Below are 56,246 nucleotides of genomic sequence, written 5' to 3'. Positions count from 1 at the left end.
CCTCGCCTCCTTCGCCCACGTGCACCCGCAGCCCACCGGACGTCCCGGCGAGGTTGCCGTCGAGATGATCTTCCCGACACCCGGCCGGTACATCGTCAACCTGGAGTTCCGCCGTCGCGGCCAGATGGGCGACGTGCACTTCCGTCAGGTCGTCACGGTGCCAGGCCCGGTGCCCGCCCCAGGCGAGCCGGTCACCGTGTCCAACCGGTCCGTGGTCATCGACGGCGTCAAGGTCCAGCTCCATGGCGACGCTCGCGTGGACGGCAGCAGCGACCTGCACTTCGAGTTCTCGGAGGCCGACACGGGCACGCCGGTAACCGACCTGCAGCCCTACCTGGCCGCCGCAGGGCACGTCGTGGTCATGAACGCGAACGGAACCACGTTCGCCCATGAGCACGCCGAAGTCGAGGACGAGCGCGGACGTCCAGTGTTCGCCACCCCGGGTCAGAGCTTCGGGCCGCAGCTGGATGTCCACGCCACGTTCCCGAGTCCCGGGACCTACCGGCTCTGGGGTCAGTTCCGCCTCGCCAACGGGAACGTCATCACCGCCCCGTTCACCGTGCAGGCGCAGTAAGCACCGGCCGCCCGGCTCGCACCCCGCACCGGGTCGGGCGGCCGGACCAAAGCAACCCCCACCACCCGCCCCCTAACCAGAGCCGGAACCCGACACCGTTCTGGCCACCAGAAATGACCACCCTGGAGAAACCCGTGACCGACGTCCACAGCACCCCGACCCCGCTGCTTCGCCTGGTCGGCGGTTGGCGCGGAGCCCTCGACGGCGCCCTGCCACCCCTGGTCTTCGTGGCCACCAACGCTGCCGTCCGACTGGGCGGGCACCATGACACCGCGCTCGTCACGGCTGCTGCCGCCGCCGCACTGACCGGTGCCGCCCTGGTCGGCACCCGCGTCGCCCGGCGCGAAACTCTCAAACAAGCCCTGCGCGGCCTCGCCGGCCTGGCCGTCGCCGTCACATTTGCCGCCTGGTCCGGGGAGGCCCGGGACTTCTTCCGTCCGGGCATCTACGTCGACGCCGCCTACGCAGTCGCGTTCGCCGGGTCCGTCCTGCTCGGACGGCCCCTCGTCCAGGTCATCTACGGGGTCCTGTACGGCCGCGGGCGTGGCTGGCGGCCCGAACCCGCCCTGCGTCGCGTGCTCGTGACCGCCTCCCTCGGATGGTCCCTGCTCTACACCGTCCGGGCGGGCGTGCAGGCCGCGCTTTACAGCTCCAACCAGCCCGAGTTCCTCGCCCTGGCCAAAGTCCTGCTTGGATGGCCGCTCACCATCGCGGGCGTGGCCCTGACACTGGGCGCCCTGCGACGCGCTTCCCGGTCCAAGACCATCCCATGAGGCCGTTGCCGCGGTCGCTGCGTGACGGCACGATGGGACGATTCAGGGGAATGGTGGGCCGTGGTGGAGTCGCTTCGTTTCAGGTTGCTGGGCTCGACAGACATGCTCGTCGACGACGAGCCAGTTCCGCTGCCGGGCGCAGCAGAACGCGCGCTTCTCGTCCTGCTCCTGCTCTCCCCAGGACGTATCGTTCCCGCGACCACGCTCATCGACCGGCTCTGGTCGGAGTCCGCGCTGCCGGCAGACCCCGTCAACGCCCTCCAGATCCGGGTCTCCAAGCTGCGCCGTGCCCTGCGTGACGTCGACCCGGGACTGATTACCCGGGAACGCACCGGATACCGCATCAACGTCGACCCGTCCGCCATCGACGCCGAAGCGTTCGTCACCCAGCTCCGGCAAACCCGGGCGTCAGCCGCGCACGGCGACTACACGGCAGAGCACCTCCAGGCGTACGACGACGCGTTGGCGTTGTGGCGCGGCCAAGCCCTCGCGGACTTTCCCGAGGAGCACTGGGCACTCGCCGAGGCCGCACGGCTGACCGAGCTGCGGCTGGCAGCGCTGTCCGAACGAGCCCAGGTCGCCCTGTCCCTGGGACAGCACCGTGAGGTTGTGGCTGACCTGGAACCGGTCGTCGCCAACGACCCCACCCTGGAGTCCCTGGCCGGGCAGCTGATGACCGCGCTGTACCGCAGCGGTAGGCAAGCGGACGCCCTCGAGGTGTACACCCGCACCAGGACCGTCCTGGACGAGACCCTCGGGCTCGAACCGTCCACCTCGCTGCGCTCCCTGCACGAACGGGTCCTGCGTCAAGACCCGACCCTGGGCGCAGACGCCGACAGTGCGCTCCTGGCGCCGGCACCAGTCATGACGCCAACCCGCCAGCGCGGCGACAGCGCAGCTGCGGCACCCGGCGCACTGACGCTCGCCACCAAGCCGCTCATCGGGCGCGACGACCAGCTCTCCTCGCTCGGCACGATGCTCACCGACCAGCGACTCATCTCCCTCGTCGGGCCGGGCGGCGCCGGGAAGACCACGCTCGCCCTTGCCGCTGCCGCCAACGCTTCGCACGAGTTCTCCCATGGCGCGGTCGGTGTGCGTCTGGCGCCCGTCAGCGACCCGGACCAGGTCCCTGTCGCATTCGCGGACGCGCTCGGCGTACCGCTGGATGGGGGAGCCGCAGACCGAGACATCCAGGACCGCCTGACCCGGTTCCTCGCCGGCCGCAACCTTCTGCTGCTCGTCGACAACTGCGAACATGTGGTGGACGCGGCCGCGAGCGTGGTCGAGGACATCCTGGCCCGCTGCCCCGGGGTCACCGTCATCACCACCAGCCGCGAGGCGCTCGCCGTGCCCGCCGAGCTGCAGGTCCTCGTGGGCCCGCTCGAGACACCCCCAGAAAACGCCAGCCCGGACCAGGTCCTGACCTACCCGGCCAGCCAGCTGTTCGCCGAACGCGCACGTATGGTGCGCCCCGGTCTGCTCCTCGATGCCGAAGACGCGCAAGCCGTCGGGCGCATCACCCGCGCCCTGGATGGCCTGCCGCTGGCCGTCGAACTGGCCGCCGCCCGCATGGCGTCCATGTCGCCCACCGAGATTGCCGAACGTCTGGACCACCGGTTCGCCCTGCTCACCGGTGGTTCGCGCACCGCCGAAACCCGCCAGCAGACGCTGCGGGCCACGGTCGACTGGAGCTATGCGCTGCTCGAGCCCCGTGAACAAGCGGTCTTCGACGGGCTCTCCGTCTTCCGCGGCGGCTGGACCTTGGCTGCCGCTGAAGCCGTACTCAGTGACGAGGGCATGGCCTACGGCTCTGTTCTCGACACGCTCGGCAGACTGGTGGAACGGTCGCTGGTCGTCGTCGACCCGGGTCGCACGACCCGGTACCGGATGCTGGAGACACTGCGGGAGTATGCCGCAGAGCGGCTCGCGGCGCGTGAGGACGAAGACACGCTCGGGCGACGCCACGCGGACTACTACCGCCGGTTCGCCCAGGACGCCGAGATGGAACTGCGCGGTCACGGCCAACGTGAGGCGCTGGTGCGTCTACGAGCCGAACAGCCCAACATCCGAGCCGCGCTGGCATGGCTCAGCTCGCCGCGCGGCGACATCGACGCCGCGCTCACCATGGCCGGTGCGCTGGGCCTGTTCTGGCACCTCGGCCGGCACCTCGAAGGCCGCGAAGCGTTGGCCCGGCTGCTCGCACTGGGGGTCGGCAGCACAGACGCGAAGGCCCAGGCTCTGCAGGCGGTGTCCATCGTCGAACGCCCACGCGCGTGCCTTGTCCATCCCAGCCCGCGGTGCGCCGAGACAGCCGAACAGAGCCTGGCCCTGTTCGAAGACCTCGGCGATGCCCCCCGCGCAGCGCTGTCCCGAGTGCTGCTCGCCGTCGAGGGCGTCACCGGCGCCCACCATGATCGCAGCGAACGGCTCCTGCAGCAGGCGCAGGACCAGTTCAGCGCCGACGACGACCCATGGGGGCACGCGGTGATCGGCTTCGTTCGCATGGAGACAGCCCTCAAGGCCGGCCGCCAGGATGTCGCCATCCCCACCGGCAGGGCGGCAGCCGCAGCGTTCCGCGAGCTCGACGACCCTTGGGGGCTGTCCGCCATCCTGTACCACCTCGGATGGGGCCTGCGGCAGTTCGGTCGCTACCAGGAAGCAGCACGGGTGCTCGAGGAAGCCATCGACGTGGCGACCAGCGCCGGCCTGTACAACACCGTGCAGTGGGCCCTGGCCGACCTGGGCGTGACCCACCTGCACCAAGGACACCCGGAGCAGGCCGCAGACATGTTCAGCCGCGCCAGCGCAGCGTCTGAGCACATCGGCGACGGGGCCGGCACCGTCCTGGCCACCTACGGGTACGGGCTGATGGCGCAAGTCGAAGGCGACTGGCCGCAGGCCCGCCGCCGGTACACGGCAGCCCACGACGGTTTCCGAACGTTGGGTACGCCCGTCCCCCAAGGGCTGGCCCTCGCTGGCCTCGCCCGCTGCGATGAGGCAGACGGCGACCTCGAGGCGGCGCGGGCCGGCTACCGACACGTCCTGGACCTCAGTCACCAAGTGGGCGAACCGTCGTTGACCGCCACAGCCCTCGAAGGGTTGGGACGGCTCGCCTTGGCGATGGGTGAGGTGGAGCAGGCACGGGACCTGCTGGCCCAGGCGGGCGATGTCCGCGCAGAGCGCGGCAGACCGGCTCCGCCGCACGAGCGGCGAGACCTCGCCAACCTCATGTCAGCCGGCGTCCTTCCCGCAACGGACGCAGCTTCCTGACTGAGCGTGGCGCAGCGGCCAAGCCGGGCATGGACTCCCATGCAGTGGAGTGCGCATCAGGCGCACCCGCACGAGCCACACGGGCACGTCGTCGCAGCGTCACTGACGGCAGTCGAGCACAGGGCCGGGTCGGTGCTGCGGCACAGGAACCATGTCACGGCTGCGGCGCCCGCGCCGGCAATCCCCACCGTCACGGTGAGGGACACCCCATACCCCACCACCGACTGAAGCATGCCGACCAGGACATAACCCACCGCGCCCAACCCCACACCGAGGCCCAGGACGCGCCCGACCGCCCCAGCGGCGGAGGTCTCGCCAGGCCGCCGGGCATGGGCCATGAGCAGCGGCAGAGTGCCCGACAGGCCCACCCCGGCCAAAGCCATGGCCGGGAACACCAGCCGTGGCGGCAGCCACGGAACAGCAGCAGCCGCCCCAGCACCGGTCAGCACGGCTGGCAGCAGCACCCGCCGCGCACCATGACGTCGGGCCAGTACCGCGAGAAGAACCCCACCCCCAGCGCCCGCCGCGGAGAACAACGCAGCCGCCCACGCCAGCGCCGGGTGCGTCGACCCGAAAACGTCAGCGAGCAACACCGGAGCCGAAGCGCCCGTAGTGATGCTGGCGAGTCCCAGAAGCGCGGCAGCCGCGACCGCCACCCGCACCTGCCCGCCGCCGGCGCCCACGGTCGACGTCTGCGGGACTGCTTCCCGGGTGTCCGGGGCAGCGAACACCTTGGACCGGGGCGCGACGCTGAGGGCGACCAGCGCGACCGCGACCGGAGCGGCGGCGGCCCAGCCAAGCGAAGGGAGGGACCCCAGCACGGTCATGGGGACCAGGGCGGCACCCGCAGTACCCACGGCCGAGAAGGCTGCCAGAGGCAGTGCCCCACCTGCCCGCTGCGCTCCCCGGATGACCAGAGCCCCCGCGGCGGGATGGAACAGCGCCGACCCCAGGCCGCCCACGACAACCGCCGCAATCGTCTGCGGCACCGTACTGGTCGCTGGCACCGCGCCGTATCCGACAGCGGCCAGCACAGCCCCAGCGGTGGCGGCCCACCGCTCGCCGAACCTGTTCGCCACGCGAGCTGCCAGAGGCTGCAGCAAGGATGCGGTCGCGAGGGCGACACCCACTACCAGGCCCAGCATCGCCGGACGCGCGCCCGTGCGGGCCTCCAGATGGGGCTGAAGGGTGACCAGGACGCTGGTCAGTCCGTCGAGGGCGAAGTGCATGGCGCCCAAGCCGATGAGGGCGGCCGAGGCGGCCAGTGCCCGTGCCGGGGTGATGACGCGGGAGACCGCCGATGCGACGGGGGCTTGGCCAGGCGCCAAGAGGGCAGTGTCAGTCATGAGAACTCCCAGGGAGGAACGGTGGTGCGGTTGAGCGGGTCAGCGCCATCCGGATCTTGCAAAGGCGCGTCCGGCTGGTGTGGGCTGTCCAGGTGGGGTGACGTGGAGGAGGTCCGTATGTTGGCGGTCATCTACCGGTGGCGGGTCAAGGCAGGTCATGAGGAACAGTTCGCGGCGGCCTGGGAGCGGGTCACGCGGGCCATCCGCGCCAAGTGCGGCAGTTACGGGTCTCGTCTGCACCGGTGCGACAACGGGCTGTGGCTCGCGTACGCGCTGTGGCCTGACCCCACCACGAGGGCCGCGTGCCAAGGCGCCGACGACGAAGGGGTCCGGCAGATGCAGGCGGCGGCCGAGGAGCTTGTCGAGACCATCGAGTGCGAGGTCCTCCGCGACTTGCTGGAGTCCCCACCGTCGACGTGAACGATCGGTAGAGCGCTCAGTGCTCGGCAGGGACGCCGAAGACGCTGTCGACCAGCAGCCGGGCGTCGGCGGCGCATCGGACGCAAAGGCCGTCGCGGCCAGCGCTCTCCCTGGTGCCGCAGACGTGACACCACGTGACGTGGCGCACTTCCCACTCCACCGGGTGGCCATCAACGAATCCGTGGATCTTGGGGTTCATCGCTTCCTCCAATTGGCTGGCTCCGGACGATTCGGAGCTGAGGCGCGGCCTCGGCCAGGGGATCTGGTGAAGCCGTTGGAGGTAGTCCACCCGGGCGGGGTGTCCGGCCGTTGTCCCGTCACTGTTCGGCGATTTCCGAACGCTGTCGGCATGCGTACTCCCCGGGCCACACCCTCGCAGTTGCCACCCGGGGCGGCCCTCGTCACGATGGCGGCAGGGAAGGGAGGCCGGCGACCCCCTGCCGGCACGGAACTCGTCCTGGAAGTCGACGACGTGCAGGCCGAAATGGCCAGTGTCGAGCGCAGCGGATGGCCGCTCGAGGAAGTCCGCGGCACACGCTCTGGAGGACGGCCGACGACAGTCGCCGGACAGCGACCAGAAATGTGTGACACCTAGCGTCGCCTCGACGCACCACCCAAGGGTGTGCCATCCGCACATTGCACGAAAGGGTTCCACCATGGCCACTATCCAGTTCGAGATCAACGGCCTGACCAGCCAGCAGAACGGCGAACGCCTCGCTCGGACGCTTGCCTCCTTGGATGGCATCAGCGGTGCCGACGTAAGCACGGCGACCGGAACGGTGACTCTCATCAGCCATGCCCCTCAAGCGAACGCCGCCTCTGATCAAGCACGCGCCGCTGTGCGGGCGGCTGGATACGAGTTGGCGTCCGACTTCGGTGGGCCCACGTCGCGGCGGAGCCAGCGATGGGTCCGGCCCCGTACCCTCGCGATGCGCTCGGTTCGGGTCTGATCGTGCACGGCCAGGTTGGGCCAGCGACGGGTGGGCCGTTCGATGTCGTCGTGATCGGGGCTGGGCAGGCGGGTCTGGCACTCGGTTGGTATCTGCAGCGACTTGGAGCCTCATTCGCCATCCTCGATGGCGCCCCCGAGGTGGGCCACTCATGGCGCACACGCTGGGATTCATTGCGTTTGTTCACGCCGGCCAGATACGACTCTCTTCCGGGGACGCCGTTTCCTGGCGACCCGGATCACCACCCGACAAAGGATGAGGTGGCCGACTTCCTGCGCGAGTACGCCGAGCACCATCGGTTGCCAGTGCGCTTGGGTATGCCGGTGAGCCGACTTGAACGAGCCGCAGGCGCGTTCATCGTGACGACGCCGCAGGGAACGATGGAGGCCACGCAGGTCGTGATAGCGACGGGCGCGTTTCACGCTCCGGCCCTGCCCGACCTGGCAACTGCCCTTGACCCCCGCGTCAGGCAGTTGCACAGCAGCACCTATCGCAGCCCCCGCGATGTTCCGGACGGACCGGTCATGGTCGTCGGCGCCAGCAACTCCGGCCTGCAGATCGCGCAGGAGCTGGCCGCGACCCATCCGGTGACGGTCGCCGTGGGCACACCACCGCGGACCCTGCCGCAGCACCTGCTCCGAAGGGACATCTTCTGGTGGCTAGACCGGGCGGGGATGATCACGCGCCGGTCGGACAGTCTGCTCGTCCGGCGCCTTCGCACCCGCGGCGAGCTCGTCATCGGCACTCGGGTCGCAGACCTGCGGTCGGACGGCGTTGACTTCGCCGGACGCGTCACAGCAGTGACCGGACAGCAGGTCACCACCGTGGATGGTCGGACGCACACCCCTGCGACCGTCATCTGGGCGACCGGCTTTCGCCCCGACTGGTCGTGGCTTCACGTTCCGGTGTTGACCGAGCGAGGCGAACTCGACCACACCCGGGGCGTGTCGAAGGTGCCCGGCCTGTACTTCCTCGGCCTGCCGTGGCAGCACAGCAGAGGATCGTCACTGCTGGGATGGGTTCAGCACGACGCCGCGCACATTGCCGCGCACTTGACCGCCAGAGCCGGCCATCCCGCGCATCCTGGCGCGATCCAGGTACCCGTCCCAGCTCAACCCGAGAACGGAGAAACAGCGTGCTAGCCGTCGTCGCAAGCCCGAACCTGTCCGAGCCACCACTGCGCCTGACTCACGTGCCCGAACCAGCCGTCAAGAAGGGGTGGGTCACCGTGCGGTTGCGGGCGGCGGCACTCAACCGGCTCGACCGCATGATGTTGGACGACCGGCCCTCCCTCGGACGGCCGTCGATACTCGGATCCGATGGCGCCGGCATCGTCCACGAAGTCGGGACTGGGGTCCGCGGCGTCCACCCCGGGCAAGAAGTGGTCATTTCCCCCTCGATGTTCTGGGGAGACGACATGGCGAGCCCCGGTTCCGAGTACGAGATCCTCGGCTCTCCCACGGATGGCACCCACGCCGAGCTGGTCACAGTGCCAGCGGAGAACGTCTTGTCAAAGCCTGATCGACTGAACTGGGCGGAGGCCGCCGCCCTGCCCATGGCTGGAGTCACCGCCTGGAGAGCCCTGGTGACCAGAGGCGGTCTCGTCTCTGGAGAGACCGTCATCATCGGTGCAGCGTCATCAGGAGTGGGCACCTTTGCCGTGCAGATCGCCAAGGAGCTCGGGGCGCGTGTCGTGGCAATCACCTCCGCCAACCGCGCCGACGCGGTTCGGTCCCTTGGCGCAGACGCAGTCGTGCTGCGCACGCAGTCCGGCATGAGCCCCAACCTCGCGAAGGTCGCCGGGAACGCCGACCTTGCACTGGACCCCACCGGAGCGCTGTGGCAGCCGTTCGCTGACGCCCTTCGCCCCGGCGGCCGTCTGGTTGCAGTCGGCAAGATGGCGGCTGACCAGGCCGCGATACGGGTTCAGTCCGTCTACTGGAAGCAACTGGACATCCGAGGGTCGTCGATGGGCAGCCCGCGGGACTTCGACGCGCTGATGCGGCACGTGGAGACTGCCGGGTGGTCACCCGTCATCGACTCCTCGTTTCCCCTTGAACGCATCAACGATGCGTACAGCCGCCTCGACTCGCCGGACCGAGTGGGCAAGGTGACCATTGCCATGCCCGGTGCGTAGTTCGCCTGTCAGGCGCAGACGGGGCCGACACGTGTGGGGCGCCGTTGCAGGATGCAACGGCCATGGAACTCACCGGGGGGCGGGACAAAGCGCTTTGGCGGTACCCGGTCAGACGGGCGGCTGCGGGTCGTACTGCACGTCATGGCGAACAGCACGCGCCCGGTCGGGGCCCGCGAGCCGGGACACGAGGTGCAACGCCATGTCGATGCCTGCGCTGACCCCGGCGCTGGTGATGACGTCGCCGTCGTCGACGAAACGGGCGGTGTCGTCCACGTCGATCGACGGGTCGAGCTCGTGGAGCAGCTCCAGGGACTGCCAGTGCGTCGTGGCGGGCCGCCGAGCCAGCAGGCCGGCGGCGGCATACACGAGGGCGCCGGTGCACACACTGGTCATCAGCGGAACAGTCGCGCGCTGCCCACGGACCCACGCCAGGTGGTCCTCGTCGCGCATCAACACCCGGGTGCCCTGACCGCCCGGATGGATGAGCACCCGCATCGGCGGCACGTCGGCGAACGAGTGGTGCGCGCCCATGACCAGCCCCTTGGAGGCGCGGACCGGCTGGCCGTCCTTGGACACGAACGAGACCGTCCAGCCGTCCTGCGGGTAGGTCAGGGTCCAGTTCGCCAAGACCTCCCAGGGGCCGACGGCGTCGARCTCCTCGACGTCGTCGAACAGCAGGATGCCGATGTGCTTGGTCGCAGCAGGCGCGGTGGGTTCCACGGCGGCGCTGGGTGATGTCATGAGGAGTCCTTCGGTGTGGGCGCGGTGTACTTCGGTGAGTCCACGATGGCCCTTCGTGGCAGGTCTCACCCCGGTCAATGTGCCGGGATGCGGCGAAGGTCGGCCCGGGCCAGCGGTACGGTCGGCTGGTGCTACACGGCCGCGAGCCCGAACGCGCGCACCTTGCCGCCCTGGTGGACCGAGCGCGCGCCGGAACGGGTGCCGTGCTGGTCGTGCTGGGGGAGCCCGGCGTCGGCAAGACCGCCCTGCTGCGTGACCTGACCACCGGCCAGGGGGCCGGTCAGGGTGGGGACGTTCGTGTGGTGCGCACAGCCGGCGTGGAGTCCGAGTCGCCGTTGCCGTATGCCGCGCTGCACCGCCTGTTGCGTCCCGTCACCGATTTCGACCGGTTGCCTGTTCCTCAGGCGCGGGCGCTGCGGGTTGCGTTCGGCCTCGAGGACGGACCCAGCGTCGAGCCGTTCCTGGTGGGGGTCGCCACCCTGTCCGTGCTGACTGATGCAGCCGAGCCCGGTAAGCCCTTGCTCTGTGTGGTCGACGACGCGCACTGGCTCGACTCGGCCAGCGCGGATGCGCTGCTGTTCGCGGCCCGGCAGCTGGCGGCGGACCCGGTGGCCATGGTCTTCGCCGCCCGGACCGGTGACGCGGGCGGACGAGGGTTCGCCCCGCCAGGGCTGCCCGCCCTCGAGGTCGGCGGCCTCGACGACGACGCTGCCCGTCAACTGCTTGACGAACGCGGTGGTGACCCGCTGCCGGGCGAGGTCGCCGAACGCCTCGTCCGTGACACCGGTGGGAACCCCCTCGCCCTGCTGGAACTGCCCTCCGGGCTGAGCCCGGCGCAGCTGCGCGGGCAGGCTCCGCTGCCGCAACAGCTCACGTTGACCGCCGGAGTGGAACGCGCGTTCCTGGACCGGTGCCGTCGCCTGCCCGAACAGGTGCAGACGCTGCTGCTGGTCGCCGCCGCCGACGCCACCGGAGGCGTCGCCACCGTCCGGCAAGCGGCCGCCACTCTCGGCGTCGACACGACCGCCTGGCAGGACGCCGAGCGGTCGAGCCTGCTGACCGTGACCGGCGACGTCGTGACGGTGCGGCACCCGTTGGTCCGCTCCGCCGTCTACCAGGCGGCCACCAGCTTCGAGCAGCGCCAGGTGCACCGAGCCCTGGCGGACGCAGTCGGCCCCCACGACCCGGAGCGGGCGACGTGGCACCGGGCCGCAGCAGCGGACGGACCCGACGCCGGCGTCGCCGACGCCCTCCACGACGTGGCAGTTCGGGCCGAGCAACGCGGCGGCCACCTCGCCGCTGCCGACGCGTTCGAACGCTCCGCCGCACTGAGCGTGAGCGAACCTGACCGCGCCACGCGACTGTTCGGCGCGGCGCGCACCGCGTGGGCGGCAGGGCAAGCGCTCCGCGCCCGCACGTTGGCATCCTCGGCCCGTGACCTCGCCATGGACCCGCTGCAGCGAGCCGACATCGACCGGCTCCGGGCCCGCATCGAGGTCAACGTCGGCTCCGCCGTCGACGCCCACCGCATCTTCACGATCGGCGCCCGTGGCGTCGCAGACCATGACGCCGGTCGCGCCCTGGAGATGGCGTGCGCAGCCGCACTGAACCGCACCTACGGCGCCGACAGCGGAGCCACCCTGGGCACGGACCTCCTGGCAGGGCTGCAGACCCCATCCGAACAGGACGCCCCGCGCACTGCGTGCCTGCGACTGCTGCTGGGGACCCTGACGGCGTCCGCCGACCAGGACTGGGCTCGCGCCGCTCCCGCCCTTGAGCGGGCACTGGAGGCCGGACGCCAGGTCGAGGACCTGGACGTGATGGGCAACCTCGGCAACACAGCACTGCACCTCGGCCACGACGAAGGAGCCCGCTTCTACTACTCCGCCATGGTCTCCACCGCTCGCGAGGCGGGAGCAGGCATGGTCGTCCTCTACGCCCTGGAACGCCTCATGTTCGCCCAGCTCCCCACCGGCCCGTGGACCCTCATGCGCAGCTCCATCGACGAAGCACTGACCTTGGCGCGCAGCGTCGGCCAGCCCACCCTGACCGCCGCACCACTGGCCTCGCTGACCCTCCTGGCTGCCCTGAGCGGCAGCGACGACTTCGACCACCACCTCGAAGCGCTCGAGGACGTCATCGCCAGGTACCCGCTGGGAATCATGACCGGTCCCGCACACGACGTCACCCGTTGGGCCAAGGGCGCCCGCGCCGCCGCCCAARGTGATGCACCCGCAGCGCTGCACCACCTGTCCGGGATGAGGGTGCCGGCCCTCCACCGGCTCGCCACCGTCGACCGGCTCGAGGCAGCCGTCCGAGCCGGCGACACCGACCAGGCCCTGGCGTGGGTTGAGGAGCTCGCCCCCTTCGCACGCGGGACCGGACAGCCGTGGGCCCTCGGTGCCGTCGCCCTCGGTCGCGCCCTGACGACGCCGGACCCGGCCGACGCGACGGCGGCGTTCGAGCGGGCCGTCGGCCACTACCGTCGCGCGTCACGCCCCTACGACCTGGCGCGGACCCAGCTCGCCTCCGGCGAGCTCCTGCGCCGCACCAACCGCCGTGTGGATGCCCGCACCCATCTGCGGGCAGCGTTGGAGACGTTCACCGACCTGGGCGCCGCCCCGCTGGTGGAGCGCGCCTCGCAGGAGCTGCGCGCGTCGGGCGAGACCGCCCGCAAACGCGACCCGTCCACCCTGCTGGACCTGACACCGATGGAGCGCAAGGTCGCCCAGCTGGTCAGTACCGGCCTGTCCAACAAGGACGTCGCCGCCCAGTGCTGGGTGTCACCCCGAACGGTGGCGTTCCACCTCCGCAACGTGTTCACCAAGGTCGGCGTCAGCTCGCGGACCGAGCTCGCCCAGCTCGACTTCGGCTGACCCCTCGCGCGCCTGGGGCGGGCAGGCGCTCTGGGTCGTCGGCGGCATACCCGGCCATTTGACCGGCGCGAGCCCTTGGCGTTCCGACGACGGTAGGTCCCACCACCACCACCAAGATCTCGTCCGGGGTGGTGTGACCAAGAGCCGAGCTCGACCGAGACCGCCCAAGGAGTTGTCATGCACGCCAAGCCCGCCGCCGAACCACTCGCGGTCGACACCGCCATCCCGCCCGCAACCACACCTCATACCCCCGCCGCGACCACACCGCACGACCCGACCAACCCCGCCCACCCCGGTCACGCACTCACCCCCAACCACGACGGCGACACCGGTGATGGGCCGCGAAAGTCCTGGGTCGTGCTGGCCCTGGCCCTCGCCGCACAGATCCTCGTGGTCCTGGACATCTCCGTCGTCAACACGGCCCTGCCCTCCATCGGGCGGGATCTGCACCTGGACGGGTCCGACATGCAGTGGGTCGTCACCGCGTACCTGATGATGTCCGGCGGTGGGCTGCTGTTCGGTGGCCGCGTCGCCGACCTGCTGTCGCGCAAGTGGGTGTTCCTGACGGGACTGACCGTGTTCACCGTCACGTCTGTCGTGAGCGGATTCGCCAGCAGCGCAACCGAACTCGTCACCGCCCGTGCGGGCCAGGGGCTCTCCGCCGCACTGATGACCCCCGCAGCCCTGTCCATCATCATGACCACGTACTCCGGCGCGCAGCGCCGTCTCGGACTCACCCTGTGGGGTGCCGTCGGGTCCCTCGGCGTCGCCGCAGGCGTCCTGCTCGGCGGAGCCCTGACCACGTGGGCCGGGTGGCAGACCATCTTCTGGATCAACGCCCCCATCGGAGCTGTTGCCCTCCTGGCCGGCCTCAAGGTCATCCCCGCTTCGACGACACCACGTGTCACCCTGAAGCAGTTCGACGTGGCCGGCGCCGTCGCCGTCATCGGCAGCCTCGCCGCTCTCATCTACGGACTCGGGGCCACCGAGCAGCACGGCTGGCTCTCAGCGCGGGTGCTCGTCGCCTTCGCCACCTCGGCGGTGCTCGCGGTGGCATTCATGCTCCGGGAGAACAAGGCTGCGAACCCGCTCGTCCCGCCGCACACGTGGAAGGTCAAGTCCCTGGTGTCCGGCACCACCGTCATGCTCGGCGTCACCGGTGTCCTGGTCGGCACGGTGTTCCTGGTCTCCATCTTCGTCCAGACCGTCATGGGGTACTCCGCCATCCGCGCCGGCGTGGCGTTCGTCCCGTTCGCCCTGGCCATCACCGTCGGCACGGTCGTGGCCAGGCACGCCCTGGCTCACGGAACCCCTCGCGCCGTCGCCGCCATCGGCCTGGTCATCGTGGCCGGGGGAGCGGTCCTGCTCGCCCGGGCTTCCGCCGGGTCCGGCTTCGCCACCGGCGTCCTGCCCGGCCTGGTCGTCATCGGACTCGGCGTCGGCATGGTCTTCGCGCCCGTGTCCATCACCGCCATGGCCGGCATCCCGCCCCAGCACGCCGGGATGGCATCCGGGTTCCTCATGACCGGACACGAGGTCGGCGCCGCCCTCGGCGTCGCCGTCCTGTCAGCGGTCGCCAGCAGTGCAGGGAGCCTGGCCAGCGCGACCGGCGTCGTCGACGGCTTCCCCCGCGGGTTCCTCGCCGCCGCGGGCATCGCCGCAGTGCTCGCCGTCTTCGCCTACCTGCGGATGCCCGCCGGGCGCGTCGAAGGCGGCGCCGGCATGCACCTGCACCACTGACGCAGGACCTGCACCCAGACTCGTCGTGGCCGTTGGGTCGCCCGGACCTCCGTCCCTCGGAGGTCCGGGCGTCGTTGAAGGATCCGCCCCGTCCTGGCGCGGCGGATCCTTCAAGGACTGGGACCCGTGGAGGGCGGCGCTAGGCGATGGTGGCCCTGAACGCGATTCCCTCGCCGGCGATCTCCGCCGACTCCTCGATGGGATGGATGAGCCTGGCCGTGAAACGGAGCCAGGGCGTGAACGCCGCCACGGTTCGTGCGAGGGTCGCGGCGCTGTCGACCTCGATGAGGGCCACGCCACCTTCCCCGTCCGCGAAGCCGTAGAAGCCCTTGAAGTCGGCTCCCTCGGGCGGTTTCCACCCCTGGAACACCGCCAGCGAACGGGCTGCGGCTTCCTCAGAGATGTCGGCGAACTCCCAGGCGACATGCATCAACATGACCCGAAACCTCCAGTGTGTGGGATCTGGATCGCCGGGGTGAGGTCCCCGGTTCAGACGCCGGGCTCGCTGGCAGCGGCCACGGGCCCCTGACGTCGCACCCAGCCTGCGCCGCGGCCGCCCACGCAGCCACCGCCAAATGGGTGAGAGGAGGCCCGGACCGCGGTCCGGGCCTCCTCTCATGCGGCACGACGTGGGTATGCCGCGTCGCAGGGTCAGTGCCGCGATGGCATGACTTCCTCCCTGCAGGAGTCATGCCACCGCGGGCAGCCGCTCAGCCAGGAACTGCTGAAGCGTGTCGCGGTCGTCCGGGCCGTAGGGGCCGGAGCCGGCCACCAGCGCCGTCAGGCCGCTGGGGCGCACCACGTGCATTCCGCCGATCTCCAGGTCGGCCACCGAGAGGGGAAGCAGTCCGTCGACGAAGCACAGGGCCCCGGTCACCGGCACGTCGTCGAGTCCGGCGGCCACCAGGATCATGCGCAGCACCTCGACGCGCTGGGCGATGGCCCTCACGGCGGCGGTCATGACCCGACCTCCAACCACGAGGTCGTCGCCGGTGGCGTCGGCTTCGCCCGTGGGGCGGACCTCGATCGACGCGTTCTTGAAGTGGAGCACGTCGATCACGTAGACCCCGGCCGCGCCGATCGCGATGTGCTCGATGCGGCCGCGCCGACCTGGCACCCGCCGGTTGTGCAGCGAGAGCACACCGTTCGTCGTCGCCGCGTCCAGGATGGCGCACACGGCCGCTTGGGGCTTGCCGACCCTCGGCTGACCCTGCTGCGTCCGGAAGCTCCGCACCGACAGCAGTCGGGTGAACAGCCCCGCCCGACGACGCGGAGCCGTCGCAGGCATGAGCAGGTCCGGGACAGCAGCTGCCTCGTGCCGTGAGCGCTGGGCTTCGGTCCCAGCGACTTCCGCGGCAGCCGTCGGGCCCGGCTCCAGGGCGGCCGAGGGCGCCACCTCTGGCGCCACCGTTGGCGCGGCTGGCGGAACTGCCGTGGGGGCCGCCGCTGGCGCCGCCATGGACGGCTCGGGCCGGGCGATGGCTGGCGGGGTCGTGATGGGTCCCGTCGGCTCCGGGGACCCGGCCCCGTCGGCATCCGGCAGCGTCTCGGTCCGGGCCTTGCGCCGCGGCAGCGTGATCAGCTGGTTGGTCTGCGTGGCGGCCTGCCCCGCCAGCGGAGCGGGCCCGGACAAGGAGTTCGACCACTCCGTCGGCACGTGCAGGACCGCGGGCATGGACGCGCGCCCCGCCGGTGCAGACGCTTCACGAAGCGCCTTCAGTGTCGCCGCGATGACCAGCTCGTCCGCGGTCCACGTGGCCGGCAGGACGGCGTCGCCGCCGGGTGAGGCGGCACCAGGTCCTGGGGTTGGGGAGCCACCTGCCATACAGGCGAGACACACGACCTTCTCCTGCAGCGCGGCATACCCCGCCCGCTCGCCCGCTCCGACGAGCTCCCCGCAGCCGCACACGCCGGCTCGTTCCAATCTGACGATCTCAGGCACCATGGCGCCTACCCCCTTGGGTTCGAGGCTGCCAATCTGGCACGCGGCACCGATACCCAGCGTTCAGTTCTGCCTCCAGGGGGCAGATTTGAGTACCCATCCCGTATACGTTTGGTCGAATCAGGTAAGAACTCGACCAAATGGCGAGCGCCCGGACCCATGTCGGCGTACCATGACGCGACCCCCGGGGGCCCGTGGTCGATCTGCCTGGCCGACGAGCCGTGTGCGGTCCGACTCGTCAGCCTCTGTGCGTGCTCGCAGCCCGCGCCGCTACCACGTGACTTCCTTGCAGCCCGTGTGCGTGTCGGGCTCGACCTGCAGCGTGGCGTGCTCGACGCCGAACTGGCTGCGCATCACCTGCATGGCCTGGTCGAGCACCCCGTGGGCGTCGGCGTGCTCACCCGTGACCAGGTGGGCGGTGGCGACGTTCATCCCCGAGGTCAGGGTCCAGACGTGCAGGTCGTGGACCTCGCGCACCCCCGGGACGCCGGCGAGCGCCTGGGCAACGGTGTCGGGGTCCATTCCTGCGGGGGCGTGCTGCCCGAGGACCACCATGACCTCACGTCCCAGCATGACCGCCCTGACGGCGACGAAAGCCGCGATGGCCAGGGCGATCCCGGTGTCCCACCACGCGCTCCCCGTGGTGGCCACCAGGACGCCGGCGGCGACGACCCCGACCGAGCCGAGCGTGTCGGCCACCACCTCGAGGTAGGCGCCCTTGACGTTCAAGGACTCCCCTGCGCCGCCGCGCAGGAGCGTAAGGCAGCCCACGTTGACGACCAGGCCGATCGAGCCGACGACGAGCATGGGTCCAGACGAGACCTCGACCCCCGCGCCGATCCGGCTGATCGCCTCGAGGGCGATGTAGGCGGAGACGCCGAGCATGAGGAGGACGGTGAGCCCCGAGGCGAAGACCTCCGCACGGTAGGACCCGAACGTCCGTCCGCCGGTGGTGTCGGGCCGTGCCGCGATCCGGGTGGCGACCAGCGCCGCTCCCAGCGCGACGACATCGGCAGCCATGTGTCCGGCATCGCTGAGCAGGGCCAATGACCCGGAGACGAGTCCGGTGACCAGCTCGACGACGAAGAAGCCGGCCACGAGGACGAACGCAGTGCGCAGCCGCCAGCGGTGGGCCGCACCCGGGTGGCCGTGGGGTTGGCCGTGCGAGTGGCCGTGCGAGTGGCCGCTCACGTCGGYACGTCAGCGCCGGCGGCTGCGGCGGGCTCGCTCACGCAGCGCATGTCCCGATCGTACGTCACCGGGGCAGCCGGGCTCGCGCGGATGACGGTGTGCCGCGTCGACGGCACGGCGTTCGCCGCGCGCCCGCACCGAGAGGTACTATCGACGTGTTCCGGCTCCCGGCCGTACCGCGATTCTGGCAACACCGCAGCTCTGGCAACGACTGAGCTCGAAGCCTGGCGGACCTCGATCCGTGGTTGTCGGTTGCACGCGTGGGCGAGCCGTCGGGGTTGGCACGCCGATCTGTCCCAGCACTGCGGGACCGCGGAGCAGGCGGTCCTCAGGGTCCGCTCGGCTCGGCGTCCCACACCGCCCCGGCCGCGCGTCTGCGCGGCACCTGTCGTTCCGCTCGGCCCGCTCGTCGCGGGCATCCTGAGGAGGAGTTCTTGGCTCAGCGAGGCCAGCGCCAGTCCGGCGCCCAGCGCACCCAGCGACGCGGTCGCCCCCTCGACAACGAGGGGATCATCCCGGTGTTGGCTCGCGCCGTGCGCGAGGTCGAGACGGACGCCCAGCGAGGCCGAGTCAAGCCTGCCGGACGGGTGAAGTTCCAGGTCATCGGCCTGTTGGTGCGCGAGGAGCGGGCTCGGGTCAAGGCCGACTCCGCCGCCACGACCGCTGAGCGCGAGGCCCAGCTCAAGCGCCTCGACGGCATCGCGACGATCCTGGCCAAGACCGCGGCGAGGGACACCTCACTGCTCGCCCTCCTCGCCGAGGACGCCGTCGTCAGCCAGTCGGCAGCGGGCCTGCGGCGTGACATGGTGCGCGCCGCTGGTCTGGAGCCGGAGCCAGAAGCGGCCGAGCCGGAGGCAACCCCAGGGGTGGCTCCCCAGCCCGAGCGCCGCGCGGTGCCGCAGTCCGTCGTCGCCCGGCAGCTCGCCAACCCGTTCCTCGCTCCCGACTTCAGCGCCGTCGCGCCGCGCAGGCCCACGACCGGTCGGCTGGCCAGCTGGGAGCTCCTCGGTCCGCTCTTCAGGGCCTTCGAGTACGGCGGCGACTCGTCCTGCATGTCCCTGCCCGAGCCGGTCAGCGTCCTGCGCGGGGCCGGCGAGCTCCAGCTCATGCACCACCAGGGTCAGGTCGTCGCGGCAGCGGCTGCCGGGCACCGCAGCTTCCTCCTGGCCGACGAGCCGGGCCTGGGCAAGACGGCACAGGCGCTGCTGGCCGCCCAGGCCGCGAACGCCTACCCGCTGCTGGTCGTCGTCCCCAACGTCGTCAAGGCCAACTGGGCGCACGAGGCAGAGCTGTGGACCCCTGGCCACCCCGCCACGGTGATCCACGGCAACGGTGACAACATCGACGGCTTCGCCGACATCGTCGTCGTCAACTACGAGGTCCTCGACCGCCACGTCGGGTGGCTCGGTGACCTGGGGTTCCGGGGCATGGTCGTCGACGAGGCCCACTTCATCAAGAACAAGACCTCGCAGCGCTCGCAGCACGTCCTGCAGCTGGCGGAGCGGATCCGCACCCGCACCCCCAACCCGTTGCTCATGGCCCTCACCGGCACCCCGCTCATCAACGACATCGAGGACTTCAAGGCCATCTGGCAGTTCCTCGGCTGGATCGAGGAGAAGAAGCCGCGGCACGCGCTGATGGCTGCCCTCGAGGAGACCGGTTTGACCCCGGCCGACTCCGGTTTCTACTCCGCCGCCCGCACCAGCGTCATCGACCTCGGCATCGTCCGTCGTCGCAAGGTCGACGTGGCCGCCGACATCCCCGCCCGTCGCGTGGCCGACCTGCCCGTCGAGCTCGACGACGATGCCGGCCGGTCGATCCGGGCGGCGGAGCAGGAGCTCGCGCGTCGACTCGTCAAGCGCTACCACGCCGCACTCGAAGCCCGCACGTCCGGAGTCGTCGTCGAAGGCATCGACCACGACCTCGTGCGCCGGGTGGCGACCTGGGAGCGCGAGGAGGGCAGCAAGGCCAAGTCCGGCGACAACGTGTTCACCGTGATGCGCCGGATCGGCCAGGCCAAGGCAGGGCTGGCCGCCGACTACGCGGGACAGCTCGCGCGCAGCGTCGGCAAGGTCGTCTTCTTCGCCAAGCACATCGACGTCATGGACGTCGCGGAGGAGACCTTCGCCCGGCGCGGGGTCAGGTACTCCTCGATCCGCGGGGACCAGACCCCCAAGGTGCGCAAGGCCAACATCGACGCCTTCGTCAACGACCCCGACGTCGCCATCGTCGTCTGCTCCCTGACGGCCGCCGGAGTGGGGCTCAACCTCCAGGTCGCCTCCAACGTCGTGCTGGCCGAGCTGTCGTGGACCGCCGCCGAGCAGACCCAGGCCATCGACCGGGTCCACCGCATCGGCCAGGACGAGCCGGTCACGGCCTGGCGGATCATTGCCGCCCAGACGATCGACGCCAAGATCGCCCAGCTGATCGACAGCAAGGCGGGGCTCGCGGCCCGGGCCCTCGACGGCTCCGACGAGGAGGTCGGCTCCTCGGCGGACGTGCAGCTCGAGGCCCTCGTGGCCCTGCTCACCGAGGCCCTGACCGACGAGCTCGGCGCAGCCGACGACGCGGTGGACGCGCTGGCCGCGACGGTCTCACCCGCCACGGCGTCTGACTCGTCCCGGGCCTCGTCGCAGGCCGAGGCGCCGGTCGCCCGGATCCCCGCGCTCGACCTGTTCTCCACCACGGAGATGTCGGCCACGCAGTAGGCGCGTCCGACCGACCGGACCCTGGGCGGGCCAGCGGCTCCGTGTGACCTGGCCGCCCGTGACCGAGGCGGTCATCACGACCGGACCGGACGGCAGGGCGTAGAGCTCGTACTCGCCCTCGGTCACCGAGGGATAGACGAGCGTGTGGACGACCCCCTCGCCGTCGGGTCGGGCCACGACCGCGACGTGCGGGTATGCCGCGCGGCCGCCGGCTGGAGGGTGGTCGTGGCTGTTGTCGTGGCCGTTGTGGTGGTGGTCGTGGTGCTGGTCGGCCGGGGAGCGGCCGTGGGTGTGGGAGTGCCCGCGGTCGTCGGCGGTGCCGGCGCCGGCTGCGGTCGCGCCCGAGGGGCGCAACTCCACCTCGAGGCCTTCGCTGGGCGCCGGCATGACCACGACGAGGGCGCCCACGTCGCCCCCGATGTCGAGCAGGACCGGTCCCTGACCGGCATACGGGTTCTCGCTGTTGCCGCCCATGGCGGCCTCCTTGGGAGCCGTGACGGCGACCGGCTGGTGGTCCCCGGTCGCCGCCACGACGGTCTCAGGCCGCGGGTGTCCCGGGCGTCGTCTGGTAGCCCCCGGCCGGGTGGCCGAGGTAGGGGAACGCGTCGAGGTAGGGCGCGTTCGTGTTGGACGTCCCGTCGTTCAGCACCGACACCGCCCCGTCCGGGGTGAAGGTCGGGTCGACGAGCGGGATGGTGGCGCCGGCCACGGCACGCAGCTCGATCGCCACGACGTCGTCGATCACCCGTCGGCCGTTGGGGAAGCCCGCGGCGTCACCCGCGACCAGCCCGATCGGGTTGGGGTCGGCGGTCGGAGGGACTGCGACGTTGAGGCGCAGCATGTCTGCCTGAGTGCTCCCGCTGTAGTTCTGGAAGCCGGGCACGATGCCGGCGGGGATTCCCGTGAGCAGGATCGCGAGCAGGTCGGCCCGGGGCTTGGTGTAGGCCGCCAGCTTCGGGAAGACACCGGGGTAGAGGACCGGGAGGAGCTTGGCCAGCTCCGGCTGGGCCACGTACTTGGCGAAGACCGAGTCGTCGTAGGGCTGGCTCGCGTTCCAGCGGTCCTTCTTGGCCATCGGCGTGATGACCTCGTTGAACAGCGGGTTGCCCAGCCGCGAGACCTGGCTGAACGGACCACGCCACGCGTAGCGGCCGGACACGTCGTCCCAGATCCGCGACTTCTGCCGACTCGACGTGGCCCAGACGCCGATGACGGACCCGGCGTCGAGCGGGTCGGTCGGGCGGTTGGCCCTGCGGGTCAGGTCGGAGATGGGCACCTGGATCGCGATGCTGTGCACGTTGAGCCCCTGGGTGCCGTTGACCCCGACGGCAGCCGCAGACGGGATGAGGTGGAGCATCTGGAACGGGCGCAGCGTGCCCAGGTCGAAGATGCTCCCGAGGTCAACGTGGAACCCCTCGGCCCGCTGCCCCGCGAAGACCGTGCGACCACCCTGGATCGAGTGGACGGCCTGACCCGCCAGGGTGGCGTAGCTCGGCGTGCTCCGCGGTCCGATGTTGACCGGGGGGCAGGACAGCCGGCTGGCCAGGAGCCGTCCGGTGTCGCCGCGCGCCACTCGCGTGACCGAGTAGGACTGCGGACGGTTCCAGGCCGGATCCGAGATCGAGGAGATGGGTCCGGTGTTGTAGAGGAACGTCGAGTCGCTGCGGACCTTGGTGCTGAACCGGAACTGGTAGGTCACGTCAGCCCGGGCATCGCCCTTGTTGCTCACGTGGATCTCGTACAGCACCTCGTCGCCGAACTCGTAGAAGTTCGGTCCGCCCTGAGGGCTCTGGAACGGGATGAAGTTGGCGATCAGCGTGACCGTGTCGGGCTTGTCGGGGCTGACGAACGCGTACACGTCGGTGTTGTCGGCCACCGGGTCCTTGGAGACCTCAGGGGCTTCGCGGTGTGAGGACATGGGTCACTTCCTCGCGGCCCGGGTGAGGCGGAGCACGAGGTCGGCATCCTCGACGACGACCTCGTCCTCGCCGAACAGGATGGACACGCGACCGGTCGTCACGTCGTCGATGTAGGCAACCAGGGGTTGGCCGTCCGGGTCCGCTGCATCCGGTCGGGACGTGCTCGGGGCGGCGAGCGCCCCGGGGGCGGCCACGACGGCCGCTGCGGCTGCGGCGCTCGACCCGGCCGCAGCCAGGAAGATTCGCCGGGATGTATCGCTCATTGCTGACTCCTTGAGAGGGCGCGGGCACCCTGATCCCACGCGTGCGGGTGGCCAAGCCAGCTGGGCACCAATCGTCGCTGACGTGACCCACCTCACATTCGGAGCCGTGGTTCAGACGGATGGGTCCCGGGTGGCGTCAGCCGGCGGCGCCGATGCGCAGCGCCTCGGCCAGGGTCTGTGCCGCGGTGGACACCGTGTGACCCAGCGGGACGGTGCCCTGACCGACCTCGAACTGGGCACCCCCGCCGACGTGCACGGTGAGCTGCGGCCTCGCGGCGTGGAGGGCCGCCACGGTCTCGCGCACGGCCAGGACGTCCGTGGCCGTCGGCACTCCGATGACGACTGCGGCGGGGTGGTGGTGCTGGACCACCGCCACCCAGTGCTGCGCGGGCAGGTCGGCGCCGAGGTAGACGACCTCGACCCCTGCCCGGCGCAGGAGGACCGCGAACGCCAGGATGCCGAGCTCGTGGTGTGACCCACGGGCCAGGCCCACGGCGACGCGTGGCCCCTGCGGGACCGGTGCAGCCTCCATCGCGACCCCCAGCTTGCGGTGCAGCGTGGCGCTGACGACGTGCTCGCCGGCGACGTCCACGCGCCCGGCCTTCCACTGGTCGCCGAGCATCCGAAGGGCGGGCATCAGCCAGGTGTCCACGACCTGTTCGAGGCTTCCCTCCGCGAACGCGCGGTTGACGGCCTCACCCACGGCTGCCGGGTCCATCTCGGCGGCTCCCCGCGCCAGCGCGGTGACATCCCAGGCTCCTCGCGCCACAGGCGCGTCCGCGTCCGAGGCGCGTCCCGTGGACGCGCCGTCCCGGGCCGCGCCACCGTCCGCGTCGTGGCCCGCGGAGCCCCGGGAGCCCTTGGCCGGGCCGGCGCCGACCTCGTCGGTGCCTGTGAGGTAGGCCTCCCACGGTTGGTGCTGCTCGTCGTCGGGGGAGTCGGTGTCGTCGGAGCGCAGGTGCTCGGCCGCCTGGCGCGGCGACCAGCCGGCGGCGACCAGGGCGGCCATCGCGCGGAGCAGCTGCAGCCCCCGCTCGTCGTACAGCCGGTAGCCGCCCTCGGTGCGGACCGGCTTCACCAAGCCGTAGCGCCGCTCCCAGGCACGCAAGGTGGCGGACGGAACGCCGGTCAGCCGAGCGGCGTGCCCAATCGTGTACACCGTGGCAGCGTCCCACATCGTGGGTGGACGGCGTCCCTGATCATTGGGCAAACCATGGACAACAATCGGCTCTCAGTGCTGTTCCTGCTGACAGGATGTCGCCATGAGCCAGGCCGTCCTGCCCGAGGTGGCGCCGGGCCGGATCGTCGGCGTCGACGTGGCGCGCGCCCTGGCCCTGATCGGGATGATGGCCACCCACATGCTCCCGGGGATCGAGGGCACCCACGTCCCGTGGCCGCAACAGGGGGCCGGAGGACGGGCGGCGGCCCTGTTCGCCGTCCTCGCCGGCGTCAGCGTGGCGCTGGTCAGTGGGCGCACGACGCCAGTGCGAGGGCGTGCCCGGTATGCCGCGTCGATCCGCCTCGTCGTCCGCGCGGGATTCATCGGAGTCCTGGGCCTCCTGCTGGGCCTGGTGCCCTCGGGCATCGCAGTGATCCTGGCGTTCTACGCGGTGCTGTTCCTGCTCGGCCTGCCGTTCCTCGGCCTGCGGGCGCCTGCCCTGGCCGCGCTCGCCACCGCCTGGGCGCTCGTCGCGCCCGTCGTCTCGCTCGTGGTGAGGCCCCACCTGCCGGAGCACGTCGTCGGCAGTCCCACACCGGCGTCCCTGATGTCACCCCACCTGCTGCTCAACGAGCTGCTCCTGGTCGGCTACTACCCGGCTGTCGTGTGGCTGGCCTACCTCTTCGCCGGGATGGCGATGGGCCGAGTGGACCTGCGGCGCAAGGGAGTCGACGTGTGGCTCCTCGCGGCCGGGGGAGTCCTGGCGGTGGCGGCGACAGTGGTCTCCCGAGTGCTTCTCGCCCGCGCGGACGCTGCTGCCGCGCTCGCGTCGACCTATCCCGATCCCTCCATCGGCTCCGACCCGTCCGCACTGCATGCGGCCCTCACGCACGGCCTGCACGGCACGACGCCCACCGGGTCGTGGTGGTGGCTCGCCACCGTGGCGCCGCACTCCGGCACGCCCCTTGACCTCGCGCAGACCATCGGGAGCGCGATGGCCGTGCTGGGCCTGTGCCTGCTCGTGACGAGGGTCCAGCCCCGGGCATGGGCGGCGGCCTTCGGCGCGGGCGCCATGACCCTGAGTCTCTACACCCTTCACGTGCTCCTGATGGGCCGCGGCTGGTGGCCCGACCTCGAGTCGCCCGACAGCTACGACGACCAGGTGCTCATCGTCCTGGGCATAGGGGCGATCCTGGCCCTGATCCCCCTGCGCGGGCCGCTCGAGACGGCCGTGTCGGTCCTGTCCCGCGCCGCGGCGGCGCCCTTTGGTGAGCCAGGCCGGGAACCGAGCCCCGCGGCATACCGGCGTCCGTGGAGGTGACCCAATCCACCGGGCCGGGCGCGCCGAATCACTGTCGACCCGTCACCCAGAACGGATGGACCACCATGTCTGCACCACGCCGCGCCGTCATCGGCAGCGGAATCGCCGGTCTCGCCGCCGCCCACGTGCTCAGCACGCGCGGTCCGGTGACGCTGTACGAAGCCGACGCCCGCCTCGGCGGCCACGCCGACACCCACGAGGTGCAGGTCGACGGCCGAACGATCGGTGTCGACACCGGCTTCATCGTGCACAACGACCGCACGTACCCCACCCTCCTGCGCCTGTTCGCCGAGCTCGACATCGCGACGCAGGAGTCGGACATGAGCATGTCCGTGCGCGACGACGAGACAGGCCTGGAGTATGCCGGGGCGCGGGCCGCCCGGGGCCTGTTCCCGCGGGTGCGCAACCTGACCGACCCGGCCTACCTGCGCATGCTCACCGAGGTGAAGAAGTTCCACCGCGAGGCGCGCACGGTGCTGGCCCGGGAGGCCACCGACGCAGGCCGCGACGAGACCTTGGGTGCGTTCGCCGCGCGCTGCGGCTTCAGCGCCTACTTCACCCGGCACTTCCTCGAGCCGGTCGTGGCCGCGGTCTGGTCCTGCGACCCGTCCGTGTCACTGGAGTACCCGGCCCGCTACCTCTTCGAGTTCCTCGACCACCACGGGATGCTCACCGTCTTCGGCTCGCCGACGTGGCGCACCGTGACGGGCGGCTCCAAGCGCTACGTCGAGGCGCTCGCTGCCGGTCTGGCCGACATCCGGTTGTCCACCCCCGTCCGCTCCGTCGTCGAGACTCCTGACGGGGTCGTGGTGACCGACGCCCACGGCCTCAGCGAGACCTTCGACTCCGTCGTGATCGCGGCCCACCCGCACCAGGCCCTTGCCATGTTGACCGAGTCGACACAGGTCCAGCGCGACGTCCTCGGAGCGATCGACTACTCGACCAATGTCGCCCAGCTGCACACCGACGAGTCGGTGCTGCCCCGGTCCGCGGGGGCGCGCGCCTCGTGGAACTACTGGCGACGTGCCGAGTCCGGTGGCACCGGCGTGCTGGTCACCTACGACCTCACCCGCCTGCAACGCCTCGATGTGCCGAACCGTCGCTTCCTCGTCACACTGAACGGCGTGGACTGCGTGGACCAGAGCCTGGTCATCGACACGATGCACTACGAACACCCGCTCTACACACCGGAATCCGTTGCAGCGCAACGCCGCCTGCCCGAGATCAACACGAGTCGCGTCGCCTTCGCCGGCGCCTACCACGGCTGGGGCTTCCACGAGGACGGCGCCCGCTCGGGTGTCGCCGCGGCAGCTGCCCTGGGAGTCCCGTGGTCCGTCCCCGGCGTCACCGATCTCGACGTCGACCTCGCCGGGCGAGCGGACCTGATCGACGAGAAGGAGACAGAGGGCACCTTCCAGGACGTGGGTTCTCGATGAAGGCCTCGCCCTCGACGCGCATCTACGCGACGTCGATCATCCACACCCGCACGTCGCCGATCCGGCACCGGTTCACGAACCGCAGCCACACCTGGCTCGTCGACCTCGACGACCTGCCACGGCTGGGCAGACTCGGCCGGCTCGCGAGCTTCGAGTCGCGCGACCACCTGGGCACCCCGGAGCGCAGCCTGCGCGAGAACCTCGACACCTTCCTCGGCACGCGGGGCGTCGACCTGGACGGTGGTCAGATCCTCATGCTGACGACGCCCCGCGTCCTCGGCACGGTGTTCAACCCGATCAGCGTCTACTGGTGCCACACGGCGGAGGGCCGGCTCGCCTGCAACGTCGTCGAGGTCCACAACACCTACGGCGACCGGCACGCCTACCTCGTGCACGCCGACGAGCACGGTCACGCCCAGGTCGACAAGGCGCTCTACGTCAGTCCGTTCAACGACGTGTCCGGCAGCTATCGGCTGACCATCCCGGCACCCGGCGACAAGGTCCACGTCCGGGTCGTCCTCGACCGTCCCGGCCAGGACCCGTTCGTGGCCGGCCTGCGCGGACGGGCCCTGCCCGTTCGGACGAGCACGGTCGTGAAGCTCGCCCTGACCCAACCACTCGAACCCCTTGCCGTCGCAGCGCGAATCCGCTGGCACGGCATCCGCCTGTGGCTGCGCCGCCTGCCGGTCCAGCCACGCCCTTCACACCACCAGGAGGCAGTCCAGTGACCACCGCCATCGCAGGCCTGTCCACCAGGCCCGCCATCGACGCCAGCCGCTGGCCCGACCTGACCGCCCGGCGCGCCAAGGTGCGCCAGGCCGTCGAGGGCGCCGTCGCCCGCCGGATCTTCCTGTCCGCCGCGAGGCGGCTGCCCGTCCGCATCCAGCTCGGTCGTGAGGCGATCGTGGGCGGGTCCGCCACCGATCCGCAGGCGCCGCTGATGGTCCTCGACCGCCCGGACGCGTTCTTCGCAGCCCTCGGGGCGGGGGGCCTCATCGGCTTCGGCGAGTCCTACATGGCCGGCGACTGGCACGCCGACGACCTCGGTGGGCTGCTCGAGGTGTTCGCCGCCCAGATGGGCACGCTGATCCCCGAGCCGCTGCAGAAGCTCCGCGCCTTCTACGTCGCCCGTGCGCCGCACACCGAGCGGAACACGACGCAGAACACGCGCAGCAACATCGCCCGGCACTACGACCTGTCCAACGACATGTTCTCCACCTTCCTCGACGCCACCCTGAGCTACTCCTCGGCGCTCTTCGCCGGTGACGAGCAGGCCGGCCGCCCGGTCGCGGGGGAGTCCGTCACCACCAGCACACCCCGCTGGGTGCCGAGCTGGGACCAGCTCGCAGACGCCCAGCGACAGAAGGTCGACCGCATGCTCGACTCGGCCGGAGTGGGCGCGGGCAGCCGCGTGCTGGAGATCGGCACGGGCTGGGGCGAGCTCGCGATCCGGGCTGCCGCCCGGGGCGCCACCGTCCTGTCGGTGACGCTCTCGAGCGAGCAGCAGGCCCTGGCGCGGGAGCGCATCGCCGCGGCGGGCCACAGCGACGCCGTGTCGGTCGAGCTGCTGGACTACCGCCTCGTCGAGGGTGAGTTCGACGCCGTCGTGTCGGTCGAGATGATCGAGGCGGTCGGGCACCAGTACTGGGGCGAGTACTTCCGCAAGATCGACAGTGTCCTGGCCCCCGGCGGCAAGGTCGCCGTCCAGGCGATCACCATGCCGCACGACCGGATGATGGCCACGAAGTACACGTACACGTGGATCAACAAGTACATCTTCCCCGGGGGCTTCCTGCCCTCGACCGAGGCGATCGTGGAGGTCAACCGCGAGCACACCTCGCTGCACGTCAGTGAGCGACTCTCCTTCGGGCAGCACTACGCCGAGACGTTGCGGCTCTGGGACGAGCGCTTCCTGTCCTCCCTCGACCGGGTGCGCCAGCTCGGGTTCGACGAGGTGTTCGACCGCATGTGGCACTTCTACCTCGAGTACTCGCGGGCCGGTTTCCGCTCGGGATACCTCGACGTCCAGCAGCTGGTGCTGGAGCGGGAGGGCGGCCGATGACCACGATCGACAGGGTCGAAACCCCTACTGCCACCACGGCATCCGGCGTCGCTGCCGAGATCGCCACCGCGTTGGCGCCGTTCGTCGGCGGCGAGCTGCCGGTGCGCCTGACCGCATGGGATGGCAGCGAGGCCGGCCCCGCCGACGCGCCGCACGTCACCATCCGTTCGCCGCGCGCCCTGCGCCGGCTCCTGCGCCACCCCGGTGAGCTCGGAGCGGCCCAGGCCTATGTCACCGGTGAGCTGGACGTCGAGGGCGACCTCGACGCGGCCCTCACGCACGTGTGGTCGGTGGCCCAGCAGCGCCGGCTCAGCGGCATACGCCCGACGCCTGCGGCGATCGCAGCGGTGCTCAAGGTCGCCCGGGCAGCCGGCGCCATCGGACTTCCGCTACCGGCCCCGGCCAGCCAGGCGGTGCTGAAGGGACGACTGCACAGCGTGGGGCGCGACCGCCAGGCGATCCACCACCACTACGACCTGTCCAACGACTTCTACAGCCTCATCCTCGACCCGCACCTGGCCTACTCGTGCGGCTACTGGCGGTCCACGGCCGCCGACTACACCGTCGAGGACGCCCAGCGCGACAAGTTCGAGCTCGTGGGGCACAAGCTGGGCCTCCGCCCGGGATCGAGGCTGCTCGACGTGGGCTGTGGCTGGGGCTCCATGAGCCTGTATGCCGCGGAGCACTTCGGCGCACACGTCACCGGCGTGACCATCGCGGCCGAGCAGAAGAAGTTCATCGACGGGCGAGTCGCCGAGCGGGGACTGCAGGACCGCGTGGAGATCCGGCTTCAGGACTACCGCGAGGTGCCGGACGACGGCTTCGACGCCGTCGTGTCCCTGGAGATGGGCGAGCACGTGGGGCAGGCCAACTACCGGACGTATGCCGCCGTGCTGCACGACCGGGTCCGCCCCGGCGGGCGCGTCCTCGTGCAGCAGATGTCTCGGCGCGGTCGCCATCCCGGTGGGGGACCGTTCATCGAGTCGTTCATCGCCCCCGACATGCACATGCGCCCCGTGGGCGAAACCGTTGACCTGATCGAGAGCTCGGGCCTGGAGGTGCGCGACGTGCACGCCCTGCGTGAGCACTACGTGCGCACGGTGGCCGCGTGGCACCGGACGTTCGAGGAGAACATCGACCAGGTCGTCGCCCTCGTCGGCGAGGAGGTGGCTCGCGTCTGGCGGCTCTACCTCGTCGGTGGGGCGATGGCCTTCCGCGACGGCCGGATGGGCGTCGACCAGATCCTCGCCGTCCGTCCCGACCACGGCCGGTCCGACCTCGACCCGGTGCGTGCGGCGGACTGGTCGTGATGTTCGACAGCTCGAACTTCCTTGCAGTCACTGGGTTCTCGCTCCTGGCGGTCGTCCTGCTGATGGCCGCGACAGCCGTGGAGGGGCACCGCCAGGGCAGGGTCAGCGTCGTCGACACCACGTGGGGACTCGGCTTCGTCGTCGTCGCAGCCGTGGCTGCCGTGGTGGGTGACGGTGCCGGCTGGCGTCGCGTGGCGTTGCTCGGGGCGGTGGCCGTCTGGGGACTGCGTCTCGCGTGGCACATGCACCAGCGCAACAGCGGCAAGGGGGAGGACCCGCGCTACGCCGCCATGCTCGAGAAGGAGAAGGGCAACCCGACCCTCGTCGCCATCCGCAAGGTCTACGGCATTCAGGGTCTTGCGGTCTGGTTCGTCTCGCTCCCGATCCAGGTCAGCGCCGCCAGCGGCGGGGGAGTGGTTCCCGTGGCGATCGTGGGGCTCCTGCTCTGGCTGCTCGGCGTCACCTTCGAGGCGCTGGGGGACAAGCAGCTCAAGGACTTCAAGGCCGAGCCTGCCAGCAAGGGGAAGGTCATGGACCGCGGGCTCTGGTCCTGGACCCGGCACCCCAACTACTTCGGTGACTCCTGCGTCTGGTGGGGGATCTGGCTGGTCGCGGCGAGCGCCTGGCCGGGCGTCCTCACCGTGCTGTCTCCCCTGGCGATGACCTACTTCCTCGTGTTCGCGACAGGGGCCAGGCTCCTCGAGAAGCACATGGCCGAACGTCCCGGCTACGCCGAGTACCAGCAGCGGACCAGCTACTTCCTGCCGCGCCCACCCCGACGCTGACCGGGCCACACGGGGGCAAACGCGCGCAAACCCGGGCCCGAGCCGCTACTGTCCTCGATTGGCGAGCAGGGCGCCACGGAGCCGGGTAGAGCGGAGGTGGACACCGGTGGACTGTGCCCTCATGGACGCCACCGTCGCCGCGGCGAGGGCGGGTGACCGCGCTGCCTTCGGGCAGCTGTGGCAGGAGCTCTCCCCACGCGTGGCCGCGTACCTCCGCTCGCACGGCGTCGCCGATGCTGAGGACGTCACGAGCGAGGTGTTCCTCGCCGTGTTCCGGCAGGTGGGTCGCTTCTCGGGTGGAGGAGCGGCCTTTCGCGCCCTCGTCTTCACCGTCGCCCACCGCAGGCAGGTGGACTGGCACCGGCAGCGGACCCGCCGGGGGCCGTGGCTGCCGTTGGACGAGGCGGGTCCGGACCCAGCCGCGCCGTCGGCCGAGAGCGCCGCGCTGGCACTCCTCGCGGAGAAGCAGGTGGTCGAGGTGTTGGACACCCTCACCCCCGACCAGCGGTCCGTGCTCACGCTCCGGGTGGTGGCCGACCTCAGCCTCGAGGAGACGGCGGCCGTGCTCGGCAAGGACCTCGGTGCCGTGAAGTCGCTCCAGCACCGGGCCCTGAGCCGTCTGCGCCGAAACCTTCCGGGCGTGGCAGGAAATGCAAGACGTCCGGGCGAAGCAGGAAATTCAAAACTTTCGCCGGAGCCGTATCCCCGGGACGCCCTCGCGCGATTGAACCCCCGACATGCCTGAGCCCGATGACTTCACCCCCAGCGGACTGCACCTGCCCGCCAGCGACCCGGCGGCCTCAACCGTCGAGGCGCTGCGCGCCATGGCGTCCCACGGGCCGGTGGAGGCCAGCGCAGAGCTGGCCGCGTTCTTCGAGGACCCCGCCGGTCAGGGCCAGGGCACCACACCCCACTCAAGGAGCGATCTCGTGACCGTTGTCCGCCTTCCCATCCGCCGTGCCGGCCGCGTCGCCGTCGCCGTCGGTGCTGCCCTCGCCCTCGCCGCCCTGGGTGGCGCGGCCGTGGCCGCGACCGGTGGCGGCCAGGATCGTGAGCCCGCCCAGGTGCAGCAGGACGACCCGAGCGACACCACGACGACGACGGAGTCCACCGAGACCGAGACCGAGTCCACGGAGACCGAGACGGCCACGGCCGAGCCCGAGGAGTCCGAGGCCGCGGGCGAGGACGGCGCGACGCACACGGCCAACCCGGTCGCCTCGGCCAACCACCACGACGGTGTCGGCAGCGATGACGAGCACGCCGATGTCAACGGCGGTGGCGAGGTCGACCACCGCGCCGAGCACTCCCCGACGGCCCACCCGACCAGTGGCGACGACGCCGACGAGAACGACGACGAGCAGGGCGAGGACCAGCAGGGCGAGGACGAGCAGGGCGACGACGCCGAGGCTCCCTCCTCGCAGCGTGGCGGCGGTTCGCGCGGCCACTGAGTCGCAGGAGCGCTGAGTCGCGCCCCACTGGCCACACCTGACCGGTGGCTGCCCCGCACGCCGCGGGGCAGCCACCGTCCCGCGTCAGCTGTGTCGCGGGGCTAGAGTCCGCCCGTGGAGTGTCTGTTCTGCCGAATCGTCGACGGCGCGGTTGCCGCGACCGTCGTGCTCGACGAGCCGTTCACCCTGGGCTTCCTCGACACCAGACCGGTCTTCAAGGGCCACGTGCTGCTCGTCCCCAAGATCCACGTCGACACGCTCGTGGATCTGCCCGCTGAGCTGCTCCCCGTGCTGATGGGGGCGGCCCAGCGGATGTCCGGGGCCGTCGTCGGCGGCCTGGGGGCGCAGGGCTCGTTCGTCGCGGTCAACAACGTGGTGTCGCAGTCCGTGCCGCACCTGCACGTGCACGTCGTCCCCCGTACCAAGGGCGACGGGCTCCGCGGCTTCTTCTGGCCGCGGACGAAGTACGGCTCGGACGCCGAGGCCCAGGAGTATGCCGCGCGGCTGGCTTCCGCCCTCCCGCCCCCACCCTCCTGACTCGCCCGACCCCCCGAGTCTGAAGGATCTGCCGGGCCAGGACCCGCACCATCCTTCAGAGTCGGGCGCTGGGCGGGTCGGCTGTCGGTGGTGGCTGGCAGGATCAGCAGCGTGCGCAGCCACACCGTGATGCCCTCGCCGATCGGCGAGATCACCCTCGTCGCCGAGGACGGCGCCCTCGTCGGGTGCTTCATGGATCTGCCCGACCGCGACCCGGCCGCCGACGAGGGCCTGGGTGTGTCCGCCGAGGACGGGTCTGCTGACCCGGTGCTGGGGGAGGCGGTGGTCCAGCTCACCGAGTACTTCGCCGGGGAGCGCACCGAGTTCACCCTGCCGCTGGCACCCAGGGGAGACGCCTTTCAGCAGCAGGTCTGGGGGCTGCTTCGCGAGATCCCCTACGGCCGGACCCGCAGCTATGGCGACCTCGCCCGGGCGCTGGGGGACGTCAGCCTCAGCCAGCGGGTCGGGTGGGCCAACGGCCGCAACCCCCTCGGCATCATCGTGCCGTGCCACCGGGTCATCGGGGCCGACGGCAGCCTTGTCGGCTATGCGGGGGGACTGCACCGCAAACGCTTCCTGCTCGCCCTGGAGGAGCCTCCCGCGGACGAGGCCGATCGCCTCTTCTGAGCCTCGTTCGCTGCCGCCACGGTGGGGACAGTGTGGTTTGTGCCCGTTTGGTGATCGGCCGTTCGTCTGGCATTGGCCCCAACTGTCCGCACCGACCACCGGACCAAGGGAACGATGCCGTGCGGAAGGAGGCGGCCGATGCACAGGCACCAGCTGGGTCCAGCGGCGGTTGCCGTGGTGGCGATGGCCGTGCTGAGCGCCTCCGCGCCCCTTGCCTCGGCTGATCTGGCGCCCTGGGGGCAGCGCCCACCTGCCTCGCCAGGGCAACTCGTCGAAACAGGCCCGGCGCTGATCGCCTTCGATGACCTCGCCCCGGCCGAGGCCGTGGCCCGTTTCGGTGCCCGGACCGCCATCTCCGCTGCGTCGGGAACGGCGAAGCCGAAGCTGCCGCGTCCGCCGCGCACTGGGGCAGCCGGGAGTGCGCCCCCGGCGGGGTCCCCCCAGGCCGTGCTCGCGGCGGCATACCGCAGGGCGGTGTCCCGAGCGGCACGCGGCTGCCACCTGCAGGTGGCTCACCTCGCCGCCATCGGCCAGGTGGAGTCCGGCTCGATCGGCGGCCGTTCGGTCACGGCCGACCATCGGGTCGCGCCCGCGATCTATGGCCCGCTGCTCGACGGCGGCCCGTTCGCGGTGGTGCACGACAGTGACGGGGGCGCCATCGACGGGGCGTCCGACTACGACCGCGCCGTAGGGCCACTGCAGTTCCTGCCGGGCTCGTGGAGCTGGGCAGGTCGCGACGGAGACGGTGACGGTCGACGTGACCCGCAGAACGTCTTCGACGCGGCGCTCGCCGCGGCCGACTACCTGTGTCGGGGTGGTCGCGACCTCGCGCGTGCCGGCGACCTGCGGAGCGCCGTGCTGTCCTACAACCAGTCGGGCGCCTACCACTCGGCCGTGCTGGAGTGGGTGTCCTACTTCCAGCGCCACGGCCTGGCCGCGCTGGTCACCGTGGCGTTCCGGGTGGGGTCGGGGGGTCGGGCCAGTGCTCTGACCGTCGCCACGCCAGATCCCAGCCCACCCACGAGCGCGCCGGGCGCCACGGCCGCGAAGCCGGCGTCGACCGGATCCAGCCCCTCCACCGGCTCGGCCGGCCCGGCGACGCCGACCTCGACCTCGACGGTCCCGCCGGCGGCCACCCCCACCCCGCCTGCCCCCACCCCGCCTGCCCCCGCCGACCAGCCGTCGCCGCACCCGACCACACCCGCGCCTTCGCCCACACCCACCACACCCGAGCCCGCAGACCCTGGGCCTGCCGACCCGGAGCCGACACCCACACCTACCGAGGGTGACGGCACCCGCTGAACCTCCGCGGGCCGCTTCCCGCCAGAGCGTGAGACGGTGGCGTGATGCGCGTCGCACTGCGCGCACGGGTGAGCCGGAACGGCAACCGGCGGGACTAGGCTGGTTGTAGCAAGAGGCTGGTCCACACAACAAACGTCAGCGAGGACGGCACACCCACTGGGGTGGCCGTCCTTCGTCTTTCACAGGAGAGTGTTGGTATGACCTCGCAGCAGGTACCCGCAACGCCCCGCCACCGCGTCGTCGTGGTCGGTTCCGGCTTCGGCGGGCTCTTCGGCACCCAGGCGCTCAAGCGCGCCGAGGTCGACGTCACGCTCATCGCCAAGACCACGCACCACCTCTTCCAGCCGCTGCTCTACCAGGTGGCGACCGGCATCCTCTCCGAGGGTGAGATCGCCCCGGCGACCCGCGAAGTCCTTGCCCGCCAACGCAATGCGCGCGTCCTGCTCGGCACAGTGACCCACATCGACCTGGCCGCGAAAACGGTCACTTCGCGCGTCCTCGACCGTGACACGGTGACGCCCTACGACACCCTCCTCGTCGCAGCCGGCGCGGGTCAGTCCTACTTCGGCAACGACCACTTCGCCCAGTTCGCCCCGGGCATGAAGTCGATCGACGACGCGCTCGAGCTCCGCGGCCGCATCTTCGGGTCGTTCGAGTGGGCGGAGCTCGCGAGCACCCCCAAGGAGATCGAGCGGCTCATGACGTTCGTCGTCGTGGGCGCCGGACCGACAGGGGTCGAGATGGCCGGCCAGATCGCCGAGCTGTCGCGCCGCACTCTGCGCAAGGACTTCCGCAACATCGACACCAGCCGGGCGCGCATCGTGCTGCTCGACGCCGCCCCCACCGTGCTCGGCGCCTTCGGCGACCGGCTCGGCGCCAAGGCTGCCAAGCGGCTCGCCGAGATCGGGGTCGAGGTCCAGCTGGGCGCGAAGGTGACCGGCGTCGACGCCACCGGCATCGACGTCGAGGACGCCGACGGCACCCAGCGCCGGATCGAGTCCGTCTGCAAGGTGTGGGCGGCCGGCGTGCAGGCCTCCGAGCTCGGTGCGCAGCTGGCCGGACAGTCCGGGGCCCAGCTCGACCGCGCCGGGCGCATCGCCGTCAACGACGACCTCACGCTGCCCGGTCATCCCGAGGTGTTCGTGGTCGGCGACATGGCGTCGCTCAAGGGGTACCCCGGCGTCGCCCAGGTCGCCATCCAGGGGTCGCGCTACGCCGCCGAACAGATCAAGCGGCGCCTGGCCGGCAAGGAGCCGAAGGGCCCGTTCGAGTACCACGACAAGGGCTCGATGGCGACGATCTCCCGGTTCAGCGCGGTCGCCTCGATCGGCAACCTCCGCTTCACCGGGTTCATCGCGTGGCTGCTGTGGCTGGCGGTGCACCTCGTCTACATCATCGGGTTCAAGCACCGGCTCACCACGCTCCTGCACTGGACAGTGAGCTTCCTCGGCCGCGGACGGTCCGAGCGCACCGTGACCGAGCAGCAGGTCTTCGCGCGCACGGCGATCGAGCAGCTCGGTTCGGGGTATGCGCCCTCGCTCCCGAGGGTCCCGGCTGACAAGCGACCGCCGGCCCAGTCGGTCGCGCAGGCCCGCGACGAGGGCAGCCGCACCCTCTGAACGACCTCGACACGCACGCTGCGGAGCGTCGGGACGGTGACCGGTGCGTGAGATACCGCGTGCTCCACGGACGACTCGCCTAGGGTTGCGCCATGCCGCTGGACTACCCGATCCACGAGAAGACACTGGCCAACGGCCTGCGGGTCGTCGTGTCACCGGACGCCTCCGTGCCCACCGTGACCGTCAACATCTGGGTGAACGTCGGCTCGCGCCACGAGCTGACCGGCCGCACCGGCTTCGCCCACCTCTTCGAGCACCTGATGTTCCAGGGGTCCCGGCACATCGCGAGCGGTGAGCACTTCACCCGGCTGATGGCCGAGGGTGGTCGGCTCAACGCGACGACGTGGTTCGACCGCACCAACTACTTCGAGACCGTGCCCAAGGGCGCCTTCGAGCTGGCGCTGTGGATGGAGGCGGACCGGCACGGGCACCTCCTCGACGCCGTCACGCAGGACAACCTCGACAACCAGCGCGACGTCGTCAAGGAGGAGAAGCGCCAGCGCTACGACAACGTCCCCTACGGCACGGCCCTCATCGAGGTGTATGCCGCGGTGTTCCCTCCGGGCCACCCCTACCACCACCCCACGATCGGGTCGATGGAGGATCTCGACGCCGCCAGCCTCGAGGACGTGCACGCCTTCTTCCGTCGCTACTACGGACCCAACAACAGCGTGCTCACCCTGGTCGGCGACCTCACGCCGGACGAGGGCTTCGCGGCAGCCGAGCGCTACTTCGGCCACCTCCCGGCCTCGGCCGAGCCAGCTCGACCCCCCGTGGCACCCCTCGAACCGGTCAGCGAACCGGTGCGGGTGGACCGGCCGGGCAACGTCCCGAACGACCGGATGCACATCGCCTTCCGGCTCCCGGTCGACAACACGGACGAGTTCTTCGCGGCGGGACTGGCCATCGACGCCCTCGGCGGCCTGTCGACCTCGCGCCTGGTGCAGCGCCTGGTCCGGCGTGAGCAGGTCGCCAACGCGGTGCAGGCCCACGCCATGGGGTTCGTCGACGGGGTGTCCCTGGGCTTCCTCGTCATCGACGTCGCCGACGGCCAGGACCCCGAGGCGGTGGAGGCTGCGGTGGTCGAGGAGCTGGTGCGGTTCGCGGCGGAGGGTCCGACCGAGGTCGAGATGGAGTCCGCGATGGCGCAGTCCGAACGCTCGTGGCTCTCTGCCCTCGCCGGCCAGGAGGAGCGGGCCGACCTGATCAGCCAGCACGTCCTGCTCCATGGTGACGGACAGTTCGTCAACACGTTCCTCGACCGGATCGGGGATGTCGGCGTCGACGACGTGCGTGCCGCGGCTGCCAGGTGGCTGCGGCCCGAGAGCCGCGTGGTGGTGCGTCACCTCGCCGTCCGCGACGAGGAGGAGGTGGCATGACTTCGGTGAGCGAGGCAGCCGACCGGGTGTCCGACGAGACACCACCGCGCCCGGAGGTGCATCCGCCGGAGCGGTGGCGGTTCGCCGCCCCGCAGCGACACATCCTGGCCAACGGCATCGAGCTGCTCAGCTACGACATCCCCGGCCAGTACGTCATCTCGGTGCGCACCGTGCTGCCGTTCGCGCTGTCGGTCGAGCCGCGGCCCGTTGAGGGCGTGGCCACCATCATGGCTCGGCTGCTGGACGAGGGCACGGCGGAGCACTCGCCGGAGGAGTTCGCAGAGTTGTTGGAGCGCAAGGGAATTGCGCTTGGGGCGTCGGTCACCGACGGTGGCCTGGGTGTCGACCTCGACGTGCCGAAGCGTCGTCTCGGCGACGCCCTGGACCTGCTGCGGCAGGCCCTCGCCGAGCCGGTCTTCCCCGAACCCGAGGTGGACCGGCACCGCAAGACCAGGCTGGCCCAGATCGAGCAGGAACGCGCCCTGGCGCCACAACGCGCAGCCCAGGCGTTCATCGCCACCCACTTCGACGAGGCGGACAGGGCGTCACGGCCCACGGCGGGGACGACGGACAGCATCACGGCACTGACCCGCCAGGACATCGTGGACTTCCACGCCGAGCGCGTCGGACCCACGGGCATGACGGCCGTCATCGCCGGCGACCTGTCGGGCCTGGACGTCCGCGACCTCGCCGAGACCACGCTCGGCACGTGGGCCAGCTCGACCCACGTGCCCTCCAACGGCCCGACCGAGGCCCGTCGTGCGGCGGACGCCGCCCGTGTCGTGCTCGTCGACCGACCCGGGTCGGTGCAGAGCGAGCTGCTGGTGGGGTGGACGGGTCCGGACCGTCGCGTCCCGGCCGGCTGGGCGGCATACCCCGTCCTTGGTTTCATCGTCGGTGGCTCGCCCAACGCCCGCGTCGACGCGGTCCTGCGCGAGGAGAAGGGGTACACCTACGGCATTCGCTCGGTGTTCCGCCCGCGCCGTGTCGGCGGGCTGTTCCTCACGTCCGGCTCCGTGCGGGCCGATGCGACCGTGGAGTCGGTCCGGCTGCTCCTGGACCTGCTGGCATCCGGGCGGGACGGCTTCAGCCCCGAGGAGGTGCGGGCCGGCGTGGACTTCATCAGCAAGACCGCGCCGGGGCGCTTCGCGACTGCCGATGCCGTCGCCGACGAGGCCGCCACGATGGCCCTCGACGGGCTCACGACGGACTTCACCACGGAGACGCTCGACGCGATGCGCGACCTGGACGGAGAGCGCCTCACGGCGGCCTACCGCGACTGGGTGCAGGGGGAGTGGACGGTGGTCATCGTCGGCGACGCCAGCACGTATGCCGACGGGGTGCGTGAGCTGGGGATCGGCGACGTGACGGTCGTCCCCGCCTGAGCGACGGTCCGGCGCAGCCGGGTGGGCACGTCGGCAGCAGGTCGAGCGCAGCCGGGCCACCGGCCCGGTGAGGGTCAGGCGCGCGCGTCCGTGCCCAGCCGGGCCAGGACCTCGTCGTGCAGCAGCCCGTTGGTGGCGACGGCGTTGCCGCCCCACGGCCCGTCCTTGCCCGCCAGCGAGGTGAACCGGCCGCCGGCCTCCGTGACGATGGGCACCAGCGCTGCCATGTCGTAGACGGCGAGGTCGGGTTCGGCGGCGATGTCGACCGCGCCCTCCGCGACGAGCATGTAGGACCAGAAGTCGCCGAACGCACGGGTCCGCCAGCAGGCGTCGGTCAGCTCGAGGAACTCCTCCTGGCGGTCGAGGTTTCGCCAGCCCTTGAGGTCGGAGTACGAGAACGACGCGTCCGACAGGTTCGAGACGGCAGAGACGTGGATCTGCTTGGCCGCGGAGAGGCTGCGCCCCGACCACGCCCCGGACCCGTTGGCCGCCCACCAGCGCCGGCCGAGGGCGGGAGCGGCCACGAGGCCGAGCACCGGCATGTCGTTGTCGACGAGCGAGATCAGCGTGGCCCAGGCCGGCACGCCGCGGACGAAGTTGTGGGTGCCGTCGATGGGGTCGATGACCCAGCGGCGCGGACCGTGCCCGGTGGTCTCGAACTCCTCGCCCTCGACGGCGTCGCGCGGACGGGTGCGCTTGAGCTGGAAGCGGACCATCTCCTCGGCCGCCTTGTCGGCGTCACTCACCAACGACAGGTCGGGCTTGGACTCCACGACGAGGTCGTGGGCGCGGAACCGGGCCATGGTGATCCGCTCGACGGCGTCCGCCAGGACATGGGCTAGGCGCAGATCATCGTCGTAGGGCACCTTCCCACGCTAGCCCGTCGGCCGGTCCGGACGCGGGATGCCAGGGTCTCCCGGCGGGTGCGACGACGCCTCCGGGCGGTTGCGACGACTCGGGGGCGTTCTACACGAAATAGCATCAAATAGCCCCAAAAGCCACGTGCGCCGAAGATCTGCTCTCAACAAGGCCGCAGGACGATCACGTTTTTGTCTCGGGTTGGCCCAGAGCGTCGCCTTTGCTCCCTCAGTGCCCTTTCATAGGGCCACAACACACGAACGCCCTGTGCGTTACAGGGCTGCGCCCAAATCGGTGCACAGCCCGGAACGACCGCTCATCATCTGGGCGGCAGACCCTAAGTAGGAGGACGTCAATGCGAGGAACTACTCGCACGGTCGCCATGGTTGCTGGAATCTCGTCCGTCGCGCTGCTTGCTGCAGCCTGCGGTGGCGGCAACAGCAGCGATGACACCAGCTCCAGTGCAGGCGGCAAGGCCGGCGGTACTGTCACGGTCCGCGGGTGCAACCCCCAGAACCCGCTCATCCCGAGCAACACCACCGAGACCTGTGGTGGCAACGTGCTTGAGGCCATCACCTCCAAGCTCGTGCACTACAACGCCGAGACCGGTGCCCCCGAGAACGACATCGCGGACAAGATCGACTCGACGGACAACCAGAACTTCACTGTCACCCTGAAGAAGGGCTACAAGTTCTCGGACGGCACCGAGGTCAAGGCGAAGAACTTCGTCGATGCCTGGAACTACGCCGCCTACGGCCCGAACGCCCAGTCCTCCGGCTACTTCATGGAGCCCATCGAGGGCTTCGGCGCCACCCAGTGCACCGGCGACGGCGATGACCCGTGCGCAGGCGCCGGCAAGGCCAAGGCTGAGAAGCTGACCGGTCTCGCGGTGAAGGACGACTACACCTTCACCATCAAGACGACCGAGAAGGTCTCCAACATGGCCGTCCGTCTCGGCTACTCGGCGTTCGCGCCGCTGCCGGACTCCTTCGCTGCCGACCCGGCCGCCTATGGCGAGAAGCCGGTTGGCGCTGGCCCGTTCAAGCTCGACAGCTGGACCAAGAACACCGAGATCAAGCTCAGCAAGAACGCTTCCTACTCGGGCAAGTTCCCCGGCAAGCTCGACGGCATCACGTTCAAGATCTACCAGGACGAGGACGCCGCCTACAACGACGTCATCGCCAACCAGCTTGACGTGACGGACCAGGTCCCCTCGTCCGCGATGATCGATGACAAGTACAAGACCGACCTCCCGGACCGCAACTCGCAGAAGTCCGTCGGCGTCATCCAGACCATCACCTTCGCGCCGACCAAGGTCGACCCGAACTACGCTGACCCGAAGATCCGTCAGGCCATCTCCATGGCCATCGACCGTCCGACGATCATCAAGCAGATCTTCAACAACACGCGTCAGCCCGCCACCGGCTGGGTCTCCCCGGTCGTTGACGGCTACAAGGCCAACCAGTGTGGCGAGTGGTGCACGTTCGACGCCGCCAAGGCCAAGGCCAAGCTCGACGAGGCCGGTGGCTTCAAGGGTGGCAAGATGACCCTCGCCTACAACGCCGACTCCTCGCACAAGGCGTGGACCGAGGCAACCTGCAACTCGATCAAGGGCGCCCTCGGTGTCGACTGTGTCGCGACCCCGGTCGTGGACTTCGCCACCTTCCGCACCCAGATCGCCAGCAAGAAGATGAAGGGCATGTTCCGCACGGGATGGCAGATGGACTACCCGTCCATCGAGAACTTCCTCGCCCCCATCTTCAAGACTGGTGCCTCGTCCAACGATGGTGACTACAGCAACCCCGAGTTCGACAAGCTCCTCAACGAGGCTGCTGCTCAGACGGACCCGGCTCAGGCCAACGCCAAGTACCAGGAGGCCGAGGCACTGCTCGCCAACGACATGCCGGCCATCCCGATGTGGTACTCGACGGCCACCTTCGGCTGGTCCAACAAGGTCACCGGCGTGAAGATCACCRCATTCGGCACGATCGACTTCGAGAGCCTCTCGCTCAAGTAAGTCGCCCGGACCGCCCACCTCGGCCCGACGGCCTGTCCGGGGTCAGCCAGGGGCAATCCTCCTGATGACCCCGCACCGTCCAAAACGACTATGTTGTGACAAGCACGGGCGCGCACGTCTGGCCCGCAACGGCTTGTCCAGCCACGCCACCGGGAACACCCCACCCGACGGCGTCATAGAGAGGGAGGTGACGTGTACAAGTACATCCTTCGGAGACTTCTCCAGATGATCCCGGTGCTGCTTGGATCCACGTTCATTATCTTTGCCATGGTTTTCGCCCTGCCCGGAGATCCCACAGCAGGCATGTGCGGTGAGCGTCCCTGTGCGCCGGCCTTCGTGGCCAAGTTCCGGGCCGAGCACAACCTCAACGACCCACTGCCGACGCGTTACGCCAAGTACATGGGCAACATCGCCCAGGGCGACCTCGGCACCACCTTCCGCAACATCAAGGTGGCGGACGAGCTCAAGCAGCGTTACCCCACCACCGCCAAGCTGGCTGGCATGGCGATCCTCTTCGAGACGATCATCGGCGTCATCGCGGGTGTGCTGGCGGGGATACGCAAGGGCAAGTTCATGGACAACCTCGTCCTCGTGAGCACCCTGTTCGTGATCGCCATCCCCATCTTCGTCATCGGCGCGACGCTGCAGTACTACCTCGGCGTCAAATGGGGCCTTCGACCAGTGACGGTCTCCTCCGAGGCGACGTTCAACGAGCTGCTGCTCCCCGCCTTCGTGCTCGGTAGCGCCTCGATCGCCTACGTCGCCCGACTGACCCGCACCAACCTGGTGGAGAACCTCCGCGCGGACTACCTGCGCACGGCCATCGCCAAGGGCCTGACCCGTCGGCGGGCCATCGGCCTGCACGCGCTGCGCAACTCGTTGATCCCGGTCGTCACCTTCATCGGCGCCGACTTCGGTGGGCTCCTCGGTGGCGCCATCGTCACCGAGCGCATCTTCAACATCCAGGGCGTGGGCGGCTACCTGTTCACCGGCATCCACAACCGCGACGGCGTGTCCGTCGTGGGGACGGTGACGGTTCTGGTGCTGGTGTTCCTGCTCGTCAACCTGCTCGTCGACCTCCTGTACGGCGTGCTCGACCCGAGGATCAGCCATGACTGAGGCATCGACCATTGCCGTTGGCGCCGAGACCGGCGCCGCCGCCCCAGGACACGACGAGGCGCGTTCGCTCACCTCCGACGCCTGGCGGTCCCTCAAGAAGAACCCCATCTTCTGGGTCTCGATGGCCCTCATCGTGGTGTTCCTGCTGATGGCCGTGTGGCCGGCGCTGTTCACCAACGTCGACCCGGCCGACGCGGTGCTCAAGGAGGCGCGTGAGCGTCCCAACGCCAGCGCCTGGTTCGGACGTGACATCCAGGGCTACGACATCTACTCGCGCACCATCTACGGTGCACGTGCGTCGATCCTCGTCGGTGTGTTCGCGTCGATCGCGACCGTGCTCATCGGTGGTGCCATGGGCATCGTCGCCGGCTACTACGGTGGCTGGCTCGACGCCGTTGTTTCCCGGGTCACGGACATCTTCTTCGCCATCCCGCTGCTGCTCGGCGGCATCCTGTTCATGGCGACCTTCCCCAACGACGTCGAATCGCCCTACCTGCTCGTGGTGGGCAAGGTCGTGCTGGTCCTGTCGATCTTCGGCTGGCCGGGACTGGCGCGCCTCATGCGTTCCAGCGTGCTGCAGGTCAAGCCCAACGACTACGTGCAGGCCGCCCGTGCCCTCGGAGCCACCCCGTGGCGGATCATCCGCGCGCACGTGCTCCCGAACGCACTGGCACCGATGATCGTCGTCGCGACCATCAACCTGGGTGTGTTCATCGCCGTCGAGGCGACCTTGAGCTTCCTCGGCATCGGGTTGACGCCGCCGGCGATCTCCTGGGGTGTGGCCATCTCCGACGCCATCGTGGCGTTGCGGACGACCCCGCACATCCTGTTGTTCCCCAGCCTCTTCCTGAGTCTGGCGGTGCTGGCCTTCATCATGCTCGGCGACGCCGTGCGCGATGCCTTCGACCCGAAGTCGCGCTGAGCGGGAGAGACGACACATGACAACCTCTGAAACCATGGCTCGCGAGTCCGCGAAGTCCTCCGGCCAGACCTACACGCCCAAGGACGGGCTGCTGCTCGAGGTGGAGGACCTCCACGTCGAGTTCCACACCCCCGACGGCATCGCCCGGGCGATCAACGGCGTCAACTTCGACCTCTTCGAGGGCCAGACCCTGGCCATCCTCGGGGAGTCGGGTTCGGGCAAGTCCGTCACGGCGCAGGCGATCATGGGCATTCTCGACATGCCGCCGGCGGTCATCCCCAAGGGTCAGATCCGCTACTGCGGCCAGGACCTGCTGACGATGCCCGACGAGCAGCGCCGACGCACCCGTGGCCCGGAGATCTCGATGGTCTTCCAGGACGCGCTGTCCTCGCTGAACCCCGTGTTCCCGGTGGGGTGGCAGATCGCCGAGATGTTCCGGGTCCACCGCGGCATGAACAAGTCCGACGCCCTCGAGCGTGCGGTCAAGCTCATGCAGCGGGTGCAGATCCCGGCCGCCAAGGAGCGCGTGGGGGCCTACCCCCACCAGTTCTCCGGCGGCATGCGTCAGCGCATCATGATCGCGATGGCCATCGCGCTCGACCCGGCGGTCCTGATCGCCGACGAGCCGACCACCGCCCTGGACGTCACCGTCCAGGCGCAGATCATGGCGCTGCTGCAGGAGCTGCAGGAGGAGCGCCAGATGGGGCTCATCCTCATCACCCACGACCTGGGCGTCGTGGCGAACGTCGCCGACAAGATCGCGGTGATGTATGCCGGTCGGATCGTCGAGCGCGCGGACGTCTACGACCTGTACCGCCAACCCGGACACCCGTACACCAAGGGCTTGTTGGAGTCGATCCCGCGCCTGGACCAGAAGGGGCAGCAGCTCGCCGCCATCGGTGGCCTGCCGCCGAACCTGATGCGCATCCCGGACGGGTGTGCCTTCAACCCGCGGTGCAAGTTCGCCCAGGACGTGTGCCGCGAGGACCGTCCTGCCCTGCTCGAGGTCGCTCCCGGCCGAGAGAGCGCCTGCCACTTCGCCGAGGAGGTCCTCCATGGCTGAGGCCATTCTGACTGCGACCGACCTGGTCAAGTACTACCCCATCAAGGGCGGCGTGCTGCGCCGCACCGTGGGCCACGTGAAGGCCGTCGACGGCGTCAGCTTCGAGCTCCTCAAGGGTGAGACGCTGGGCATCGTCGGTGAGTCCGGGTGTGGCAAGTCCACCCTCGGCCGCCTGCTGATGCGCCTGGAGGAGCCCACCTCGGGCTCCGTCGTGTTCGACGGTGTCGACATGTACGCGCAGAAGGGTCGCGCGATGCGCAAGCTGCGTCGCGACATCCAGATCGTGTTCCAGGACCCCTACACGTCGCTCAACCCTCGCAAGACCGTGGGCGACATCGTGGGAGAGCCGTTCGACATCCACCCCGACGTGGTGCCCCGGAAGGGTCGCCGCAAGGCCGTGCAGGACCTGCTCGACCTCGTGGGCCTCAATCCCGAGCACATCAACCGCTACCCCCACCAGTTCTCCGGTGGACAGCGGCAGCGCATCGGCATCGCCCGAGGCATCGCGCTGAACCCGAAGGTGCTGATCTGCGACGAGCCGGTCTCCGCACTGGACGTCTCGGTGCAGGCCCAGGTCGTCAACCTGATGGAGAAGCTCCAGGACGAGCTCGGCCTGTCCTACATCTTCATCGCGCACGACCTCTCCGTGGTCCGGCACATCTCCGACCGTGTCGGTGTGATGTACCTCGGCAAGATGGCAGAGCTGGGGGAGGAGGACGACATCTACGGTCGTCCCACCCACCCCTACACCCAGGCCCTGCTGTCCGCGGTACCGGTGCCCGACCCGACGCTGCGCGACAAGAAGGAGCAGATCGTCCTCAAGGGCGACGTCCCCTCGCCGGCCAACCCGCCGTCGGGCTGCCGGTTCCACACCCGGTGCTGGAAGGTCCAGGACAAGTGCAAGACCGACATCCCGCTGCTCGAGCTGCGCCCCGACGGCGCCGGCGAGCACCTGTCGGCCTGCCACTTCGCCTCGCCGCGCGAGATCATCGAGACGATCGACGTGTCCGACGCGGCCTCGGTCACGTTCGACTCGGGTCTGCGCGACGACTCGTCGCTCGAGCCCGTCGGTGACGGCCCGACGGACTCCTGACCGCGAGCACACGGCATACGACGACGGCGCCGTTCCCCATCAGGGGGGCGGCGCCGTCGCCGTCCCCTCCTCAGAGGCGCCGGTTGAGGGAGAACACGCGTCCCAGCAGCGGCATGAGCACGATGTTGAGGCCGTGCAGGATGCCGATGATGAGGAGTATGCCGCCGATGCGGCCGAGCTCCCACGTCACCTGTTCGGCGGTGACCTCCTCGGTGGCTGCGTTGTGCCAGTCGAGCTGGGGGGACACGTGCAGCGAGAACAGGATGTAGGCCGCGAAGATCAGGTAGTAGACGATGTCGGTGAGCACGATGTAGCTCTTGCCGGTCAGCGGGTTGTCGTGGAAGACGTCGGCGGCGTAGGCCCGGCCGAACCGCTTGATGAACGGGCCGAGCCACAGGGCGATGCCGAGCAGGGCGAGGTTGGTCCCCACCTCGAGAATCCACCAGGGCATGTGCAGTCCTCTCTCGTCTCTGGGGGTGAGGGTCAGCAATGTGGTCACCGAGCCGGCCAGGGCCACGACCCAGGCCGTCCCGACCCGACGGACCCGCCGTCGCCGGGCGCGGTCGTGGTCGATGCCTTCGACCACCCGCGCGAACAGGTCGGGCGACGGGGTGTGCACCCGGCCTTCGGCGGTCAGCGCATCATGGAGGCGATCTTCGAGCGCGCTCATCGCGTCTCCTCCAAGGTGGCAGCCAGGGACCTCAGGCCGCGTTGCAGATGGGTCTTGACCGAGTTGGGTGAGAGCCCGAGGGTCTTGGCGATCTCCTCGACCGACAGCTCGAGGTAGTACCGCAGGGCCACACAGTCCCGCTGTCGACGGGGCAGGTCGTGCAGGGCCGCGACCACCTCGAGGCGCGACTCACGAGACGCCGCGGTCTCCTCTGCCGAGGGCTCGTCCGGTATCGCCGGTGGCCGGTGCCGTAGGGACACCAGGCCGCGCCGGTTGTGGTCACGGGCGAGGTTGATGACGATCGAGCGCAGGTAGGCGGCAGCTCGCTCGGGGTCGCGGATGCGCTGGGCGCTGCGGGACAAGCGGATGAACGCCTCCTGGACGAGGTCCTCGGCCGCGGTGCGGTCCTGGACGAAGAAGCGGGCGAGGGTCACCAGTCGGGCGCCCTCGGCAACGAACAGGGCCGAGACCAAGGTGTCGACGTCGTCCTGCGCCGTCGACTCCCCGATGCTCCCTGTCAGCATTCCCACGGACTCCATCACCTAGACAGACGAACGAGCAGAGCCGTTGGGTGACAACCAATTTCGGTCATTTTCGGTGTCACCCGCTGCGCCGTGGTGCCGCGTCAGTCAGGTGTCAGCACCACAGTTTCACAAGGGTAAGGAGAGCACCATGGAACACTCGCAGTCATCACCTCTTTGGCGGAGGTCTGCCACCGCAGTGGCCTGTGCCGCGGTACTCGGCGTCGGCGCCGCGGTGGCACCGGCCGTCGCGGGGGCCGCCAACAACTTCCGCGGGAGTCTGCACCTGCTGCTCAGCGGCAAGGGGGCTCCGTTCGCAGACGCATCGGCCAAGCTCACTCTCGTCGGGCACGGTGACGACTCCACCGCTGTGCTCGTGGTCCACGGTGTGGATCGCGCCGAGGCCGACCGCACTTTCGGTGCCCACCTGCACAGCGGACGGTGCGTCGACGGCGTCGGCTCGGCGGCCGGCCCGCACTACAACCACACCGGCCAACCGCCGACGACGATCAGCGACCAGACCGAGATCTGGCTCGACTTCACGGTGGACGACGAGGGCAATGCGAACGCGGTCGCCCACGTTCCCTTCGTGCCGACACCGGGCCAGAGGTCGGTGGTGATCCACGAGCGGGCCACCGCTGCCAACGGCACGGCCGGCGACAGGATCGCGTGCCTCCCAGTGGAGTGGTGATGACAGTGCTCTCACGGCACGCGGTGCTCCGCACCGCCCTCATCGGCTTCGGCCTGGGGGCGGTGTGGGGTGTGGCCGCGAGGGTGTGGATGCGACTGGTGTCGACCAGCCCGGAGTTCAGCTGGTCGGGCACCCTGATGATCGTGGGCGTGGCCGCCGTCTTCGGGTTGCTCGTTGCCCTGTCTTGGCAGGCACGCCAGGCGACCGGTCGGCGTCGGTGGCTCAGGTTCCTCTTCGTGCCCGGGCTCATCCTGTTCGCCGGTCAGGGTGCTCCGCTGGCGCCGGGATTCCTCGTCGCCGGGCCGCTGCTGCGCCGCCACGGGCCGTTGGCGCGGCTGGGCACCGTCGTGGCTGTCGTCGGACCGGGCGTCCTGCTCTGGTGGTCGGAGCGCCTGGACGACGACACGATGCTGGCTGCACCGCTACACGTGCAGATCGGCCTGCTGTTCGGAATGCCTGTCGTGGCAACGGCATTGGCGCTTGCCGGACATCTGGTCATGGGACCTCTGCCCGACGGCGCTCACTCGGTGTCGCCCGAACGTGCGCGCAGCAGCCGACGCAGGGACTCCAGTCTCGAGGTGCCGGCCGGGCCTGCCTGACCCGAGGCAACCCACGCGTCGAGGGCACACTCCTCCTCGTCGTGGCCGCAGCCGCGAGGACACTGCGAGGTGCCGGGCTCGAGGTCGGGGAAGTGCTGGATGATCCGTGCGAGGTCGACGTGGGCCAGACCGAACGACCGGACCCCCGGGGTGTCGATGACCCACCCCGCCTCGGCGGGAAGTCGCAGTGCGACAGCCGAGCTCGAGGTGTGGCGACCCCGACCGGTGAAGTCGTTGACGATCCCCGTCGCTCGGCGGGCGTCCGGGACCAGGCCGTTCACGAGTGTCGACTTGCCGACACCCGAGTGCCCGATGAAGACGCTGATCCGGTCGAGCAGCTGCTCGTGCAGCCGTTCGAGACCCTCGAACCCGGACTCCCCGGTCGCGGTCACGACGTAGCGGACGTTGAGTGGCGCGTAGTTGGCGAGAAAGGCGTCGGCGTCGGCGAGGTCGGCCTTGGTCAGCACGAGCAAGGGGTCGAGGCCGGCGTCGTAGGCCGCGACGAGGCAGCGGTCGATCATGCGGGGGCGCGGCTCCGGGTTGGCCAGCGCGGTGACGATCACGAGCTGGTCGGCATTGGCGACGATCACCCGCTCGACTGGATCGGTGTCGTCCGCGGTGCGACGCAGCACCGAGCGTCGGGGGGTGAGGCGGACGACGCGGGCCAGGCCGTCGGGATTGCCCGAGGTGTCGCCGACCAGCTCGACGTCGTCACCGACCACGATTCCCTTGCGTCCCAGCTCGCGTGCCTTCATCGCGGTCACGATGCGTTCCGGCGACGCCTTCCCACCACTGCCGGTGCCACTATTGCCTTTGCCACCAACGCCTTTGCCCACGAGGACCGTGTAGCGGCCCCGGTCGACTCCGATGACGAAACCCGGGACGGCGTCCTCGTGGGCGGGGCGGTCCTTGGACCTGGGGCGTGACCCGCGCTTGCTGGGACGGATCCGGACGTCGCTCTCGTCGTAGTCCGACGTGCGCCGACTCATGGGGTCGGGCCGTCGGGGTCGACGAGACCGTGCCAGAGCTCGACGAACTCGGGGAGGGTCTTGGCGACCGTGTCGGGGTCCTCGACGACCAGGCCGGGGGCGCGCAGGCCCAGGAGGGCCCCGGCCATGACCATGCGGTGGTCGGCATAGGTGTGGAACATCCCGCCGGTCAAGGGCCGCGGCGTGATGCGCAGGCCGTCCTCGGTCTCCCTCACCTCGGTTCCGCGGTCTCCGAGCTCGCGCGCCAGGGCAGCCAGTCGGTCGGTCTCGTGCCCGCGGATGTGGGCCACTCCTCGGATGACACTGGGGGAGTCGGCGAGGGCCGCCAACGCTGCGATGACTGGTGTGAGCTCGCTCGCGTCGTGGAGGTCGATGTCGATGCCGTTGATCTCACCGGTGCCCGAGACCGTGAGCCCTTCGCGGGCGAGCGAGACGTCTGCGCCCATGGTGTCGAGGATGTCGCGGATCGCGTCTCCCGCCTGGGTGGTGTGCTGCGGCCACCCCGGCACCGTGACGCGGCCACTCGTCACCAGGGCCGCGGCGAGGAACGGCGCGGCGTTCGACAGGTCGGGCTCGACCTGGACGTCGAGCCCGTTGATCTCGGACGGCTCGACCCGCCACGTGTTGGCGTCGCCGTCGTCCACGATCGCGCCGGCGTCGCGCAGCGTCTCGACCGTCATCTCGATGTGCGGCTCGGAGGGGACCGGCTTGCCCGCGTGGTGGATGGTGACCCCGCGGTCATAGCGCGGACCGGCCAGCAGGAGGGCCGAGATGAACTGCGAGGAGGAGGACGCGTCGAGGGTGACCGAGCCACCCGGCATACGCCCGGTGCCGTGGACGGTGAACGGCAAGGTGCCGCGTGACTCGTCCTCCACCTGCGCGCCGAGGACGCGAAGCGCCTCCAGCACGGGGCCCATCGGGCGCACCCGGGCCTGCTGGTCGCCGTCGAACGTCACGAGTCCCTGGGCGAGTGCCGCCACCGGTGGCAGGAAGCGCATCACGGTGCCGGCCAGGCCGCACTCGATGTGGGCGCCGCGGTCCAGGGTCGCGGGCGTGACGACCCAGTCAGGGGCGCCCGAACCGTACGCGGTGGCGTCCTCGACCCCCGCGCCGAGCTCGCGCAGGGCCTGCGCCATGAGCAGCGTGTCGCGCGAACGCAGCGGCCGGCGAAGCAGGGACGGACCGTTGGCCAGCGCCGCGAGGACGAGGAAGCGGTTGGTCAGGGACTTGCTGCCGGGCAGGGTGACGTCGGCGTCGACCCGCTGCCGGGCGGTGGGGGTGGACCAGCCGGCAGCGTCGGGGACCGAACCCGCGGTGTCGGTGCGCGATGGGTCAGGTGAGGGCATCGTGCGCCTGGGACGCGGCCAGCTTGGCCTCGCGACGTGCGGCACGCGAGGCGTGCCTGGCCTCGCGCTTGGCGCGCTTGGCCGCCCGCTTCGCCGTGTCGCCCGCCAGCCCCGCTCGGTAGGCCAGACCCGGCCGGCCCTCCGTGTCGACGCTCGCCAGCAGCAGCCCGCCGATGAGGCCGAGGTTCTTGAGGAAGTTGATCCGCTGGGCGCGCTTGACCGCGGGGTCGGTCTCGGCCCAGAACTGGTGTCCCACATAGGTGGTCGGCACCATGGCGCCGACGAGTGCCAACGACGCGAGCCGCGGCACGCGACCGGCGGCGAGGAGGGCTCCGCCGCCCACCATGGTGGCGCCGTTGGCCCGCACCAGGAGCTCGGGGTCGTTGGGCAGGCCCAGCGGCGCGAGCCGCGCGGCAAGGGGTGCGACCTTGGGGCTCAGCGCGGACGGGTGACGGAGCTGCTCGAGTCCCTGGACGACGAAGATCGCGGCGAGCAACGGTCGGGCCACGCGGCGGACGACGGTCATGTTCACTCCTGGGCTGATGCGGGCTGGTGCGGGGGTTGGTGCGGTGTTGTTCGCAGTCGCCTCCCTTCTTACCGTATGGGCAGGTCAGCGTCCCTGCGTACCCTGTCCACCATGTGCGGCCGATATGCAGCCACAGCCAATCCCGACGAGCTCGTCGAGGAGTTCGAGGTCGAGCAGGACCGGACGTCGGAGCCGGCCCGCAGCATCCTCAAGAACCCCCAGTCGCCGCCCCCGGGGACACCCGACTTCAACCTGGCGCCGAGCAAGCAGGCACCCGTGGTGCTCACCCGCGCCCCGCGCCCCACGGAGGTCGCGACCGGACAGCCCACGCCCAAGGAGGGGTATGCCGGCGACCCGCCTCCCGTGCGCCAGCTCCGGTTGCTCACGTGGGGCCTGGTGCCCAGCTGGGCCAAGGACACCAAGATCGGCATGCGGATGATCAACGCCCGTGCGGAGTCGGTCCTGGAGAAGGGGTCCTTCGCCAAGGCCGCAGCCTCACGTCGTTGCCTCGTGCCGGCCCAGGGGTGGTACGAGTGGCAGAAGTCGCCGGTCAGCACCGATGCCAAGGGAAACCCGCGCAAGCAGCCCTTCTACATGCACCGGGCAGATGGTGACGTGGTCGCGTTCGCCGGGCTCTACGAGTTCTGGCGGGACCGTGAGATCGCCGACGGTGACGACCCCGAGGCGTGGCTCACGACGTTCACCATCATCACGACGGAGGCCGAGGCCGGTCTCGATCGGATCCACGACCGACAGCCCCTGGTGCTCGAGCGCGAGGACTGGTCGACCTGGCTCGACCCGTCGGTGACCGGCCAGGACGAGGTCGCCAGGCTGCTCGCGTTCTCCGCGCCCGGGCGGTTCGAGGCCTACCCGGTCGGGACAGCCGTGTCGTCCAACCGCAGCAACGGTCCGCAGCTGATCGAGCCGGCGGGGATCGACGAGCTCGACGGCGTGGTCGATCCGATGACCGGCGAGATCATCGGGGGCGGTGCCCGGACCACCGCAGACGTGACCGGAGGGGGACCGAACCCCGCATGAGCAGGGAACGAGGCAACGAACGCGTCGTCGACGTCGAGACCCCCGGGGGGCCGGCCCGCGTCCACGTGACCCGACCGCCGCGGGCACTGGGGTCGGTGGTACTCACCCACGGCGCGGGGGGCAGCATCCGCGCCGGGGACGTGTCGGCCGTGGCAGCCGGGCTGCTTGCGGGTGGCTGGGCCGTCGCACTGGTCGAGCAGTCGTGGGTGGTGGCGGGACGCAAGCTGCCGCCACCTGCGGCCACCCAGGACCCGTCCTGGCTGGCGGTGCTCGGGCACCTCACCTCGGGACGCAGCCGACTGCCGCGGCCGCTGGTGGTGGGTGGCAAGAGCAATGGCGCACGGGTGGCGTTCCGCACGGCGCACGACACCGGCGCGGACGCGGTCCTCGCGCTGGCCTTCCCCCTCCACCCGCCGGGGAAGCCCGAGCTGTCGCGAGCCGCCGAGCTGCGCGCACCGGTGCCGCACGGCATACCGCTGCATGTCGTCCAGGGCGCGACCGACCCGTTCGGCACGCCCGCTGAGGTGCGGGCCGAGCTGCCGGAACCCTCGTGGGTCACCGTGGCGCGCGGCGGTCACGGGTTCACGAAGAAGCCGGACGACGTCGTGGCAGCCGCCCTGGCCTTCGTGACCACGCTGGGTTAGAGAGCGCCCCCGGCGGCAGTCGGGGCGGAGGCGTCCTTGCCCCCGTCGCCCACCGCTTCACGGGCGAGGTGGTCCTCGATCTGGAACCAGTCGTCACCGGCGCGCTCGGCGATGGTCAGCAGGGTGTTCATCGCAGCGACCTCCTCGACCTGCTCCTTGAGGAACCACAGCATGAACTGCTCGCCGAGGACGTCGCCCTCGGCGCGCGCCGCCCGGAAGAGCGCCTCGATCTGCCCGGTGACGGCCTTCTCCTGGGCCAGGGCCAGCTTGATCGGCGCGGTGAGGGCGTCGAAGTCGTTGCGGACCTCGTCCACGCCGGGCACGGTCAGGGCCCAGTCCCTGTCGAGCATGTACTGGACCATCATCATCGCGTGGTTACGCTCTTCGACGCTCTGCAGGTAGAAGTGCGTGGCCAGCCGGGGCAGGTCGTGGCCGTCGAACCACACGGCGATCGCGATGTACTGCTGGCTGGCGGTGAACTCGTGGCGAACCTGCTGCGTGAGCAGCTCGACGAACGAGGCTTCGGATGTGCGCGACATACCGGAAACCGTAGTGCCTGGTCCGGACGGGCTGGGCCGGGAACGCCGAGCACGGGAATGACAGCGCGGGGTGCTCCGTTGACCACTGAGACCGACCCACCCACCGATCCGCCCACGATCCAGCGCGCCGAGACACCGTCGGGCGCACCACCAGGAGTCCGCTCGTGCCCGTTCTGACCGCGCAGCCCGTCGGCGACGCCGCGCTCTCCGCCCCCGTCGCACTGGGCCTCTCCGCACCGACCGACAAGCCAGCCAAGGCCGATGCCGGGCTAGGCTGGAGGGCAATGACTGAGACACCTGCCACCGACACCATCATCGACGAGGCCACCCCTGACGCCACCGTCGACGTGGCCAGCGAGACCCCCGGCGAGCGACAGTCGCGTTTCGAGCGCGAGGCGATGCCCCTGCTGGACCAGCTGTACTCGGCGGCGCTGCGGACCACGCGGAACCCGGCCGACGCCGAGGACCTGCTCCAGGAGACCTACACCAAGGCCTTCGCCGCGTTCCACCAGTACCGCCCCGGCACGAACTTCAAGGCGTGGATGTACCGCATCCTCACCAACACGTACATCAACACCTACCGCAAGAAGCAGCGTGAGCCGCTGCAGTCCGATGCCGCCGAGATCGAGGACTACCAGCTCGCCCGTGCGGAGTCGCACACCTCGAGCGGGCTGCGCTCGGCCGAGACGGAGGCGTTGGACCACCTGCCCGACACCGAGGTGAAGCGGGCACTGCAACAGCTGCCGGAGGACTTCCGGTTGGCGGTCTACCTTGCCGACGTCGAGGGCTTCGCCTACAAGGAGATCGCCGAGATCATGGATACCCCCATCGGGACCGTCATGTCGCGGTTGCACCGCGGCCGGCGCCAGTTGCGGGAGTTGCTGACGGAGTATGCCGCCGAGCGCGGCTTTGCCACCCAGGGAGCGGACTCATGAGCTGCGAAGGACAGGGAGCGGGAGAAGCTGCGGGCTCGGACTGCTCGGAGGTGCTGCACCGCGTCTACGAGTACCTCGACGGTGAGATGACGCAGGACGACACCGTCAAGATCAAGCACCACCTCGAGGAGTGTGGGCCCTGCCTGCAGGAGTACGACCTCGACCAGGCACTCAAGGCGCTGGTCAAGCGGTCCTGCGCCTGCGAGGAGGCCCCCGTGGAGCTGCGGACCCAGATCATGGCCAGGATCACCACGATCCGCTACGAGATCTCGGAGTAGTCGCGACGGGCCCGCGAAGGTGGGCCGGCGACGGGCGCCGGGAACGGCGGCACACGACGAAGGGGCGGTCGAACCAGATGGTTCGACCGCCCCTTCGATGCGTCGTGGCGCAGGCTCAGGCGTTGGGCTTGCGGCCGTGGTTGGCCGCGTTGCCCTTGCGCGAGCGGCGCTTGCGGGCGCGCTTGCTCATGGGTCACTCCGTCAGTGGTGGTGTGGCGCGTTACGCACCGGGTGCCGGGCCAGTCTCTCACAGCCTAGAGGCGACAACGTGCCGTCGGGCCAATACCGGGAGCCATGCGGACAAACGCGGTCCAAAGGTCCGAACCAATGATGCCAAAGGTGCGATAGGACCTTCAAGGTTTGGCAAAGAACGGGCAAGGAGCGTCCCAAGGGCGGACGTTGCCCGGCATCATAGTCCTGTCCACGCACCGCACCCCTGGCGGCTCGGGACAAGTGACCGCCTGAAGTAGCCGAACGTATGAGTCGCGCCTCAGGCAGAAGGAGCACCGCCATGAAGGCGATCACCACCATCTTCGAGTCCATCCTCTCCGGCAACGACAACATCGTGTGGTCCCCCCAGGACGTCGAGTCCTCGACCGGCATGACCTCCGTGTGGAGCTGGGGCGGCTGACCCACCCTGACTGCCACCCGGGCCTAGATTGGTGCCGTGAGCACAAGTCCTGACCCGGGAGCGTCTGCGCGCAGACTGCACAACCGCGCGACCATCATCTATGTGGCGGTCGTCGTGGCTCTCGCGCTGGGGCTTGCCTCGATCGGTTGGCTGGCCACGGGTCAGCTGGGCGACATCGGCGCAGTCTTCGTCCTGTCCGGCCTGGGCATCACCAGCTGGTTGCTCCGCGAGATCGACGTCGGTTCGCGCATCCAGCTGTCGTTCCTGAGCATCATCCTGCTCACCTCTGCTGTCGTGGTTGGCCCCGTGGGGGCAGCCATCGTGGGCGCCGCCGCCGCTGTGGTCCAGAAGGAGTCACAGCCGGTCATCGTCCGCCTCTTCAATGTCGCGCTCTGCAGCTCGATCGGGTCCCTGGGTGGTCTGGTCTACCTGTGGGCCGGGGGACTGAGTGATCCCGGCGGCTCCGACTCGGCCGGTCGCATCCTGCTCCTCGTGGGGCTGCCCCTCATCGTGGCCGACGTGGCCCAGTGCCTGCTCAATGCCGCAC

The 56,246-nt window shown here is 70.3% G+C and carries 53 protein-coding genes and 1 pseudogene (1 of these 54 running past the window's edge); 36 read left to right on the top strand and 18 right to left on the bottom strand.

The features are described 5' to 3' along the window. From AC1DVZ_RS02790 to AC1DVZ_RS02780, 3 genes are all read left to right on the top strand, one after another. On the top strand, positions 1–574 hold the end of the coding sequence (locus AC1DVZ_RS02790) for a heavy metal translocating P-type ATPase (protein ID WP_477616661.1). 2,699 nt of this gene lie to the left of the window's left edge; the window shows 574 of its 3,273 coding nt (coding positions 2,700–3,273); the start codon falls outside the window, past its left edge; it ends in the stop codon at positions 572–574. A gap of 134 nt (positions 575–708) precedes the next feature. Next, on the top strand, positions 709–1,347 hold the full coding sequence (locus tag AC1DVZ_RS02785) for a DUF3159 domain-containing protein (protein ID WP_477616660.1): 639 nt from the start codon (positions 709–711) through the stop codon (positions 1,345–1,347). Between the two features lie 102 nt (positions 1,348–1,449). After that, complete coding sequence (locus AC1DVZ_RS02780; protein WP_477616659.1) at positions 1,450–4,617, top strand: BTAD domain-containing putative transcriptional regulator; 3,168 nt, start codon at positions 1,450–1,452, stop codon at positions 4,615–4,617. A 56-nt stretch (positions 4,618–4,673) separates the two neighbouring features. Here AC1DVZ_RS02780 and AC1DVZ_RS02775 read toward each other — a convergent pair whose 3' ends face one another. Then, positions 4,674–5,963, bottom strand: coding sequence for an MFS transporter (locus tag AC1DVZ_RS02775; RefSeq protein ID WP_477616658.1), 1,290 nt, complete (start codon positions 5,961–5,963; stop codon positions 4,674–4,676). 117 nt (positions 5,964–6,080) lie between these two features. On the opposite strand from AC1DVZ_RS02775, the gene AC1DVZ_RS02770 reads away from it, so the two are divergent. After that, on the top strand, positions 6,081–6,383 hold the full coding sequence (locus AC1DVZ_RS02770; protein ID WP_477616657.1) for an antibiotic biosynthesis monooxygenase family protein: 303 nt from the start codon (positions 6,081–6,083) through the stop codon (positions 6,381–6,383). Between the two features lie 16 nt (positions 6,384–6,399). On the opposite strand, the gene AC1DVZ_RS02765 is transcribed toward AC1DVZ_RS02770, so the two are convergent. Further along, positions 6,400–6,582: a hypothetical protein gene (locus AC1DVZ_RS02765; protein WP_477616656.1), complete on the bottom strand. Its 183-nt coding sequence runs from the start codon at positions 6,580–6,582 to the stop codon at positions 6,400–6,402. A 457-nt stretch (positions 6,583–7,039) separates the two neighbouring features. On the opposite strand from AC1DVZ_RS02765, the gene AC1DVZ_RS02760 reads away from it, so the two are divergent. The 3 genes from AC1DVZ_RS02760 to AC1DVZ_RS02750 are packed head-to-tail and all read left to right on the top strand — an operon-like array spanning position 7,040 to position 9,470. Further along, a complete protein-coding gene (locus tag AC1DVZ_RS02760) occupies positions 7,040–7,333 on the top strand; it encodes a heavy-metal-associated domain-containing protein (protein WP_477616714.1) in 294 nt (97 codons plus the stop codon). After that, entirely contained in the window at positions 7,288–8,475 is a 1,188-nt protein-coding gene (locus AC1DVZ_RS02755) for a flavin-containing monooxygenase (RefSeq protein ID WP_477616655.1), read from the top strand. The genes AC1DVZ_RS02760 and AC1DVZ_RS02755 overlap by 46 nt, the downstream gene beginning before the upstream one ends. Before the next feature lie 50 nt (positions 8,476–8,525). Beyond that, positions 8,526–9,470 carry a zinc-binding dehydrogenase gene (locus AC1DVZ_RS02750; protein ID WP_477616654.1) on the top strand — a complete coding sequence of 315 codons (945 nt, stop codon included), beginning with the start codon at positions 8,526–8,528 and terminating at the stop codon, positions 9,468–9,470. Positions 9,471–9,578: 108 nt separating this feature from the next. On the opposite strand, the gene AC1DVZ_RS02745 is transcribed toward AC1DVZ_RS02750, so the two are convergent. Continuing rightward, a complete protein-coding gene (locus tag AC1DVZ_RS02745; protein WP_477616653.1) occupies positions 9,579–10,211 on the bottom strand; it encodes a DJ-1/PfpI family protein in 633 nt (210 codons plus the stop codon). A 128-nt stretch (positions 10,212–10,339) separates the two neighbouring features. Here AC1DVZ_RS02745 and AC1DVZ_RS02740 point away from each other — a divergent pair, with 128 nt between their 5' ends. Both AC1DVZ_RS02740 and AC1DVZ_RS02735 read left to right on the top strand, forming a co-directional pair. Next, complete coding sequence (locus tag AC1DVZ_RS02740; protein ID WP_477616652.1) at positions 10,340–13,087, top strand: helix-turn-helix transcriptional regulator; 2,748 nt, start codon at positions 10,340–10,342, stop codon at positions 13,085–13,087. 177 nt (positions 13,088–13,264) lie between these two features. Then, complete coding sequence (locus AC1DVZ_RS02735; RefSeq protein WP_477616651.1) at positions 13,265–14,827, top strand: MFS transporter; 1,563 nt, start codon at positions 13,265–13,267, stop codon at positions 14,825–14,827. A gap of 139 nt (positions 14,828–14,966) precedes the next feature. Here the strand turns inward: AC1DVZ_RS02735 and AC1DVZ_RS02730 are convergent, their stop codons facing one another. The 3 genes from AC1DVZ_RS02730 to AC1DVZ_RS02720 all read right to left on the bottom strand — a co-directional run bounded on the left by AC1DVZ_RS02730 (position 14,967) and on the right by AC1DVZ_RS02720 (position 17,960). Then, a complete protein-coding gene (locus AC1DVZ_RS02730) occupies positions 14,967–15,263 on the bottom strand; it encodes a DUF3303 domain-containing protein (protein ID WP_477616650.1) in 297 nt (98 codons plus the stop codon). 252 nt (positions 15,264–15,515) lie between these two features. Further along, on the bottom strand, positions 15,516–16,769 hold the full coding sequence (locus AC1DVZ_RS02725; protein WP_477616649.1) for a nuclease-related domain-containing protein: 1,254 nt from the start codon (positions 16,767–16,769) through the stop codon (positions 15,516–15,518). Between the two features lie 270 nt (positions 16,770–17,039). Continuing rightward, on the bottom strand, positions 17,040–17,960 hold the full coding sequence (locus tag AC1DVZ_RS02720) for a cation diffusion facilitator family transporter (protein WP_477616648.1): 921 nt from the start codon (positions 17,958–17,960) through the stop codon (positions 17,040–17,042). 434 nt (positions 17,961–18,394) lie between these two features. On the opposite strand from AC1DVZ_RS02720, the gene AC1DVZ_RS02715 reads away from it, so the two are divergent. Continuing rightward, positions 18,395–20,668, top strand: a complete 2,274-nt coding sequence (locus tag AC1DVZ_RS02715) for a DEAD/DEAH box helicase (protein ID WP_477616647.1) — start codon at positions 18,395–18,397, stop codon at positions 20,666–20,668. Here the strand turns inward: AC1DVZ_RS02715 and AC1DVZ_RS02710 are convergent. From AC1DVZ_RS02710 to AC1DVZ_RS02695, 4 genes are all read right to left on the bottom strand, one after another. Next, positions 20,555–21,142 carry a hypothetical protein gene (locus AC1DVZ_RS02710; protein ID WP_477616646.1) on the bottom strand — a complete coding sequence of 196 codons (588 nt, stop codon included), beginning with the start codon at positions 21,140–21,142 and terminating at the stop codon, positions 20,555–20,557. The genes AC1DVZ_RS02715 and AC1DVZ_RS02710 overlap by 114 nt on opposite strands. A gap of 64 nt (positions 21,143–21,206) precedes the next feature. Further along, on the bottom strand, positions 21,207–22,586 hold the full coding sequence (locus tag AC1DVZ_RS02705; protein ID WP_477616645.1) for a DUF4331 domain-containing protein: 1,380 nt from the start codon (positions 22,584–22,586) through the stop codon (positions 21,207–21,209). Positions 22,587–22,589: 3 nt separating this feature from the next. Then, complete coding sequence (locus tag AC1DVZ_RS02700) at positions 22,590–22,850, bottom strand: hypothetical protein (RefSeq protein ID WP_477616644.1); 261 nt, start codon at positions 22,848–22,850, stop codon at positions 22,590–22,592. A gap of 136 nt (positions 22,851–22,986) precedes the next feature. Continuing rightward, positions 22,987–24,009 carry a MerR family transcriptional regulator gene (locus AC1DVZ_RS02695; RefSeq protein ID WP_477616643.1) on the bottom strand — a complete coding sequence of 341 codons (1,023 nt, stop codon included), beginning with the start codon at positions 24,007–24,009 and terminating at the stop codon, positions 22,987–22,989. Between the two features lie 103 nt (positions 24,010–24,112). Here AC1DVZ_RS02695 and AC1DVZ_RS02690 point away from each other — a divergent pair, with 103 nt between their 5' ends. The 14 genes from AC1DVZ_RS02690 (at position 24,113) to AC1DVZ_RS02625 (ending at position 39,220) form a co-directional block, all read left to right on the top strand. Then, entirely contained in the window at positions 24,113–25,330 is a 1,218-nt protein-coding gene (locus tag AC1DVZ_RS02690) for a heparan-alpha-glucosaminide N-acetyltransferase domain-containing protein (RefSeq protein ID WP_477616642.1), read from the top strand. A gap of 65 nt (positions 25,331–25,395) precedes the next feature. Next, entirely contained in the window at positions 25,396–26,766 is a 1,371-nt protein-coding gene (locus AC1DVZ_RS02685) for an NAD(P)/FAD-dependent oxidoreductase (RefSeq protein ID WP_477616641.1), read from the top strand. Continuing rightward, the gene (locus AC1DVZ_RS02680) at positions 26,763–27,494 is read left to right on the top strand and encodes a DUF1365 domain-containing protein (RefSeq protein WP_477616640.1); all 732 of its coding nucleotides are present in this window, start codon (positions 26,763–26,765) and stop codon (positions 27,492–27,494) included. Before AC1DVZ_RS02685 ends, AC1DVZ_RS02680 begins: the two co-directional genes overlap by 4 nt. Next, positions 27,491–28,828, top strand: coding sequence for a class I SAM-dependent methyltransferase (locus AC1DVZ_RS02675; RefSeq protein ID WP_477616639.1), 1,338 nt, complete (start codon positions 27,491–27,493; stop codon positions 28,826–28,828). Before AC1DVZ_RS02680 ends, AC1DVZ_RS02675 begins: the two co-directional genes overlap by 4 nt. Further along, positions 28,825–30,138, top strand: coding sequence for a class I SAM-dependent methyltransferase (locus tag AC1DVZ_RS02670; RefSeq protein WP_477616638.1), 1,314 nt, complete (start codon positions 28,825–28,827; stop codon positions 30,136–30,138). The genes AC1DVZ_RS02675 and AC1DVZ_RS02670 overlap by 4 nt, the downstream gene beginning before the upstream one ends. Further along, positions 30,138–30,923, top strand: coding sequence for a DUF1295 domain-containing protein (locus AC1DVZ_RS02665; RefSeq protein ID WP_477616637.1), 786 nt, complete (start codon positions 30,138–30,140; stop codon positions 30,921–30,923). Before AC1DVZ_RS02670 ends, AC1DVZ_RS02665 begins: the two co-directional genes overlap by 1 nt. A gap of 121 nt (positions 30,924–31,044) precedes the next feature. Beyond that, a complete protein-coding gene (locus AC1DVZ_RS02660; protein ID WP_477616636.1) occupies positions 31,045–31,668 on the top strand; it encodes an RNA polymerase sigma factor in 624 nt (207 codons plus the stop codon). After that, on the top strand, positions 31,661–32,371 hold the full coding sequence (locus AC1DVZ_RS02655) for a hypothetical protein (RefSeq protein ID WP_477616635.1): 711 nt from the start codon (positions 31,661–31,663) through the stop codon (positions 32,369–32,371). The genes AC1DVZ_RS02660 and AC1DVZ_RS02655 overlap by 8 nt, the downstream gene beginning before the upstream one ends. Positions 32,372–32,485: 114 nt before the next feature. After that, complete coding sequence (locus AC1DVZ_RS02650) at positions 32,486–32,908, top strand: HIT family protein (RefSeq protein WP_477616634.1); 423 nt, start codon at positions 32,486–32,488, stop codon at positions 32,906–32,908. A gap of 111 nt (positions 32,909–33,019) precedes the next feature. Then, on the top strand, positions 33,020–33,535 hold the full coding sequence (locus AC1DVZ_RS02645) for a methylated-DNA--[protein]-cysteine S-methyltransferase (protein WP_477616633.1): 516 nt from the start codon (positions 33,020–33,022) through the stop codon (positions 33,533–33,535). A 138-nt stretch (positions 33,536–33,673) separates the two neighbouring features. After that, the gene (locus AC1DVZ_RS02640) at positions 33,674–34,837 is read left to right on the top strand and encodes a lytic murein transglycosylase (RefSeq protein WP_477616632.1); all 1,164 of its coding nucleotides are present in this window, start codon (positions 33,674–33,676) and stop codon (positions 34,835–34,837) included. 197 nt (positions 34,838–35,034) lie between these two features. Continuing rightward, positions 35,035–36,456 (top strand): NAD(P)/FAD-dependent oxidoreductase, encoded by a 1,422-nt coding sequence (locus AC1DVZ_RS02635; protein ID WP_477616631.1) that lies wholly within the window; start codon positions 35,035–35,037, stop codon positions 36,454–36,456. Positions 36,457–36,548: 92 nt separating this feature from the next. Continuing rightward, positions 36,549–37,835 carry a M16 family metallopeptidase gene (locus AC1DVZ_RS02630; protein ID WP_477616630.1) on the top strand — a complete coding sequence of 429 codons (1,287 nt, stop codon included), beginning with the start codon at positions 36,549–36,551 and terminating at the stop codon, positions 37,833–37,835. Continuing rightward, the gene (locus tag AC1DVZ_RS02625; protein WP_477616629.1) at positions 37,832–39,220 is read left to right on the top strand and encodes a M16 family metallopeptidase; all 1,389 of its coding nucleotides are present in this window, start codon (positions 37,832–37,834) and stop codon (positions 39,218–39,220) included. The genes AC1DVZ_RS02630 and AC1DVZ_RS02625 overlap by 4 nt, the downstream gene beginning before the upstream one ends. 74 nt (positions 39,221–39,294) lie before the next feature. Here the strand turns inward: AC1DVZ_RS02625 and hisN are convergent, their stop codons facing one another. After that, positions 39,295–40,086 carry a histidinol-phosphatase gene (gene hisN, locus AC1DVZ_RS02620; protein WP_477616628.1) on the bottom strand — a complete coding sequence of 264 codons (792 nt, stop codon included), beginning with the start codon at positions 40,084–40,086 and terminating at the stop codon, positions 39,295–39,297. Between the two features lie 347 nt (positions 40,087–40,433). Here hisN and AC1DVZ_RS02615 point away from each other — a divergent pair, with 347 nt between their 5' ends. The 5 genes from AC1DVZ_RS02615 (at position 40,434) to AC1DVZ_RS02595 (ending at position 46,292) form a co-directional block, all read left to right on the top strand. Beyond that, on the top strand, positions 40,434–42,095 hold the full coding sequence (locus AC1DVZ_RS02615) for a peptide ABC transporter substrate-binding protein (RefSeq protein WP_477616627.1): 1,662 nt from the start codon (positions 40,434–40,436) through the stop codon (positions 42,093–42,095). 192 nt (positions 42,096–42,287) lie between these two features. After that, the gene (locus AC1DVZ_RS02610; RefSeq protein ID WP_477616626.1) at positions 42,288–43,214 is read left to right on the top strand and encodes an ABC transporter permease; all 927 of its coding nucleotides are present in this window, start codon (positions 42,288–42,290) and stop codon (positions 43,212–43,214) included. Next, positions 43,207–44,136: an ABC transporter permease gene (locus AC1DVZ_RS02605; RefSeq protein WP_477616625.1), complete on the top strand. Its 930-nt coding sequence runs from the start codon at positions 43,207–43,209 to the stop codon at positions 44,134–44,136. The genes AC1DVZ_RS02610 and AC1DVZ_RS02605 overlap by 8 nt, the downstream gene beginning before the upstream one ends. Before the next feature lie 34 nt (positions 44,137–44,170). Further along, entirely contained in the window at positions 44,171–45,199 is a 1,029-nt protein-coding gene (locus AC1DVZ_RS02600; protein ID WP_477616713.1) for an ABC transporter ATP-binding protein, read from the top strand. Then, a complete protein-coding gene (locus AC1DVZ_RS02595; RefSeq protein WP_477616624.1) occupies positions 45,192–46,292 on the top strand; it encodes an ABC transporter ATP-binding protein in 1,101 nt (366 codons plus the stop codon). Before AC1DVZ_RS02600 ends, AC1DVZ_RS02595 begins: the two co-directional genes overlap by 8 nt. Before the next feature lie 70 nt (positions 46,293–46,362). Here the strand turns inward: AC1DVZ_RS02595 and AC1DVZ_RS02590 are convergent, their stop codons facing one another. Together AC1DVZ_RS02590 and AC1DVZ_RS02585 are read right to left on the bottom strand one after the other, a co-directional pair. Next, entirely contained in the window at positions 46,363–46,962 is a 600-nt protein-coding gene (locus tag AC1DVZ_RS02590; RefSeq protein ID WP_477616623.1) for a hypothetical protein, read from the bottom strand. Continuing rightward, a complete protein-coding gene (locus AC1DVZ_RS02585) occupies positions 46,959–47,486 on the bottom strand; it encodes an RNA polymerase sigma factor (RefSeq protein ID WP_477616712.1) in 528 nt (175 codons plus the stop codon). Before AC1DVZ_RS02585 ends, AC1DVZ_RS02590 begins: the two co-directional genes overlap by 4 nt. A gap of 148 nt (positions 47,487–47,634) precedes the next feature. On the opposite strand from AC1DVZ_RS02585, the gene AC1DVZ_RS02580 reads away from it, so the two are divergent. Together AC1DVZ_RS02580 and AC1DVZ_RS02575 are read left to right on the top strand one after the other, a co-directional pair. Continuing rightward, on the top strand, positions 47,635–48,174 hold the full coding sequence (locus AC1DVZ_RS02580; RefSeq protein WP_477616622.1) for a hypothetical protein: 540 nt from the start codon (positions 47,635–47,637) through the stop codon (positions 48,172–48,174). Further along, entirely contained in the window at positions 48,174–48,773 is a 600-nt protein-coding gene (locus AC1DVZ_RS02575) for a hypothetical protein (protein ID WP_477616621.1), read from the top strand. The genes AC1DVZ_RS02580 and AC1DVZ_RS02575 overlap by 1 nt, the downstream gene beginning before the upstream one ends. Here AC1DVZ_RS02575 and rsgA read toward each other — a convergent pair. Genes rsgA through AC1DVZ_RS02560 form a run of 3 tightly spaced genes read right to left on the bottom strand, consistent with a single transcriptional unit; the run spans position 48,695 to position 51,634 of the window. Next, a complete protein-coding gene (gene rsgA / locus AC1DVZ_RS02570; protein ID WP_477616620.1) occupies positions 48,695–49,762 on the bottom strand; it encodes a ribosome small subunit-dependent GTPase A in 1,068 nt (355 codons plus the stop codon). The genes AC1DVZ_RS02575 and rsgA overlap by 79 nt on opposite strands. After that, positions 49,759–51,108, bottom strand: a complete 1,350-nt coding sequence (gene aroA, locus AC1DVZ_RS02565) for a 3-phosphoshikimate 1-carboxyvinyltransferase (RefSeq protein WP_477616619.1) — start codon at positions 51,106–51,108, stop codon at positions 49,759–49,761. Before aroA ends, rsgA begins: the two co-directional genes overlap by 4 nt. Next, the gene (locus tag AC1DVZ_RS02560; protein WP_477616618.1) at positions 51,095–51,634 is read right to left on the bottom strand and encodes a DoxX family protein; all 540 of its coding nucleotides are present in this window, start codon (positions 51,632–51,634) and stop codon (positions 51,095–51,097) included. Before AC1DVZ_RS02560 ends, aroA begins: the two co-directional genes overlap by 14 nt. Positions 51,635–51,745: 111 nt before the next feature. On the opposite strand from AC1DVZ_RS02560, the gene AC1DVZ_RS02555 reads away from it, so the two are divergent. After that, entirely contained in the window at positions 51,746–52,672 is a 927-nt protein-coding gene (locus AC1DVZ_RS02555) for an SOS response-associated peptidase (RefSeq protein WP_477616617.1), read from the top strand. Then, on the top strand, positions 52,669–53,316 hold the full coding sequence (locus AC1DVZ_RS02550) for an alpha/beta hydrolase family protein (RefSeq protein WP_477616616.1): 648 nt from the start codon (positions 52,669–52,671) through the stop codon (positions 53,314–53,316). The genes AC1DVZ_RS02555 and AC1DVZ_RS02550 overlap by 4 nt, the downstream gene beginning before the upstream one ends. Here the strand turns inward: AC1DVZ_RS02550 and AC1DVZ_RS02545 are convergent. Next, the gene (locus AC1DVZ_RS02545; protein WP_477616615.1) at positions 53,313–53,855 is read right to left on the bottom strand and encodes a ferritin; all 543 of its coding nucleotides are present in this window, start codon (positions 53,853–53,855) and stop codon (positions 53,313–53,315) included. The two genes, AC1DVZ_RS02550 and AC1DVZ_RS02545, sit on opposite strands and share 4 nt — an antisense overlap. Positions 53,856–54,139: 284 nt before the next feature. Between AC1DVZ_RS02545 and AC1DVZ_RS02540 the strand changes: the two genes are divergently transcribed. Both AC1DVZ_RS02540 and rsrA read left to right on the top strand, forming a co-directional pair. After that, positions 54,140–54,790 (top strand): sigma-70 family RNA polymerase sigma factor, encoded by a 651-nt coding sequence (locus AC1DVZ_RS02540; RefSeq protein ID WP_477616614.1) that lies wholly within the window; start codon positions 54,140–54,142, stop codon positions 54,788–54,790. Continuing rightward, on the top strand, positions 54,787–55,068 hold the full coding sequence (rsrA, locus tag AC1DVZ_RS02535; RefSeq protein ID WP_477616613.1) for a mycothiol system anti-sigma-R factor: 282 nt from the start codon (positions 54,787–54,789) through the stop codon (positions 55,066–55,068). The genes AC1DVZ_RS02540 and rsrA overlap by 4 nt, the downstream gene beginning before the upstream one ends. 115 nt (positions 55,069–55,183) lie before the next feature. On the opposite strand, the gene AC1DVZ_RS02530 is transcribed toward rsrA, so the two are convergent. Beyond that, complete coding sequence (locus AC1DVZ_RS02530) at positions 55,184–55,258, bottom strand: 50S ribosomal protein bL37 (protein ID WP_369791897.1); 75 nt, start codon at positions 55,256–55,258, stop codon at positions 55,184–55,186. Positions 55,259–55,735: 477 nt separating this feature from the next. Here AC1DVZ_RS02530 and AC1DVZ_RS02525 point away from each other — a divergent pair. After that, positions 55,736–56,246, top strand: a pseudogene (locus AC1DVZ_RS02525) (hypothetical protein); the annotation flags it as partial.

Source organism: Pedococcus sp. P2_E5 (assembly GCF_056403895.1).
The sequence above is the reverse complement of the archived record's forward strand: the minus strand, read 5'-3'. Positions and strand labels throughout refer to the sequence as shown.

Excerpts from the sequence above, each read along its gene's own strand:
- AC1DVZ_RS02780 (WP_477616659.1), top strand. The coding sequence starts at position 1,450 with ATGCTCGTCGACGACGAGCCAGTTCCGCTGCCGGGCGCAGCAGAACGC.
- AC1DVZ_RS02775 (WP_477616658.1), bottom strand. The coding sequence starts at position 5,963 with ATGACTGACACTGCCCTCTTGGCGCCTGGCCAAGCCCCCGTCGCATCG.
- AC1DVZ_RS02770 (WP_477616657.1), top strand. The coding sequence starts at position 6,081 with ATGTTGGCGGTCATCTACCGGTGGCGGGTCAAGGCAGGTCATGAGGAA.
- AC1DVZ_RS02765 (WP_477616656.1), bottom strand. The coding sequence starts at position 6,582 with ATGAACCCCAAGATCCACGGATTCGTTGATGGCCACCCGGTGGAGTGG.
- AC1DVZ_RS02760 (WP_477616714.1), top strand. The coding sequence starts at position 7,040 with ATGGCCACTATCCAGTTCGAGATCAACGGCCTGACCAGCCAGCAGAAC.
- AC1DVZ_RS02755 (WP_477616655.1), top strand. The coding sequence starts at position 7,288 with ATGGGTCCGGCCCCGTACCCTCGCGATGCGCTCGGTTCGGGTCTGATC.
- AC1DVZ_RS02735 (WP_477616651.1), top strand. The coding sequence starts at position 13,265 with ATGCACGCCAAGCCCGCCGCCGAACCACTCGCGGTCGACACCGCCATC.
- AC1DVZ_RS02730 (WP_477616650.1), bottom strand. The coding sequence starts at position 15,263 with ATGTTGATGCATGTCGCCTGGGAGTTCGCCGACATCTCTGAGGAAGCC.
- AC1DVZ_RS02710 (WP_477616646.1), bottom strand. The coding sequence starts at position 21,142 with ATGGGCGGCAACAGCGAGAACCCGTATGCCGGTCAGGGACCGGTCCTG.
- AC1DVZ_RS02705 (WP_477616645.1), bottom strand. The coding sequence starts at position 22,586 with ATGTCCTCACACCGCGAAGCCCCTGAGGTCTCCAAGGACCCGGTGGCC.
- AC1DVZ_RS02700 (WP_477616644.1), bottom strand. The coding sequence starts at position 22,850 with ATGAGCGATACATCCCGGCGAATCTTCCTGGCTGCGGCCGGGTCGAGC.
- AC1DVZ_RS02690 (WP_477616642.1), top strand. The coding sequence starts at position 24,113 with ATGAGCCAGGCCGTCCTGCCCGAGGTGGCGCCGGGCCGGATCGTCGGC.
- AC1DVZ_RS02685 (WP_477616641.1), top strand. The coding sequence starts at position 25,396 with ATGTCTGCACCACGCCGCGCCGTCATCGGCAGCGGAATCGCCGGTCTC.
- AC1DVZ_RS02680 (WP_477616640.1), top strand. The coding sequence starts at position 26,763 with ATGAAGGCCTCGCCCTCGACGCGCATCTACGCGACGTCGATCATCCAC.
- AC1DVZ_RS02670 (WP_477616638.1), top strand. The coding sequence starts at position 28,825 with ATGACCACGATCGACAGGGTCGAAACCCCTACTGCCACCACGGCATCC.
- AC1DVZ_RS02665 (WP_477616637.1), top strand. The coding sequence starts at position 30,138 with ATGTTCGACAGCTCGAACTTCCTTGCAGTCACTGGGTTCTCGCTCCTG.
- AC1DVZ_RS02660 (WP_477616636.1), top strand. The coding sequence starts at position 31,045 with ATGGACGCCACCGTCGCCGCGGCGAGGGCGGGTGACCGCGCTGCCTTC.
- AC1DVZ_RS02655 (WP_477616635.1), top strand. The coding sequence starts at position 31,661 with ATGCCTGAGCCCGATGACTTCACCCCCAGCGGACTGCACCTGCCCGCC.
- AC1DVZ_RS02640 (WP_477616632.1), top strand. The coding sequence starts at position 33,674 with ATGCACAGGCACCAGCTGGGTCCAGCGGCGGTTGCCGTGGTGGCGATG.
- AC1DVZ_RS02635 (WP_477616631.1), top strand. The coding sequence starts at position 35,035 with ATGACCTCGCAGCAGGTACCCGCAACGCCCCGCCACCGCGTCGTCGTG.
- AC1DVZ_RS02630 (WP_477616630.1), top strand. The coding sequence starts at position 36,549 with ATGCCGCTGGACTACCCGATCCACGAGAAGACACTGGCCAACGGCCTG.
- AC1DVZ_RS02625 (WP_477616629.1), top strand. The coding sequence starts at position 37,832 with ATGACTTCGGTGAGCGAGGCAGCCGACCGGGTGTCCGACGAGACACCA.
- AC1DVZ_RS02605 (WP_477616625.1), top strand. The coding sequence starts at position 43,207 with ATGACTGAGGCATCGACCATTGCCGTTGGCGCCGAGACCGGCGCCGCC.
- AC1DVZ_RS02600 (WP_477616713.1), top strand. The coding sequence starts at position 44,171 with ATGGCTCGCGAGTCCGCGAAGTCCTCCGGCCAGACCTACACGCCCAAG.
- AC1DVZ_RS02595 (WP_477616624.1), top strand. The coding sequence starts at position 45,192 with ATGGCTGAGGCCATTCTGACTGCGACCGACCTGGTCAAGTACTACCCC.
- AC1DVZ_RS02590 (WP_477616623.1), bottom strand. The coding sequence starts at position 46,962 with ATGAGCGCGCTCGAAGATCGCCTCCATGATGCGCTGACCGCCGAAGGC.
- AC1DVZ_RS02585 (WP_477616712.1), bottom strand. The coding sequence starts at position 47,486 with ATGCTGACAGGGAGCATCGGGGAGTCGACGGCGCAGGACGACGTCGAC.
- AC1DVZ_RS02580 (WP_477616622.1), top strand. The coding sequence starts at position 47,635 with ATGGAACACTCGCAGTCATCACCTCTTTGGCGGAGGTCTGCCACCGCA.
- AC1DVZ_RS02575 (WP_477616621.1), top strand. The coding sequence starts at position 48,174 with ATGACAGTGCTCTCACGGCACGCGGTGCTCCGCACCGCCCTCATCGGC.
- rsgA (WP_477616620.1), bottom strand. The coding sequence starts at position 49,762 with ATGAGTCGGCGCACGTCGGACTACGACGAGAGCGACGTCCGGATCCGT.
- aroA (WP_477616619.1), bottom strand. The coding sequence starts at position 51,108 with ATGCCCTCACCTGACCCATCGCGCACCGACACCGCGGGTTCGGTCCCC.
- AC1DVZ_RS02560 (WP_477616618.1), bottom strand. The coding sequence starts at position 51,634 with ATGACCGTCGTCCGCCGCGTGGCCCGACCGTTGCTCGCCGCGATCTTC.
- AC1DVZ_RS02555 (WP_477616617.1), top strand. The coding sequence starts at position 51,746 with ATGTGCGGCCGATATGCAGCCACAGCCAATCCCGACGAGCTCGTCGAG.
- AC1DVZ_RS02550 (WP_477616616.1), top strand. The coding sequence starts at position 52,669 with ATGAGCAGGGAACGAGGCAACGAACGCGTCGTCGACGTCGAGACCCCC.
- AC1DVZ_RS02545 (WP_477616615.1), bottom strand. The coding sequence starts at position 53,855 with ATGTCGCGCACATCCGAAGCCTCGTTCGTCGAGCTGCTCACGCAGCAG.
- AC1DVZ_RS02540 (WP_477616614.1), top strand. The coding sequence starts at position 54,140 with ATGACTGAGACACCTGCCACCGACACCATCATCGACGAGGCCACCCCT.
- rsrA (WP_477616613.1), top strand. The coding sequence starts at position 54,787 with ATGAGCTGCGAAGGACAGGGAGCGGGAGAAGCTGCGGGCTCGGACTGC.